The sequence below is a fragment of the Geomonas diazotrophica genome (genome assembly GCF_018919385.1).
Lineage (GTDB): Bacteria > Desulfobacterota > Desulfuromonadia > Geobacterales > Geobacteraceae > Geomonas > Geomonas diazotrophica.
In genome coordinates, this window is the sequence record NZ_JAHLMF010000002.1 from 56,895 (window position 1) to 114,565 (window position 57,671).

Annotated in this window: 45 protein-coding genes (2 of these 45 cut by a window edge); 23 read left to right on the forward strand and 22 right to left on the reverse strand. The window is 63.2% G+C overall.

All coding sequences use genetic code 11. The annotated features are described in order from the left end of the window. From KOM00_RS02485 to KOM00_RS02495, 3 genes are all read left to right on the forward strand, one after another. Nucleotides 1–190 carry the 3' portion of a molybdopterin oxidoreductase family protein gene (locus KOM00_RS02485; RefSeq protein WP_216497255.1) on the forward strand. The gene continues 1,814 nt to the left of window position 1, outside the view, so only the last 190 of its 2,004 coding nucleotides appear in the window; its start codon lies beyond the left edge, outside the window; it ends in the stop codon at nucleotides 188–190. A 231-nt stretch (nucleotides 191–421) separates the two neighbouring features. After that, nucleotides 422–1,363 carry a chemotaxis protein CheV gene (locus tag KOM00_RS02490; RefSeq protein ID WP_216497256.1) on the forward strand — a complete coding sequence of 314 codons (942 nt, stop codon included), beginning with the start codon at nucleotides 422–424 and terminating at the stop codon, nucleotides 1,361–1,363. Beyond that, nucleotides 1,353–2,402: a TIGR04283 family arsenosugar biosynthesis glycosyltransferase gene (locus tag KOM00_RS02495; protein ID WP_216497257.1), complete on the forward strand. Its 1,050-nt coding sequence runs from the start codon at nucleotides 1,353–1,355 to the stop codon at nucleotides 2,400–2,402. Before KOM00_RS02490 ends, KOM00_RS02495 begins: the two co-directional genes overlap by 11 nt. Here the strand turns inward: KOM00_RS02495 and KOM00_RS02500 are convergent. The 11 genes from KOM00_RS02500 to KOM00_RS02550 form a co-directional block, all read right to left on the reverse strand. Continuing rightward, entirely contained in the window at nucleotides 2,399–3,118 is a 720-nt protein-coding gene (locus KOM00_RS02500; RefSeq protein ID WP_216497258.1) for a response regulator, read from the reverse strand. The two genes, KOM00_RS02495 and KOM00_RS02500, sit on opposite strands and share 4 nt — an antisense overlap. A gap of 114 nt (nucleotides 3,119–3,232) precedes the next feature. Then, nucleotides 3,233–4,102: a diacylglycerol/lipid kinase family protein gene (locus KOM00_RS02505; RefSeq protein ID WP_216497259.1), complete on the reverse strand. Its 870-nt coding sequence runs from the start codon at nucleotides 4,100–4,102 to the stop codon at nucleotides 3,233–3,235. Between the two features lie 163 nt (nucleotides 4,103–4,265). Continuing rightward, complete coding sequence (locus KOM00_RS02510) at nucleotides 4,266–6,701, reverse strand: Lon protease family protein (RefSeq protein ID WP_216497260.1); 2,436 nt, start codon at nucleotides 6,699–6,701, stop codon at nucleotides 4,266–4,268. 29 nt (nucleotides 6,702–6,730) lie between these two features. Further along, nucleotides 6,731–7,348, reverse strand: a complete 618-nt coding sequence (lipB, locus tag KOM00_RS02515; RefSeq protein ID WP_216497261.1) for a lipoyl(octanoyl) transferase LipB — start codon at nucleotides 7,346–7,348, stop codon at nucleotides 6,731–6,733. Between the two features lies 1 nt (nucleotide 7,349). Beyond that, a complete protein-coding gene (lpdA, locus tag KOM00_RS02520; protein ID WP_216497262.1) occupies nucleotides 7,350–8,756 on the reverse strand; it encodes a dihydrolipoyl dehydrogenase in 1,407 nt (468 codons plus the stop codon). Nucleotides 8,757–8,824: 68 nt separating this feature from the next. Continuing rightward, complete coding sequence (gene odhB / locus KOM00_RS02525) at nucleotides 8,825–10,150, reverse strand: 2-oxoglutarate dehydrogenase complex dihydrolipoyllysine-residue succinyltransferase (protein WP_216497263.1); 1,326 nt, start codon at nucleotides 10,148–10,150, stop codon at nucleotides 8,825–8,827. Nucleotides 10,151–10,328: 178 nt separating this feature from the next. Further along, a complete protein-coding gene (locus KOM00_RS02530; protein WP_216497264.1) occupies nucleotides 10,329–13,016 on the reverse strand; it encodes a 2-oxoglutarate dehydrogenase E1 component in 2,688 nt (895 codons plus the stop codon). A 53-nt stretch (nucleotides 13,017–13,069) separates the two neighbouring features. Next, nucleotides 13,070–13,447, reverse strand: a complete 378-nt coding sequence (locus KOM00_RS02535; protein ID WP_216497265.1) for a DUF190 domain-containing protein — start codon at nucleotides 13,445–13,447, stop codon at nucleotides 13,070–13,072. A 171-nt stretch (nucleotides 13,448–13,618) separates the two neighbouring features. Continuing rightward, nucleotides 13,619–13,993 (reverse strand): fluoride efflux transporter CrcB, encoded by a 375-nt coding sequence (crcB, locus tag KOM00_RS02540; protein WP_216497266.1) that lies wholly within the window; start codon nucleotides 13,991–13,993, stop codon nucleotides 13,619–13,621. Between the two features lie 21 nt (nucleotides 13,994–14,014). After that, nucleotides 14,015–14,797: a hypothetical protein gene (locus KOM00_RS02545; protein WP_216497267.1), complete on the reverse strand. Its 783-nt coding sequence runs from the start codon at nucleotides 14,795–14,797 to the stop codon at nucleotides 14,015–14,017. A gap of 13 nt (nucleotides 14,798–14,810) precedes the next feature. Next, nucleotides 14,811–17,624 carry an Rne/Rng family ribonuclease gene (locus KOM00_RS02550; protein WP_216497268.1) on the reverse strand — a complete coding sequence of 938 codons (2,814 nt, stop codon included), beginning with the start codon at nucleotides 17,622–17,624 and terminating at the stop codon, nucleotides 14,811–14,813. Between the two features lie 568 nt (nucleotides 17,625–18,192). Here KOM00_RS02550 and KOM00_RS02555 point away from each other — a divergent pair. The 5 genes from KOM00_RS02555 (at nucleotide 18,193) to KOM00_RS02575 (ending at nucleotide 23,214) form a co-directional block, all read left to right on the forward strand. After that, nucleotides 18,193–18,681, forward strand: coding sequence for a hypothetical protein (locus KOM00_RS02555; RefSeq protein ID WP_216497269.1), 489 nt, complete (start codon nucleotides 18,193–18,195; stop codon nucleotides 18,679–18,681). Between the two features lie 26 nt (nucleotides 18,682–18,707). Further along, on the forward strand, nucleotides 18,708–19,172 hold the full coding sequence (locus KOM00_RS02560) for a DUF2721 domain-containing protein (RefSeq protein ID WP_216497270.1): 465 nt from the start codon (nucleotides 18,708–18,710) through the stop codon (nucleotides 19,170–19,172). A gap of 20 nt (nucleotides 19,173–19,192) precedes the next feature. After that, nucleotides 19,193–19,981, forward strand: a complete 789-nt coding sequence (locus KOM00_RS02565) for an amidohydrolase family protein (protein WP_216497271.1) — start codon at nucleotides 19,193–19,195, stop codon at nucleotides 19,979–19,981. A 161-nt stretch (nucleotides 19,982–20,142) separates the two neighbouring features. Then, nucleotides 20,143–21,591 (forward strand): hypothetical protein, encoded by a 1,449-nt coding sequence (locus KOM00_RS02570; RefSeq protein WP_216497272.1) that lies wholly within the window; start codon nucleotides 20,143–20,145, stop codon nucleotides 21,589–21,591. Between the two features lie 84 nt (nucleotides 21,592–21,675). Beyond that, nucleotides 21,676–23,214, forward strand: coding sequence for a type IV pilus assembly protein FimV (locus KOM00_RS02575; protein ID WP_216497273.1), 1,539 nt, complete (start codon nucleotides 21,676–21,678; stop codon nucleotides 23,212–23,214). A 47-nt stretch (nucleotides 23,215–23,261) separates the two neighbouring features. Here KOM00_RS02575 and KOM00_RS02580 read toward each other — a convergent pair whose 3' ends face one another. The 3 genes from KOM00_RS02580 to KOM00_RS02590 form a co-directional block, all read right to left on the reverse strand. Beyond that, nucleotides 23,262–23,744, reverse strand: coding sequence for a rubrerythrin (locus KOM00_RS02580; protein ID WP_216497274.1), 483 nt, complete (start codon nucleotides 23,742–23,744; stop codon nucleotides 23,262–23,264). Nucleotides 23,745–23,928: 184 nt separating this feature from the next. Continuing rightward, complete coding sequence (locus tag KOM00_RS02585; RefSeq protein ID WP_216497275.1) at nucleotides 23,929–24,498, reverse strand: LysM peptidoglycan-binding domain-containing protein; 570 nt, start codon at nucleotides 24,496–24,498, stop codon at nucleotides 23,929–23,931. 1 nt (nucleotide 24,499) lies between these two features. After that, nucleotides 24,500–26,902, reverse strand: a complete 2,403-nt coding sequence (locus KOM00_RS02590; protein WP_216497463.1) for a histone H1-like repetitive region-containing protein — start codon at nucleotides 26,900–26,902, stop codon at nucleotides 24,500–24,502. Nucleotides 26,903–27,131: 229 nt separating this feature from the next. Between KOM00_RS02590 and KOM00_RS02595 the strand changes: the two genes are divergently transcribed. The 9 genes from KOM00_RS02595 to KOM00_RS02635 all read left to right on the forward strand — a co-directional run bounded on the left by KOM00_RS02595 (nucleotide 27,132) and on the right by KOM00_RS02635 (nucleotide 37,637). Beyond that, complete coding sequence (locus tag KOM00_RS02595; protein ID WP_216497276.1) at nucleotides 27,132–28,073, forward strand: DMT family transporter; 942 nt, start codon at nucleotides 27,132–27,134, stop codon at nucleotides 28,071–28,073. A gap of 47 nt (nucleotides 28,074–28,120) precedes the next feature. Further along, the gene (locus KOM00_RS02600; protein ID WP_216497277.1) at nucleotides 28,121–28,621 is read left to right on the forward strand and encodes a MaoC family dehydratase; all 501 of its coding nucleotides are present in this window, start codon (nucleotides 28,121–28,123) and stop codon (nucleotides 28,619–28,621) included. 67 nt (nucleotides 28,622–28,688) lie between these two features. Beyond that, on the forward strand, nucleotides 28,689–29,264 hold the full coding sequence (locus KOM00_RS02605) for an HDIG domain-containing metalloprotein (RefSeq protein WP_216497278.1): 576 nt from the start codon (nucleotides 28,689–28,691) through the stop codon (nucleotides 29,262–29,264). A 213-nt stretch (nucleotides 29,265–29,477) separates the two neighbouring features. Further along, a complete protein-coding gene (locus KOM00_RS02610; protein ID WP_216497279.1) occupies nucleotides 29,478–29,810 on the forward strand; it encodes a YajD family HNH nuclease in 333 nt (110 codons plus the stop codon). 213 nt (nucleotides 29,811–30,023) lie between these two features. Next, on the forward strand, nucleotides 30,024–31,967 hold the full coding sequence (locus tag KOM00_RS02615) for an ABC-F family ATP-binding cassette domain-containing protein (RefSeq protein ID WP_216497280.1): 1,944 nt from the start codon (nucleotides 30,024–30,026) through the stop codon (nucleotides 31,965–31,967). Between the two features lie 85 nt (nucleotides 31,968–32,052). Further along, nucleotides 32,053–34,371, forward strand: coding sequence for an endopeptidase La (gene lon, locus KOM00_RS02620; RefSeq protein WP_216497281.1), 2,319 nt, complete (start codon nucleotides 32,053–32,055; stop codon nucleotides 34,369–34,371). Between the two features lie 143 nt (nucleotides 34,372–34,514). Then, nucleotides 34,515–36,005 (forward strand): M16 family metallopeptidase, encoded by a 1,491-nt coding sequence (locus tag KOM00_RS02625; protein WP_216497282.1) that lies wholly within the window; start codon nucleotides 34,515–34,517, stop codon nucleotides 36,003–36,005. A gap of 3 nt (nucleotides 36,006–36,008) precedes the next feature. Next, a complete protein-coding gene (locus KOM00_RS02630; RefSeq protein ID WP_216497283.1) occupies nucleotides 36,009–37,517 on the forward strand; it encodes a M16 family metallopeptidase in 1,509 nt (502 codons plus the stop codon). Between the two features lie 9 nt (nucleotides 37,518–37,526). Further along, nucleotides 37,527–37,637, forward strand: coding sequence for an RCKP-type rubredoxin-like domain-containing protein (locus KOM00_RS02635; protein ID WP_216497284.1), 111 nt, complete (start codon nucleotides 37,527–37,529; stop codon nucleotides 37,635–37,637). A gap of 234 nt (nucleotides 37,638–37,871) precedes the next feature. On the opposite strand, the gene scpB is transcribed toward KOM00_RS02635, so the two are convergent. Continuing rightward, complete coding sequence (gene scpB / locus KOM00_RS02640) at nucleotides 37,872–38,651, reverse strand: methylmalonyl-CoA decarboxylase (protein ID WP_216497285.1); 780 nt, start codon at nucleotides 38,649–38,651, stop codon at nucleotides 37,872–37,874. An 89-nt stretch (nucleotides 38,652–38,740) separates the two neighbouring features. Beyond that, nucleotides 38,741–42,166 (reverse strand): alpha-amylase family glycosyl hydrolase, encoded by a 3,426-nt coding sequence (locus KOM00_RS02645; RefSeq protein ID WP_216497286.1) that lies wholly within the window; start codon nucleotides 42,164–42,166, stop codon nucleotides 38,741–38,743. A 255-nt stretch (nucleotides 42,167–42,421) separates the two neighbouring features. Here KOM00_RS02645 and mltG point away from each other — a divergent pair, with 255 nt between their 5' ends. The 6 genes from mltG (at nucleotide 42,422) to KOM00_RS02675 (ending at nucleotide 52,518) form a co-directional block, all read left to right on the forward strand. Next, a complete protein-coding gene (gene mltG, locus KOM00_RS02650; RefSeq protein ID WP_216497287.1) occupies nucleotides 42,422–43,444 on the forward strand; it encodes an endolytic transglycosylase MltG in 1,023 nt (340 codons plus the stop codon). Continuing rightward, nucleotides 43,445–45,361 carry a response regulator gene (locus KOM00_RS02655; protein ID WP_216497288.1) on the forward strand — a complete coding sequence of 639 codons (1,917 nt, stop codon included), beginning with the start codon at nucleotides 43,445–43,447 and terminating at the stop codon, nucleotides 45,359–45,361. Nucleotides 45,362–45,683: 322 nt separating this feature from the next. Continuing rightward, on the forward strand, nucleotides 45,684–46,817 hold the full coding sequence (locus KOM00_RS02660; protein ID WP_216497289.1) for an ABC transporter substrate-binding protein: 1,134 nt from the start codon (nucleotides 45,684–45,686) through the stop codon (nucleotides 46,815–46,817). A gap of 91 nt (nucleotides 46,818–46,908) precedes the next feature. Continuing rightward, the gene (locus KOM00_RS20870) at nucleotides 46,909–49,392 is read left to right on the forward strand and encodes a methyl-accepting chemotaxis protein (RefSeq protein ID WP_216497290.1); all 2,484 of its coding nucleotides are present in this window, start codon (nucleotides 46,909–46,911) and stop codon (nucleotides 49,390–49,392) included. A gap of 64 nt (nucleotides 49,393–49,456) precedes the next feature. Beyond that, a complete protein-coding gene (locus KOM00_RS02670; RefSeq protein WP_216497291.1) occupies nucleotides 49,457–51,103 on the forward strand; it encodes an aspartate:alanine exchanger family transporter in 1,647 nt (548 codons plus the stop codon). 422 nt (nucleotides 51,104–51,525) lie between these two features. Beyond that, nucleotides 51,526–52,518 carry a cytochrome c3 family protein gene (locus tag KOM00_RS02675; protein ID WP_216497292.1) on the forward strand — a complete coding sequence of 331 codons (993 nt, stop codon included), beginning with the start codon at nucleotides 51,526–51,528 and terminating at the stop codon, nucleotides 52,516–52,518. A gap of 98 nt (nucleotides 52,519–52,616) precedes the next feature. On the opposite strand, the gene KOM00_RS02680 is transcribed toward KOM00_RS02675, so the two are convergent. The 6 genes from KOM00_RS02680 to KOM00_RS02705 all read right to left on the reverse strand — a co-directional run. Continuing rightward, complete coding sequence (locus KOM00_RS02680; RefSeq protein ID WP_216497293.1) at nucleotides 52,617–53,162, reverse strand: hypothetical protein; 546 nt, start codon at nucleotides 53,160–53,162, stop codon at nucleotides 52,617–52,619. 36 nt (nucleotides 53,163–53,198) lie between these two features. Next, entirely contained in the window at nucleotides 53,199–53,918 is a 720-nt protein-coding gene (locus tag KOM00_RS02685) for a cytochrome b/b6 domain-containing protein (protein ID WP_216497294.1), read from the reverse strand. Continuing rightward, nucleotides 53,915–55,003, reverse strand: coding sequence for a cytochrome c3 family protein (locus KOM00_RS02690; protein ID WP_239027594.1), 1,089 nt, complete (start codon nucleotides 55,001–55,003; stop codon nucleotides 53,915–53,917). The genes KOM00_RS02685 and KOM00_RS02690 overlap by 4 nt, the downstream gene beginning before the upstream one ends. A gap of 30 nt (nucleotides 55,004–55,033) precedes the next feature. Continuing rightward, entirely contained in the window at nucleotides 55,034–55,747 is a 714-nt protein-coding gene (locus tag KOM00_RS02695; RefSeq protein ID WP_216497295.1) for a response regulator, read from the reverse strand. Nucleotides 55,748–55,771: 24 nt separating this feature from the next. Then, the gene (locus KOM00_RS02700) at nucleotides 55,772–56,041 is read right to left on the reverse strand and encodes a hypothetical protein (protein ID WP_216497296.1); all 270 of its coding nucleotides are present in this window, start codon (nucleotides 56,039–56,041) and stop codon (nucleotides 55,772–55,774) included. Nucleotides 56,042–56,353: 312 nt separating this feature from the next. Beyond that, nucleotides 56,354–57,671, reverse strand: the 3' portion of a protein-coding gene (locus KOM00_RS02705) for a sigma-54-dependent transcriptional regulator (RefSeq protein ID WP_216497297.1). Its footprint extends 98 nt past the window's final position; only the last 1,318 of its 1,416 coding nucleotides appear in the window; the start codon falls outside the window, past its right edge; the stop codon is at nucleotides 56,354–56,356.

Consider the following 57,671-nt stretch of genomic DNA (forward strand, 5'->3'; position numbering starts at 1 on the left):
CGGCGAAGTCACCTTCCGGCTGCAGGTGACCCCCAAGGTGCCGCGGGGCGTGGTGGTGGCGGAGGGGGTGTGGTGGCTCGCTTATGCGCCGGGAGAGCGCTCGGTGAACGCGCTCACCTCGCAGCGCCTGACCGACCAGGGCGGGGGGAGCACCTTCTACGACAACAGGGTCGATGTGAGACCAGCGTAAAGACGGAGAACCAAACCTTTTCTTAACGCAAAGACGCGGAGACGCTAAGAAAACCAAACAACTTTTATAGTACAGACCCACTTTTCCCTTTGCGGCTTTGCGTTGAAAAACGCCTTTAATCCTGCACGAACGGAGCGGGTGGGCCTCTTCAGCCTTACACATTTTGCCTCATGATTTGCCGGCGGCTGCCGATGTAATGAGAAGCAACGGCAATAAACAATCGGGGGGCGTATGGAACCGAACAACAAGATTCTGCTGGAAAGCGGCACCAACGAACTGGAGATAGTCGAATTCAGGATCGACGAGGTGGACGGCAAGGGGAACGTGGTCCCCTGCTACTTCGGCGTGAACGTCGCCAAGGTGCGCGAGATCATCAGACTGCCCGAGACACGCAAGGTGGTGAACTCCAACCCCTGCGTGAGCGGCATGATCAAACTGCGCGACCAGGTGATCACCCTGATCGACCTCTCCCGCTCGCTGAACAAGAACACGGAGGGGATCCCGGCGGACCGGGTCATCGTGCTCGAATTCAACAGGATCGTGGTCGGCATCCAGGTACACTCCGTCTCCCGCATCTACCGCATCTCCTGGGAAAACGTGGAGCCCCCGGTCAAGGCGATCCACGACGCCAACATCACCGGCGTGGTGAAGATGGAAGACAGGATCATCCTCATCCTCGACTTCGAGAAGATCATAGGCGAACTCTCCTCGACCATGGCGCTGGCCACGCCGGGCGAGGAACTGATGCACGCCAACTCCGCCCTGAACCGCGGCACCCGGACCATCCTGGTCGCCGACGACTCGGCCTTCATCAGGAGGACCATGTGCGGTTCGCTGCGGGAAGCGGGGTACCAGGTGGTGGAAGCGGAGAACGGCGAGGAGGCGTGGGAACACGTGCAGGCGGTACGTCAGAAATGCGCGGAGAGCGGGCAGCCGCTGAAGGAGCTGCTGAGCCTCGTGATCACCGACATCGAGATGCCCCGCATGGACGGTCTGCACCTCACCGCGCTGATCAGGAAGGAGACCGACCTGGGAGGGCTGCCGGTGGTGATATTCTCTTCCCTCGCCAGCGACGACAACAAGATGAAATGGCGCAACCTTGGGGCGAGCGACATCCTCACCAAGCCGGACCTCCCCAACCTGGTGCAGAAGGCGGACACCCTTGCCCTGTGAGCCGTGCCCCGAGCTGTCGGTCGTGGTGCCGGTCTACAACGAGGAGGGGAACGTGGCTCCCTTCCTCGCGGCGCTTGCCCGACAGCAGGGGGTACGCCTGGAGGTGATCCTCTCCGACGGTGCTTCCAGCGACCGGACCCTCCGGAGCGCGCGGCAACTGCGCGACGGGCTCCCCTTCCCGCTCACCCTGCTCGAAGGGAGCAAGGGGAGGGGGGGACAGTTAAACCGCGGCGCCGAGGCGGCCCGCGCCGAAACCCTCCTCTTCCTGCACATCGATTCCAGCCTCGAAGACCCGCTGGCCCTCCGGAAGGCGCTGGACGCACTCCGGGAGGCCCTGCGCTCCGGAGAAAAGGTGGCGGGTCGCTTCGCCCTCCGTTTCGGCTTCCCCGGCACCACCCCGCTCCCCTACCGTTTCTACGGCGCCAAGGCCGCCCTGGACCGCCCCGGATGCACCCACGGAGACCAGGGCTTCCTGCTCCGGCGCGACTTCTTCGCGCAGGTAGGCCCCTTCGACAGCTCGCTGCCGCTCATGGAAGACACCTTCCTGGCCGAGCGGGTGCGGCGGGAGGGACGGTGGCTCCTCCTGCCGGCCACCATCACCACCTCGCCGCGGCGCTTCCTGGCCGAGGGGCTCCTCCCGAGGCAGACGCTCAACGCCATCCTGATGAACCTGGCCCACATCGGGCAGCTCTCCCTGATCCGTTGCCTGCAGACGAGCTACCGCAGCCAGGACGCCGCCGCGAGGCTCAAGCTAAGCCCCTTCCTGGCGTCGCTGCACCGGGCGATGGGCGACCTCGACGCAGGGGAGCGGCGCCGATTATGGTGCCGCACCGGCGCCTACGTGCGGGCGAACGCCTGGCAGATAGCTTTCTTTCTGGACGTCGTGACCGGGGGGCTTCGGGAAGAAGGGAGGGGGGGGAGGTTTCTGGAGCTTTACGACCGCTTTCTGGGGCGGCTCATCGACAACAAGGGAGGGGACCTGGGGGCCGCCCTCCTGACCTGGCTCTGGTTCCGGCTGACGCTGCTCGCCGCGCCCTAGCCCTCGCCGCGCCCTTTGCGCGCCGCATCGACGAAACCGTTCAACTCGTCCTTTTGCCACTGCGCCGGCTCCACGAACTCGACCCCGAAGCCGGTGGGGAGGCCGGAGTGCACCCTTTTCCCCTCCTGGTTCACCCAGGCCACCCTCCCCTTCAGCTCCAATAGCGGCGTCCGCTCCGTCTCCAGGAATAAGGCGAGCCTCAGCTCCTGGTTGGGGACCACCTCTTCGCGGCTGGCGAGGAACAGGCCGCCGTCGCCGATGTCGAGGGCATGGGCGCCGACGGGACTTTCGTGCAAAAGGAACAACACCGGGATCTGGCAGGGAATGCGCACCTCGCGTCGGTCCACGGCGTCGGTGTACTTGCGGGCCATGTCGAGGAAGAGACGGCGGTCGATGGGCTTGGTGAGGAAGTCGTCGCATCCGGCCTGCTGGGCCCGCGCGCGGTCCTGGTCATTTCCGGCAGTAGTGAGCATGACGACGGGGATGCTGCTGAGGAAGGGATCGGCCTTCAAGAGGGTGCAACAGGAGATGCCGTCCATGACGGGCATGTTCAGGTCCATGAAGATCAGGTCGGGGGGATCCTTGCGGACCAGCTCCAGGGCCTCGGCGCCGTTGCCGGCGGTGACGACGTCGATATGCGACACCTTGAGAAAGCTCTTCTCCAGCTCCAGGATCAGCCTGGTATCGTCCACCAACATGATCTTAGGTTTTGCCACGCCACTTCCCCCACTCAAGTATTGAAAGACGTTTTCACGCGGGATTCCGAACGGGTCGGACCCGCACATTAATCAATATCGCCGTGGCTTTGTCAACCAAAAAAGTCGGCTATCTCAGACCACGAGCCGGACCAGGTCCGGGACGGTCCGGGCGGCAAGCGGCGCGGGGCAGACATAGTCCCCGTCCAACTGCACGGCCTTGTCACCTGAGATTTCCAGCGCGAGGGCGTTGAAGCAGGTGACGTGACTGCTGAAGACGGCGGTGCCGTTCAAAAGCCCCAGCGCAAGCCCCAGGTAGGCGAGCCGGCCACCGGAAATGCAGAGCACCTGGAAGCCGGGGGCGAAGAGGTCGGCCTCCGGCGCCAGCCTGAAGTTCCCCCCGTACTTGGAGGCGTTGCAGACGATCACGCCGTGGCAGGTGACGTTCCTCTCCCCTGCGGTCACCGCAACTGTCGAGGCATCCCAGTTCCACAGGGTGCGCAGCGCGGACAGCACGTAGGCCCCCTTCCCCAGCGCCTTTTTCTCGGGCAGGCGCACGTCGCGCACCACCGCCCCGTCGAAGCCGACCCCCGCCATGAGGATGAACCGCCGGCGCTCCCCGCCGGCCACGATCTCACCGACGGAAATGGGGCGCGCATCGCCGTGGGCGAGGCGGTCCAAGGCATCGTCGACGGAGGTTATCTCCAGTTCGCGCGCGAGCACGTTCGACGTGCCCAGGGGGATCACGCCGAGGGTGGCCGCTCCCGGAGCCAGGCCGTTCAGCACGCCGTTGATGGTGCCGTCCCCACCGGCCACAACGATGAGCGGGTCGCTCTCCTCGCGGCAGAGGCGGGCGGCGAAGCGGGCCGGGTCGGCGGCGCTTTGGGTGGGGAGGAGCTCCGGCGCGAAACCACGCTCGGCAAGCCCCTTCATGATGCGTTCGATTTTTTGCGGCGAGTAGGTCCCCGATGTGGGGTTCACGATCAGGAAACAGCGTCTGGACAAGAGGTCACCTCATTGCTGCATGCTGGGCAAGCGAAATGGCAGAGCCGCGGGCGCGGCCCTCGGAAGGTAGCAAAAAGGTGCAAAGGTTACAACCGTTTTAGGCGCTACGATTAAGGCACCGCCCTGGTGCCCGATAGGTGGAGGGGGAGGAGCAAGGGTCGGGCTATTCCGGCAGTTTCGCCGGCTCGTCCTTCCCCTCCTTGTCCTGCAACTGGAGCTTGCGCATGTTCTCCAGCATGTCCTTGAGCCTCTTCTGCACCAGGAAGTTGACGGTCCCCTCGGGGTAGCCGCCGTCCTCGCCCGGCGTGCCGGCCGGCACGCCGGTGAGAATCTCGATCCCCTCATCGACATGGGACACGCTCCAGATGTGGAACATCCCGTCCGAGACCGCCTGCACCACCTCGTCGTTCAGCATCAGGTTGTGTTCGTTGATCTTGGGGATGACCACCCCCTGCTCGCCGGTCAGCCCCTTGGCCTTGCAGACGGCGAAGAACCCCTCGATCTTGTAGTTCACCCCGCCGATGGGCTGGATCTGCCCATGCTGGTTCACGCTGCCGGTGACGGCGATCCCCTGCTTCACGGCAAGCCCGGAGAAGGCGGAGAGGAGCCCGTAGAGTTCGGCCGAGGAGGCGCTGTCCCCTTCGATCCCCTCGTAGGACTGCTCGAAGCAGATGTGGGCGGAGAAGGAAAGCGGCTGCTCCTGCCCGAACTTCCCGGCCAGATAGCCGGTCAGGATCAGCACCCCCTTGTCGTGGATCGGGCCGGAGAGCTTCACCTCGCGCTCGATGTTGACCATGCCGGCGCGCCCCTGGGAGACGCGGATGGTGAGGCGCGAGGGCCTGCCGAAGCTGTAATCCCCCATGGTGATCACGGAGAGGCCGTTGATCTGCCCCACGACGCTCCCCTTGGTGTCGCACAGGATCACCCCCTTGGCCAAGTACTCGTGGATCCTCTCCTCGATGCGGTTGGAGCGGTAGGTCTTCTCCTGGATCGCCCGCTTGACCCAGCTGCGGTCAACCACCTGCGCACCGCAGCGCTTGGCCCAGAAGCTCGCTTCCCGGATCAGGTCCGAGAGCTCCATGAACTGGGAGGAGAGCCGGTCCTGGTCCTCCACAAGGCGCGAGGCGTGCTCAAGGAGCGCGGCCACCCCGGTGGGGTCGAAGGGGAGCAGGCCTTCCTTGCAGCAGTGGGCCGCGACGAACAGGGCGTAATCCTGCATCACCTCCGGGGTCCGGTTGATCTGGCTGTCGAAGTCCGCCTTGACCTTGAAGAACTTGCGGTAGTCGGGCTCAAGGTAGTAGAGCAGGTAGTAGATCCAGAGCGATCCGATCATGATGATCTTGGCGGTAAGCGGTATCGGCTCGGGCTTGAGCGACACCACGGTCATGAAGCGGTACTGCTCCAGGACGTCCTCGATCTTGATCTCCATGTTCCTGATGCAGCGTTTGAGCGATTCCCAGGCGAAGGGGTTGATCAGCACCTCGCGCGCGTCCAGGATGAGGTAGCCGCCGTTGGCGCGGTGCAGCGCGCCGGGCTTGATCAGGGTGAAGTTGGTGGTCGCCACCCCCCCCATCTGCATGATGTTTTCGATGCGCCCGAAGAGGTTGTTGTAGGTGGGGTTGGACTCGAAGACGATGGGGGCGCCGTTGTCCGGGTTGTTCTCCACCAGGACGTTCACCTCGTAGCGCTCGAAGGTGGGCTCCTGCTTGGGGATCTTGAGCCCCGGGATCTGCGGCGGGGCGACCTGCGGCTTGAAGTCCTCCAGGTTCAAGAGGAGGTCCTCCTGGACGCTCTCGAGGTATGCCTGGACCTTGCCAAAGCCCTGGTACTTCTCCTGGAGCGGGATCAGGTGGTGCCCCACCGCCGACAGTCCCAGCTCCCGGTCCAGCTGCGCCAGCGCGTCCCTGAGCGCCTTCTCGTTCTCGCGCACCTGGCGCAGCGCGTCGTTGAGCTTCTCGGTCAGCTCGCGCCCCACCGTGTCCAGCGTTTCCCGCTCCTCCTTCTCGAGCGTTTCGTACTCCTCCTGGGTAAAGTTGCGCCCCTCCTTCTGCGGCACGATCACCAGTCCGGAGACGGTTCGCTGCAGGGCGAAGCCCTTTTCACCCGCCTCCTGTTCCAGGTCGGAGAAGATCTCGCCGTTTTTTTCCTGGAACTGCTCGATGATGGAGACGCGGTTGGTCTCGTACTCCTTGCTCTCCAGTGCGGTGGGGACGTTGGCGCGCATGTAGTCCAACAGTTCGCGCATGTCCGCCGCGAACCCCCGCCCCATGCCGGCGGGGAGCGCGATGGCCAGGGGGGCGTCGGGGGCGTGGAAGTTGTTCACGTAGCACCAGTCGCTGGGGGGGCAGGTGTCCTTGACGAACTTCTTGAGCATCTGCCGGATGGTGGAGGTCCTGCCCGTGCCTGGTTCACCGGCGAGGTAGATGTTGAAGCCGTTGTTGGACATCCCGAGGCCGAAGTCGATGGCGGCCAGGGCCCGGTCCTGGGTGATGCTCCCCTCCAGGTTGGCTATCTCTTCGGTGGTCTTGAAATTAAAGAGGGCGGGATCGCAGACCCAGCGGAGCTTCTCTATGGGGACTCGGCAATCGGTTTCGGACACGGGAGCCTCCTTGCGAGCAACTGCAACGGTTAACTGTGCGGCAGGTGCGATTCGAGCAGCGCTTCGAACCGTTCTCCGGCCAAGGCTTTCAATTCCTTTACGGTGATCTCCTGCCGACACTCGAGGGTGAGCGAGGTGATGCGACACTCGGGCATGCCGCAGGGGTTGATGCTGCCAAAAGGTGACAGGTCCGCCGTCGCGTTGAGCGAGAAGCCGTGCATCGAGACCCAGCGCCTGACGCCGACGCCGATGGCGGCGATCTTACCGCGGGAGGTCCAGACGCCGGTCTTGCCCGGGACGGTGAAGCCTGCCACGCCGAGGCTGCCGCAGAGCTCCACCAGGAACTGTTCCAAAAAACGAAGGTAGCGGTGCAGGTCGCGCCCGCGCCGCCCCAGGTCGAGTATGGGGTATCCCACCAGTTGCCCCGGTCCGTGGTAGGTGACGTCGCCGCCGCGGTTCACGCGGTGCGCCTCTATCACCGGGTCGAGCACGTTGCCCGAATCGCCTCCGGCGCCGATGGTATAGACGGGGTGGTGTTCCAGAAGGAGCAGCGTCTCCGCCCCCCCCTTTTGCACCTCGAGGACCAGGCGCTCCTGCAGCGTGAGCGCCTCCCGGTAGTCGATCAATCCGGCATCGAGGACGACCATGTCAGCCGTGGATGGCGCGCTTGTCCAGGTCGAGCGCCGCCTCCTTCATCACCTCGGAGAGGGTGGGATGGGCGTGCACGGTGAGGGCGATGTCCTCGCCGCTGCCGCCAAAGGCCATCACGGTGACCGCCTCGGCGATCATGTCCGAGGCGCGCGGCCCCAGGATGTGCACACCGAGCAGCCGCCCCCCTTCCGCCTCGGTGAGGAGCTTGACGAACCCTTCGGTCTCGTCCATGCACTTCGCGCGGCCGTTGGCGATGAAGCTGAACTTGCCTGACTTGTAGGCGATCCCCTCTTCCTTGAGCGACTCCTCGGTTTTTCCCACCGAGGCCGCCTCGGGCCAGGTGTAGCAGACCCCCGGGATGCAGCCGTAATCGACCTGGCTCGGTTCGCCGTGCATCCTTTCCACGCAGACCGCCCCCTCCTCCATCGCCTTGTGCGCCAGCATGGGACCTGCGACCAGGTCGCCGATGGCGTAGATCCCGGCGACGTTGGTGGCGTAGTCGGCATCGACACGGATGCGGCTGCCATCCATGGCGATCCCCAACCCTTCGAGATTCAGCCCCGCTGTGAGCGGCCTGCGCCCCACCGCCACCAGGACCTTGTCGCAGGAGATCTCCGTGGCCCCCCCCTCGGCCTCGACGCGCGCCACGAGCTTGCCGTCCTTTTTTTCCACCCCGGCCACCTTGCCCCCCAGCATGAAGGTCATCCCCTGCTTCTTCAGGGAACGCAGCAGGGCTTCGGCCACCTGGCCGTCGCTGCCGGCCACCAGCCTGGGGAGGAGCTCCACGACGGTCACCTTGGCACCCAGGCGCAGCCAGACCGAACCGAGCTCCAGGCCGATGTAGCCGCCCCCCACCACCAGCAGATGCTCAGGGACCGCCGGGAAGGAGAGCGCCTCGCGCGCGCTCACCACCGACTCGCCGTCGAAGGGAAGCGCCGGGATCTGCACCGCTTCGCTCCCCGTGGCGATGATCACCTTCTTGCCGCTGACCACCTTGGTCTCCTCGCCTTTCACCTCGACCCGGTGCGTACCGTTCTCGGGTGAGAGCAGCGTCGCGGTACCGAGGAAGCTGACGATCTTGTTTTTCTTGAAGAGGAAGGCGATGCCGTCGGTGAGCTTCTTCACCACGTCTTCCTTGCGCGCCATCATCTGCCCGAGGTTGAGGGTCGGAGGCTGCACCTCTATGCCATGGGCGGCGAAGCGGTCCTTGGCCAGGTGATAGAGCTCGCTGGAGTCGAGGAGAGCCTTGCTGGGGATGCATCCCTCGTTCAGGCAGACGCCCCCCATGGAGCCGCGCTTTTCCACCACGGCCACCTTCATGCCCAGTTGCGCCCCCCTGATGGCGGCGACATAACCGCCGGGGCCGGCGCCGATGACTATGAGATCGAAAATTTCTTCAGACATCTTTTCCCTCCGATGATTCCCCCCTCCTCTTGCGGGAGGGGGAGGCTACCCCAAATGCAGACGGCCACTCAGCATTCCAGCAGCATCTCCTCCGGGTCCTCGATGTATTCCTTGACCCGCTTCAAAAAGCCGACCGCGCCCTTGCCGTCGACGATGCGGTGGTCGTAGGAGAGGGCCAGGTACATCATGGGACGGACCACGACCTGGCCGTCCACCACCACCGCGCGATCCTGGATGTTGTGCATGCCGAGCACGCCGGACTGGGGCGGGTTGAGGATGGGGGTGGAGAGCATGGAGCCGTAGATGCCGCCGTTGGAGATGGTGAAGGTCCCTCCCTCGAGGTCGGAGAGGGCGATCCGGTTGCTGCGCACCTTCTCCGCGAAGTCCGCGATGGCCTGCTCGATCTGCGCCAGGCTCAGTTTCTCGGCACCCCTCAACACCGGCACCACCAGCCCGCGCTCGCCCCCGACCGCGATGCCGATGTCGCAGTAGTTGTGGTAGACGATGTCGTCCCCCTCGATGCTGCCGTTCACTTCCGGGAACTCCTGCAAAGCGGCGCAGCAGGCGCGCACGAAGAGGGACATGAACCCGAGCTTCACGTTGTGGCGCGTCTGGAAGTGGTCGCCGTGCTTCTTGCGCAGTTTGATGACCTCGCTCATGTCCACCTCGTTGAAGGTGGTGAGCATGGCGGTGTGCTGGCGCACCGAGACCAGGCGCTCGGCGATGCGTTTTCTGATCTGCGACATCGGTTTGCGCACCACGCGTCCCGACGCATCGGCCGGCTCCTGTGCAGGTTTGGGCGCTGCGGCGGGGGGCGCCGGCGGAACCGATGCGGCGGGAGCCGTGACGGGTTCCGCCACCTCCTGCCGTGTCCCCTGCGCCTTGATGAGGTCGGCGTTGGTTATGCGGCCGCCGCGACCGCTCCCCTGGACGTCGGCGGGTTCGACTCCCAGTTCGCGCGCAAGCTTTCTTCCCGAGGGTGACATGGGAGCGGCAGCCCCAGGCTTGGCCTCGGGCTTGGGTTCTGGCTTGACCTCTGGCTTGACCTCTGGCTTGACCTCAGGCTTGACCTCAGGCTTGACCTCAGGCTTGGCTTCAGGCTTGGCCTCAGGCTTGGCGGCGGCAGCGGTTTCGGCACCTTGCTTCGCGGGTTCAGCACCCGGGCCGCGGGCATCGATACTGCCGATGACCGCACCGATCTTCACCGTCTCTCCCTCTGCCGCCGTGATGCTCAGTACGCCGTCCGCCTCGGAGGTGACTTCGAGGGTGATCTTGTCGGTCTCGATCTCGCAGAGCGGCTCGTCCTTGGCGACCACATCTCCCGCCTTCTTGAGCCACCTGGCTATCACCGCCTCGTAGACCGACTCGCCGACCGCCGGAACCTTGATATCCATTCGCTTCTCCCTTAACAGCTGTTCTACGTTCTACGTTCTAAGTTCCACGTTAACGCCTCTAACTACTCGTTCCACCTTCTGCTTTGGAAGGCACCGCTTTGTTTCGAACCAATTGTGGAATCGGCTTGCGGGATGAACGTAGAACCTGGAGTGTAGAACTTAGAACATAGAACGTGTTTCAGATTTTCAGAGCTTCGTCTACGATGCGCTCCTGCTCGACACGGTCCAAACGGTGCGATCCGGAGGCGGGTGCTGCGGCATCGGGACGTCCGACGTACCTCGGCACGGTCCCCAAAAGCTCGAAAAGGGGCTCGTGAATGAAGCGCCAGGCCCCCATGTTGCGCGGCTCCTCCTGGACCCAGGTGAAACGGGCCCCGGCAGGATAACGTTGCAGCTCGTCCCGCAACTGCTCGACGGGAAGCGGATAGAACTGCTCGATCCGCAGCAGCGCATGCCCCTGCAACTGGTCCTTCCTCATCCGCCCCAAGAGATCGTAGTAGATCTTGCCGCTGCAGATCATTACCTGGCGCACCGACTCGCCCACTGCCGGCTCGGCGATCACCTCGCGGAAACTGCCGGAGCTCAGCTCCTCCAGCCGCGAGGCACAGTCCGGATGGCGCAACAGGCTCTTCGGGGTGAAGAGGATCAGCGGCTTGCGGAAGGGTTGCAGCATCTGACGGCGCAGCACGTGGAAGAGCTGGGCCGGGGTGGTGGGATAGACCACCTGGATGTTACCCGCCGCGGCGAGTTCCAAAAAGCGCTCGATGCGGGCGCTGGAGTGTTCCGCCCCCTGTCCCTCGTAGCCGTGCGGCAGCATCAGCACGAGCCCGCTGGAGCGCTCCCACTTCGCCTCGCCGCTCACCAGGAACTGGTCGATGATGACCTGGGCACCGTTGACGAAATCGCCGTACTGGGCCTCCCAGATGGTGAGCGCTTCGGGGGCCTCGAGCGAATAGCCGTACTCGAAACCGAGCACCGAGAATTCTGCCAGCATGCTGTCAAAGGCGAAGAAACGCGCCCCCTTGTCCGGCACGCTGCAAAGCGGCAGGTAGGAGTTCCCGGTCTCCTGGTCGAAGAGCGATGAGTGACGATGGCTGAAGGTGCCGCGGCGCACGTCCTGCCCGGACAGCCGCACCGAGACGCCCGAGGAGAGGAGCGAGGCGTAGGCGAGGGCCTCTGCGTTCCCCCAGTCCAGCGGTCCCCCCTTGATGACGGCGTCGCGGCGTTTCTGAAGCACGGCGGCCACCTTCGGGTGCGGGTGGAACCCCTCGGGGATGCGGGCAAGCTGCTCGGAAAGTTCCAGGAGGGTGGCGGCTTCCACCGCGGTGGGGACCACCACCTTGGCGACGCCGGGCTTCATCCCGCTCCAGCGGGCCAGAAACGCAGACTCCACCGGTGCGGCCTGACGCTCGCCCGCCTGCGCCAGGCGCTGCACCACCTCGTTCTCGATCCCCTTCAGGTCCTCCTCGGCAAATCCCTCGCCGAGCAGCTCCATCTCGTAAAGGGAGTGCAACTGCGGACGGAGCTTGATCTGCTGGTACATGACCGGCTGGGTGAAATAGGGCTCGTCCCCTTCGTTGTGGCCGTGCCTGCGGTAGCAGATCACCTCGACCACCACGTCCTTGCGGTAGCGATCACGGTAGGCGACCGCCAGCTCGGTGACGTGCATCACCGCCTCGGCGTCGTCGCCGTAGACGTGGAACACCGGTGCCTGGACCATCTTCGCCACGTCGGTGGCGTAGTGACTGGAGCGGGCATCGGCGGCGCTGGTGGTGAAGCCGATCTGGTTGTTGAGAACGATGTGGAGGGTGCCGCCGGTCCGGTAGCCGGCCAGTTGCGAGAGGTTCAGCGTCTCGGCGACCACCCCCTGGCCTGAAAAGGCGGCATCGCCGTGGATCAAAAGCGGCAGCACCCGCGTCTCCCCCTCCTCGCCGATGCGGTCCTGACGGGCGCGGCATTTCCCCTGCACCACCGGGTCGATCGCCTCCAGGTGGCTCGGGTTGGATGTGAGGGTTAGATGCACGGAACCGCCACCTTCGACGGGAAGGTCGACCGAGAATCCCTTGTGGTACTTGACGTCACCCTCGCCTACCACGCCGTACTCCGCGTTATCGGAGAACTCGGCGAACATGTTCTCGTAGGGCATGCCGAAGATGTTGCAGAGGACGTTCAGGCGGCCGCGGTGCGGCATTCCGAAGACGACGTCGGTGACGCCCAGCGAGGCGGCCTTGGTGACGGCGGCATCGAGCAGGGGAATCAGGACGTCGCCCCCCTCAAGGGAGAACCTGGTCTGCCCCGGGAACCTCTTGTGCAGCTCCCGCTCGAACAGCGCGGCTTCCTTGAGCTTCTTGAGCAGGAGCAGCCGCTGCTCCGGTGTGAAGAAGCCGCGGTTCCCCCCCGGCTCCATGCGGTCGATGAGCCATTGGCGCTCGTCCGGGTCCTGCAGGTGCATGAATTCGACGCCGACCGAGCCGCAATAGGTGCTGCGCATCACCTGCAGGATCTCCTTCAGGGTCGCGCTGCGTCTCATGAAGCGTCTGGTGACGAAGGTCTTGTCGAGGTCGGCAGGGTCAAGCCCGAAGGCGGATAGGGAGAGCAGGGGATGCTCGATCTGGCAGGGGGAAAGGGGGTCGGTACAGGCCAGCAGGTGCCCGATGTCCCGGTAACGGTAGATGAGCGACTGGACCGCGGACTGTTTCAGCGCCTCGTCGCCCGCGAGGGCCTCGGCGCCGGCGGGACGCGCCTCCGCGAGCTCGAAGCCGGTGAAGAAAGCGCGCCATTCCTCGGAGAGCTGCTGAGGATTCTGTTTCCAAAGCTCGTACTGGCTCTCGATCCACTGGGGGGTCAGGTTTTCTAATATACCCATCTATCCGCTCCTTTTCATGAACACGTGAGAGTGTAGCAGATGGGTTGATCCTTTCAAGCCGAGCGTTTCTTGGCGTAGCGCCACACCTGTACCTTTTCCAGGGTGATCATGCCGCCGTCCATCATCCCCTCAACGGTGGGGAGGACCGCCTCCACCCGCGTCCTATCGTCGACCACCTCGATCACCATGGGGAGGTCCGTTGAGAGCCGCAGCAGGCGGTCCGTGTGGTACATGCTGTGCGCCCCGAACCCGGCCACACCGCGCAGCACCGTGGCACCGGCAAAGCCCTCGCTGCGGAACAGTTCCACCAGTGCCTCGTAGAGCGGGATGTGCTTGTACTTGTCGCGTTCTCCAATGAAGATCCTGAGCAGCACCTGCTCGCCGAGCATCCCATTTCTGTCACTCTCCAGGCTCATGTCCCTGTCCTTCATGTGTCGCTCCTTCGGGAAAATAGTTGTAAAGTCCGGTTCCACGGTAGATCCTCCCCCCTGCCGACCGTCCCCCTCCGGGGAGAGGAGCCCAGGCGGTGTCGACCCGCTCGAGATGCTCGGGGAGGTATCGGCTCAAGCGAGATCGCCCCCTGCCCCTTCCTCGGCCTTAAGCTACAGCCAACGCGCCACCATGATCCCCAGCCAGGTGCAGGCAAGGCAGGACACGACGCTCAGCATGATGTTGGCAAAGGCAAGCAGCAGGGCTCCCTCCTCGATGAGGCGGAAGGTCTCCAGGCTGAAGGTGGAGAAAGTGGTAAGCCCGCCGAGAAATCCTACGGTGAGGGCAAAGCGCAGCGTGGGGGGAACGAGGGCGCTCCTGATGGAGAACTCCATGATGAGCCCGATCAGGAACGCGCCGATGACGTTGACGGCAAGGGTGCCATAGGGGAAGGCGTTGCCGCAGATCCGGTAAACGAAGCCGGAGAGAAAATAGCGCGACAAGCAGCCGAGAGCGCCCAAGAGGGCTATGTAGAGTGCCTGCTCCATTGCAAAAAAACCGTAGGGTGATCAGAAAGCCCAGCCGACCCTCACGCCGAAGATATCGGACGAGGAATCGGGCTGAAAGTACGCGGTCCCCTGCACCATCTTGGGATCGGACCGCCGGAAACGGAACCCTTCGTAGAGAAGGGCCACGGTCAGGGAGCGATAGCTGACACCCGCCTCGGCGAACCCGCTCCACCTCCCCTTGGGGTGGAAGGTGGTGTCGCCGCTACCCTCGAAGTCGACGGTGTTCCCCACGTAGAAGGGATACTTGGCGCCCCCCCCGGCAGTGAACTTTACCCCTCCCGCAGAGGCCACAGAGCGGGCGCCCAGGCGGCAGTACCCCAGGTTCCAGGCCTCGGTATAGCCGGTGACCCGGGTACCGTCCGAAGTAGTGCTGTCCTGCAGGTCCCTGAGCCAGTAGCGGTAGCCGATGCCGCCGAACGGCTCGAGGACGATGTTCGCCGGGTGCAGACGGTAGCCCAGGTCCACTTCGGCATTGGTGCCGAGGTAGGTGACGCGGGTGTGTACCGGAGTCGAATCCGGCGCCTGCGTCTCACCGCGGTAGCCGACCTCGGAACCGAACAGTTCCCCCTTGCCCCTCAAGGTGAAGGAGGAATCGATGACGGCACCGACCCGGGCGCCCACGGAGAAGAGGGCACCCTCTTCCTTGAGGAGCCTCCGGCCGTTGATGCGCTCCTGCCAGGTGAAGTACTGCGTTGAAAAGTACGGCGTCAGCTCTTCCATTGTTCCCGCTGCGGCAGGCAGGGCGCAGCAAAGGACGATGACGGCGGCCAGGAGTGTCCTCATTGCGTCCTCACGATCAGGCAGGGGTCTCTTCCTTTTTCTTGCGCGGCGCCCGCGGCTTCTTGGGCTTCTCCTCCGACGCTGCGGCGGGCTCTGCGGCCTTTCTGGCGCGCTTGGCGGGAGCTTTCTCCTTGGCAGGCACCGCCTCGGCGGGCTTTGTCTCGGCAGCGGGGGCAGCTGTACCGGAACCGTTGGGCGCCTTCCCCTGCTTCGGCCCCTTGGCCGCCTTGGCTTTTCCAGGCTCTGCAGGCTCCTTGGCGGCCTTGGCCGCCTTGGGCTCTTTTGCCTGTTTCGGTGCTTTGGCTTCCTTGGGTGCGGCGGTTTCCGTGGCTTCCGTGGCTTCCTTGGGCTTTTTGGCAGCTTTGGCAGCCTTGGGCTTCGGAGCCGGCGTCTCGGTTACAGCCGGGGCGGGAGCCGATGCCGGTGCCTTGGTTGCGGCGCCCTTTGCGCCCCTTCCCTTTTTCGCCTGTACCGGTTTTTCCTGCGGTGCGTCCGCTGCGGCAGCGGGTGCCGCCGGCGTCGCGCCGGTCTCGGTGACGGCCTTGGTCTTGCGCGGGGTGCGCGCCTTCTTCTCCGGCTTGGCAGCCTCGACGGGCGCGGGCTCGCTCGCCTGCGAACGCTGCTCGGCAGGCGCCTCGGCCGGGGCGCTCATGGCCGCCACGCTTGCGACCGCCGCCTCGGGAGCACCATCAGCTGCGGCTCCCTTGCCGCGGCCCCTCCTCTTGCGCGCGGGCTTCTTCTCGCCTGGCTCTCCGCCCGGAGCGGCACCCTCGGCAACGGGTACGGCCTCCGCCGAAACGGCGGCTGCCGGCACCTCGCTGGCAGCATGCGGGGCCTCCCCCGGCGTCTGCTCGCCAGCCGCTTCGTGCCCTCCCTTGCCGCGCCGTCTCTTGCGGCGACGTTTCTTCTTCACCTCTTCGCCCGGCTCAGCGTGCGCCTGCTCCGCGTCTTGCGCCGCGGGCTGTTCCAGCACCGCGCCCGGCTCGGTAAGCTCGGCGGGGACTCCGCCAGCGAGCTCGACCATCGCCTCGCCGGAAGTGGCCGCATGCTCGGCGCCACCCTCGGCAGCTCCACCCTTGCCGCGCTTTCTCTTGCGCCGGCGCTTCTTCTTGTGTTCCTCCGGCTCCGACTCCAGCGTCACCACGTGCTCCGCGCCGCTTGGCTCCTCGATAACCGCGATGGGCACCGCCTCGGCGTGCTGCGCAGCCTCCGGCTCCTGTGCCTTCTTCCCTCTCTTCTTTTTCTTGCGCCCTTCGGCCGGCTCGGCGGCCAGCTGCTCTTCCTTGGCCGGGGCCTTCCCCTGGAACGGTTTTTCCTGCGGCAGATCCTCCTGCGGCAGCTTCTCCCGCTTGATCAGTTCGAGCTCCATCTGGTTCAGCAAGTAGGAAGGCTTCCCCTTGACCGTCACCTCGATGTCGTAGTCGTTCTCGATCTGGGAGAGCTCGTGACGCTTGCGGTTCAGCAGGTAATAAGCGACTTCGAGCGGCAGGCTCCCCACCACCTCGCCGATGGTCCCCTTGGCGGCGGCAGCATGCACCTTCCTCAGGAAGGAAAGCGCCATCGCCTCGACCGACTTCACCTTCCCCCTACCGTCGCAGTGGGGACACTCGAGGGTGCTGGCCTGGTTCAGGGTCTGGCGGATGCGCTGGCGGGACATCTCCAGGAGCCCGAACTCCGAGATGCGCGCCACGTTCACCCGGGCCTTGTCCGCCTTGAGCGCGTTCTTCAGGGTCTTCTCCACCTCGGCGTTATGCTTTCTGTCGCGCATGTCGATGAAGTCGATGACGATGAGCCCCCCAAGGTCGCGCAGCCGCAACTGGCGCGCCGCCTCCTCGGCGGCCTCCAGGTTGGTCTTGAACGCGGTGTCCTCGACCCCCTTCTCGCCGGTGGACTTTCCGGAGTTGACGTCGATGGAGACCAGGGCCTCGGTGGGCTCGATGAAGATGGAGCCCCCCGACTTGAGCGGCACCTTCTTCTCGTAGATCAGGTCGATCTGCTCCTCCAACTGGTAACGGGAGAAGATGGGACGCTTCTCCTGGTGCATCTTGACCAGCTTCTCGAAGTCCGGGTCGATCTCCTTGAGCGCGTCGCGCACGTCCTTGAAGACGTCCTTGCTGTCGACCAGGACCTCGTCGATGTCCGAGGAGAAATAGTCGCGGATGGTCCGGATGATCAGCGCGGACTCCTGGTAGGCCATGCCGGCCCCCTTCATCCCCGCCCCTCTCTCCCGGATCCCCTCGTACAGGGCAATCAGGCTGTCCAGGTCCTTTTGCAACTCGTCGCGGGTGCGCCCCATGGCCTCGGTGCGGATGATGTAGCCGTACCCCTGCGGGATGGTCATCTCGGCGATGATTTCCTTGAGCTTCTTGCGCTCACCCTCGGCTTCCACCTTGCGGGAAATGCCGGCCGAGTCACTCCCCGGCATCAGCACCATGTAGCGCCCCGGCAGCGAGATGTAGGTGGTGAGGGCCGAGCCCTTGTTGTCGCGCTCACCCTTCTCGACCTGGACGATCAGCTCCTGCCCCCTTCTCAGCACCTCCTGGATGCGGGGACGGCGGTGGCGCTGCTCCTCGGGGATGTCGTCACGCCATTTCCAGTTCTCCGGGTGCAGCTCGCCCATCTGAAGAAAGCCCAGCTTTTTCAGGCCGATGTCCACGAAGGCGGCCTGCAGCCCCGGCTCTACGCGGACCACCACCCCCTTGTAGATATTGCCGCGCGTCTGTTCGTTGCCGGCGATCTCGACATCCAGGTCCACCAGGCGTCCGTCCTCGACGATCGCCACCCGCGCCTCTTCAGCGTGAAGCGCATTGATCAGCATCTTCTTTGACATAGATTCTTTGTTCCCTTTCCTTTAGGGGCCGCGTGAGCCGGTCGCATCAGGACCAAGGCAGCATTCGCGCCCAGTTTGTTATCACGCCGGCGGGAGCCGGTCGTTTCTTCTCTATATGCATCCCCGATAAGGAGCCGGGGCTGGCAAGATTAATGAAAACCGAGTGATTATAGCAGAGTTTTTTTCTCCCGCACCATAAAAAAGCATAGTGACCACGCGGCATTGTCCTGCGCCGGCGCTCCCCGCCAACCCTTTTCATCGTGTGGGCGCCCTCCACATGAGGACAAGGCGGCAACAGCGCACATGAAATGTGACGCAATTTCAGATGGTTGCCGCCGAGACCCGCCGTCCGCGCCACCGCAAAATCAGACCGCGTCGCCGTATATGCGCCCGGCGAAGCGTGCGAAAAAAGGGGAGCACTACCCACCCTTCCCGCGGGAAGAGGCGCCCCCCTCCCCATGACCGCCGTCGCGAGTATCGCCGCAAATAGCTATTTATGACGCTCAAGAATTGTGCTATGGATTCATGAGCGGCCGCCTCGGCCGGATCACCCCCGGAAGGTACCGCCATGCAGGGAATCAAAATCGACGTTACCGCGCTCAACCCCATCTACCTCGAAATGGGAGCGGCGGTCCAGGACTGCCAGCGGATCGAGCTTTACATCTCGTTCATCGTGACGCTCCTGATCGACCTGAGCGACGGCGACCTGACCGAGCAGGAATTCCTGGGCACCATGGAATCTCTGGGAGCCCAGACCTTGGGGCGCCTCATGGAGGAGATCAAGCAGAAGGTCGGCTTCACCGACCAGTCGGTGTACGCGCTCAGAAAGGCGCTCAAGGCCAGGAACTTCCTGATCCACCGTTTCTACAACGAGCGCTCCGACCTATTGCTGACCAACGAGGGGCGCGAAAAGGCGCTCCGTGAAATCCGCGCCAAGAGGGCGGAGCTCAACACTGCCAACGCCATGCTCGATCCCGTCATGAAGGACCTGATCAGGCTGAAGGGTATCGATATGGACCAGTTCAGGACGGAACTGGAACAACGATTCGAAACGTAAAGAGGATCCACAAGGAGATTTAGTAGATGCTGCGCGATTCTCAGACCATCGGCACCATGGCCCACGTCATCCAGCTCTCGGTAGCCCCCGTTTTCCTGCTCACCGCGATAGGGACCATGCTGAGCGTGATGACCAACCGCCTGGCGCGCGTCATCGACCGCGCCCGTTTCCACGAGGCGAAGCTGGAGAATGCCGCTCCCGACGCGGTCCCCCGGCTGCACGCTGCGCTCGCCGTACTGAAGCGCCGCGCCGACCTGATCGGGCACGCGATCTTTCTGTGCACCGCCACCGCAGTCCTCGTCTGCACCGTGATCGCCATGCTCTTCATAGGCGACTACCTGCGCTACGACATCTCGCTCCCGGTCGCCCTTTTGTTCATCGTCGGCATGATCCTCATGGTGTCCGGGCTGGTCTGTTTCCTGCGCGAGATCTTCATAGCCAAGGCGAGCCTCCAGATCGGCCCGAACCAGGATGTCAACCGGCGCCACTGAGGGCGCCAAGGAGGTCGCAGATGACACCCGAGCTCGCCGCCACCGTCCCCGTCTTCGACAGCCACTTCCACATCATCGACCGCCGCTTTCCCCTGGTGGAAAACCAGGGTTTCCTCCCCGACGACTTCACCTGCCGCGACTACCTGCAGCGCACCGCCGGCGTGAACCTCGCGGGCGGCGCCATCGTCTCGGGTTCGTTCCAGGCCCTGGACCAGTCCTACCTGGAGGACGCCCTCGCCACCCTGGGAACAGATTTCGTGGGCGTGACCCAGCTTCCGGTCGGGGTGAGCGACGACGAGGTGCTGCGCCTGAACGGGCTGGGCGTGCGCGCGGTGCGCTTCAACATCAAGCGCGGCGGTTCGGAAGGAATAGAGCACCTGGACCGGATGGCACGCCGGGTCCACGAACTGGCAGGGTGGCACGTGGAGCTCTACGTCGACTCCCGCGAACTCCCCGGGCTCGCCCCCATGCTGGTCGGGCTTCCCGCGGTCAGCATCGACCACCTGGGGCTCTCCGCGACCGGCCTTCCGGCCCTGCTGTCGCTGGTGGAGCGGGGTGTTCGCGTAAAAGCGACCGGCTTCGGCAGGGTCGACTTCGACGTGGCCGGTGCCCTCCGGGACATCTGCCGCGCCAACCCCAACGCCCTCATGTTCGGCACCGACCTCCCCTCCACCCGCGCCCCCCGCCCCTACCGCGACGATGACCTGCGTCTCATACTGGACACGCTCGACCTGGATCTCGCCCGTAAAGTTCTTTGCCGAAATGCCATTGAGTTTTACCGCCCTGCGTCCAGCCACACCCTAGACTAATGAGCACTTCTTTACCATATTAGTCCAAAATAATTTTGACGTTTGTAGCTTTTTATATTAAAAACAAACGGCGTCCTACACTTCAGGTTCAGGCGGTACCGCTACATCCAATTTATTACAGATACGATCTACTCTCCTCATTCACAGGTGATAGGTATTCAATGGCTGAGATCTTCTTCATAGCCAGTGATGAACGTGCACTCGATCTTATCGAGAGCCTGCGCATCCAGTCTCCGAAAAGCCTTACCTTCGAGACGGACCTCCCCAGTGCCATCAGGAGGTTGCCCAAGGAGCACCCGCACTACGTTTTCATCCAGAGCAGCCTCGATGGCATTCCCGGAGAGGAGATCGCCACCCAGGCCAGGGCGCTGATCGCTGACCCTTCCGTGCAGTTGGTCCTGCTCGAGGAAGACGAGTCGTCCGGACGCTCCCCTGCAGGGTTTGTTCGCTCCTTCAGCCTCAACCTCCCCACCGCACGCCTGAGCGAAGAGGTGATGCAGCTGCTGACGACGGAAACAATTTCCGGGGCGCCTTCCAGCGCCCCTGCCGATCTTTCCGATCTCTCCGACCTTGCCGACCTCCCCGACCTTTTCACGCTGGATGACACCGCCGAATTCGAGATCCCTGACTTCGACGATGCCGGGTTCGAACCGCACCTCGCCCCCTTGTGGCCGGACCAGCCGGAAGCCGTGACAGAAAAGGGAGCGGCGCTGGATCAGCCTGCGGCCAAAGAGTTTGAAGCCCTTCACAGCGAGGAGATCGGCTTCTTCGTGTCCGAGCCGTCGTCCCTTCGGCTCTCGCAGCAGGAGCCCGCACCTACTGCGCCGGTCATCCCGGGCACCCCGGTTGCCCGGGTCGCGCCGGAGGCTCAAAAAGAGCCCGCGCAAGCAGTGCCGGAGGTCCCGACTGCCCAGGAGCCGCCCCAGACGGGAAAGGCGGCGCCCCCCCCTCGTAAGCCCTTGTACCCTACCCCCGACCAGATCTACCGGAAGCCGCCTGAACTATGCGGAGACGCGCCGGAAGAAGGTGACGCTGCACCCGTCTCCGGCGCTGTGACCGGCAGCAACAGGCGCAACCTGGCGAGCGTTGCCGTGCTCGGGATAGTGGTCGCTTTGGGCGTCGTCTTCTGGCAGCGCTCGAAACCGGAACCGGTGCCGCCCACGCCGCGCCCGGCACCGGCCCCGGCGGCCGTGGCGCCCGCCCCCCCTGCGCCCGCTCCCGCACCGGCCACGGAACAGGCGGAAAGCAAGCTGCCCGGTTTCGTCCCCAAGGTTCCCGCCGACGCGGCCTATGCTGCGGCTCATCCGGGGTGGGAGCTCTACCGCGGAGACCGGAAGCAGTTCAGGATCTACCGGGAACAGGGGAAGGTCAGGGCCATCCAGGTGCTGGCCGAAGGGGACGGCGACCTCAACGAGAACCTGCCGGGAAGCTTCTTCAAGGAGGCGACCGGGGGGGACCTTCCCGGTAAAGCCGGGGCAAGGGAGCAGGACGGCCTGGCCATCGAGACCAGGAAGGCCAAGGACGGCGCCGAGATCGCGATCTACCGCGAGAAGGCCAACAGGCGCATCCGGGGGCTCGTGTTGCAGCTCCCGGACAAGAGACAAAAATGAGGCACCACCACGACAATCTACAGTTGATTTCAGTTTCAGTCATGCCGTCGCATACCGCGTCAGCCAATTTTTCCGGGAGTTTGCATGCTGGTTAGTCTCGACAAGAAGCAACTGGGCCTGGCCCTGATCCTGCTGGGCGCTTTTCCGTTAACCTCTCATTCCATCGACAAGAAGTTCGAGATTGAACCAGCCGCCCTGGCCAAGAAGTACCCCATGCCGGCTCCCGCCCCGAAAACGAAGCCGGTCCCCAAGGCCACGGGGACGGTGGCCTACAAGGTAAAGCGCGGAGACTTCCTGTACCGGGTGCTGGCCAGGGAATACGGCATCACGGGCGACCGGGCCGACGCGGTGGCCCGCAGGGTCCAGGCCGCCAATCATCTCACGGACATCCGCAGACTGCGGGTGGGCGCGACGCTCCTGATCCCCATCGATGCGACCGAGCAGGTCGCCAGGCCGAAGCCGCGCCGCGCCGTCAAGGTCGCAGCCGCCAAACCGGGCAGGATCGCACCGCCCGCGGTAAAGGGCGCCACCATGATGTTCTTCAAGGCCCCCGCGACGCAACCGGCGGTGCCGCAGGCTTCGGTATCCAGCACCGGGGGGGTGCAGGACGCGGCGCAGGTCTGGCCGCAACTGGTCCCGAACGCCCCCTCCAGCAAGGCCCAGCTCGATTATCTCTCCAGCGCGTTCTCGCTCTCGCTCGACCCGGAGCGCTACCCGGTGCTGGCGGCCCAGGACGGCGGCGCCATCCTCGTCGATGCCGGCGCCACGCTCCCGCCGCTGGTGAAGTCGCTGCTCCAGGAGAAAAACCCGCAGTTGAGCGTGGTTTCCGAGCGTCCCGACAATCCCCGCGCCTTCTACCGCGCCCTGCTGACCGCCGCCCGGTTCTATTCCTTCGAGGAGGACTTCCTGGTTGACTTCGGCACCGACTGCAAGGTCACCGTCCAAGCCGACTTCAAGATAGAGAAGAGCCAGGACAGCCTGCTGCGCCAGGACATCACCCTGCTCAAGGTCCCCGGCAAGCGCCCCGCCACCCCGCAGGCGCTGGTCCGTCTCCTCAGCACGCACGGCTTCAAGCTGGTGGAGACCCCCTCGACCGCCCCCATCATCACCGGCAGGCCTGACGACAGCGTGCTGTACCAGATCCCCGAGAAGGACCCGAGGGGAATCGCGGACGCGCTCCTGGAAGCGCTCGGGATCCGGTTCCAGGCCGACAAGAGCATCGACCTCTACGCGGGCGACAACAACGGCGTCCGGCTCGAGATCCCCGTGTACCGCTACTTCGAGAAGAACGGCAGGCGTTACGTGCTGGCACGTTTCCAAGGGGATCCGCTCGGCGACTCGCTCACGAACCTCCTGGAGGGCAAGGGTTACCAAGTCATCGCGGTCCAGGATCACGACGACCTGCAAAGCCTGTCCGACAAGTTGCTGAACCGGCTTGATATTGCCGGACGCTACGGCGACCAGGAGCTGTGGTCGCTTTGGGAGAAGGGATACGGGGTGCGCATGCCCGGCGTGATGCTCAACGACGCGAAGGGGGGCAGGATCTTCATCACGGATCGCAAGGTCGATCCGCTGGTGCAGGAGCTGGCAAAATTAAACGGCTACCGGCAGGAAACCCGGTAGCCGTTCGGAGACGACCTCAACACGTTGCGCACATCTCAGCGGCCGGGCTAGTCCCGGCCGAGCTGTTTGTAGGCGTTTTGCAAAAGTTCCATCTGGTCACGGTTCATGATCGCCAGGAACCACTTCTGGTACGACTCGGTGAACTGCACCACCTTTTCCATAGTGATGCGATCCAGGGTGCGTTCCAGATCCATGGCAAGCTGAAGGGCCTCCCGTACCTCGGGGGGCTCTTGCCTTACCAGCTCCAGCGAGGCACGGACCTTGGCGAGAATCTCTTCCGCCTCCGTCAACTCCAGATGCACCCCTTCTATCACGTCGTCCAACGCCAGCTTCCCGACCAGGGCCATGAGCCTGGCCCGGTTTTCCCGCTCCAGGGCGCTCTTCAACCAGATGTAAAAGATCTCCCGCTCGTCCTTGAAGAGGTTGGCGAAGTAGTGGTAGAGCTCGGCGCAGGCAAATTCCGCCTTCTCGCACACCCCCAGGACCTGGCCGGCACCTGCCGCAACTCGAAACGCTATCGCGTCTTGCATCTTAAAACCCTCCCGTTCAAAAACGACAATAAATACATACCGTTACACAACAATCTACCACGTCCCGCCCGAGTCACAACTCTAGCGGCAGGATCTATGATGGAGCTTGGTGCTTCAGCAACAGGTACCCCGCGAAGTTGCGGTGTCTTGTGTGGGTCTGGAAGGGGGCGGAAGAGGCGGCTATTTACTCCCCGGACAGGTGCAGAAAACAGTCCGCGCGGTACAGGGAGGCATCCGCGGCGAACCTGGAACGAGGAAACTTGCGCAAAAAGTCGTTTAAACGGGCCAGCGCCTCGCGGTAGTCATGCTCGAGGTAGGCGCGCTGCGCCCCCTGGAACAGCTCCTGTTCGCCCGGCTTGGCCGGTGCCCTCTCGAGGGAGGCGGCCTTTTTCGGGACCGCCGCTCGGCGAACGGCATGGCTATTTTTCGTTTTAGTCTCTCCTGACTGTCCCGGAGGTACCGGGACCAGCAGCTTGTCACCGGGATGGATCAGGTCCGGGTTCTTTATCCTGTTGAAGACGAGCATCTCGGGGAAGTAGTCGGACACCCCGATGTGCTTCCGGGAGAGCTTGGCAAGCGTGTCGCCTCGTTTCACCGTCACCGTCCGGACCAGGACCCCGTCCTTCGGTGATGCCGGTGCCTCTGCGCCGCTCGCCTCCTTGGGAGTGTAGAGCAGCATCTCTTCCGCATGCCCGGCGGTGCCGCAGGCAAGCAGAACGAGACTGCCGAGGGTGACGATGATGCGTTTTGCCATCTCAGTACCTGTTCCCGAGGAGATCCTGGTAAGTCAGCGAATTCTTCATCTGCACGCTGGTGCCGACGGCGATACCCGGTTTCACCCGATAGGTTACCTTGATGTTACGCTTCTCGCCAGCGCCGAGCTCGTCGAAGCGCCAGACGTACACCCCGTTGTCGAACCTGCTGAAGGAAGGATCTGCCGCAACCAGTTCGAGCTGCACCGGGAGGGCGCTCTGCAGGGTGACCTGCTTGGCCATGTTGGAACCGCGGTTGACGCAATTGAGTTCCAGCGATGAGACCTCGCCCGGCTTCAGCTTCCCGCCGCGGGCGGCGAGGCTCAATTCAAGCACCGGCCGGGAGTAGGCCAGTTGCAGGTTTACGGCCGCGGAGCGATCGGGTGCATTCTCGGACTCGAACCGGACCGAAGCGGAAGCAGCGGCACCGTCGGCCGCGCTTGCCGGGGTCTCGATCTCGAAGATGACATAAGCTTCTTCCTTGGGGGAGAGCGGTCCGACATGGTTGATGATCGGTTCGCTGCTCTGCCGTTTGCCATCCCGGTTCACGTCCTCGTAGAACTTATACGTGGAGTTGGCAGGCGCGCTCGCCCTGATGGAGAAGACTTCCCTGACGTTGCCGGTGTTGGTGACGATGAGCGGGACCGATACGGTCTGCCCCGGGATCACCACCACTTTTCCGGCGCCGGTCCTCGCGGTCACGCCGCTCACCCTCTGGACAACAGTGGTGGCAGATACGAAGGACTCCTTCTTGTCGAGTTCACCGTTCAGGATGTCGGCCCTGACCATCAGCTCCTGGTCTGCCAGCGCCTCATCCTTGAGGCGGAAGGTGACGTTGACGTCGTGGCTCTCGCCTGACTTCAGCCTCATGCCGTCCATGACCAGGGCGCCCGCCTCCTGTTTGGCTCCGGAAGGCAGACCGACCGGCTCGTACTGCGGCGGATAGTTGAGCCGGAAGGTCACACCGCGAGCTGGAGCGCTGCCTATGTTGAGCAGGGAAATGCGGTAGGAGACCTTCTCGCCCGGTAACAGCTTGGTCTTATCCGTCTTCACCACGCCCCTGAGCAGCGGCGCCGAGGTTGCCAAGGCGATCTCCCTTGTCTGGGAAGCCTCTTTCGCAAAGGCGGAGGTGACCTTGACCGGGTAGCTGTTCTTCTGCCCGTCGATATTGCCGCGCGGGATGGTGCCTACTGCAAGCGCCCTGAACTTCTCACCAACGGCAAGAGTCGGAGTTTTAGTAATGGCAACATCCGGGTTGGCGGCAGCGGCAAAATGGAAGCCGTACTCCGGCGGGAAACCGGACTCCAGGGAGAAACTGTCGCTGCCGTTGCCGGCGTTGACGATCACTAGCGGGATCGCGAACGGCTTGCCCGCCTCCAAGCTCTCGGCGGCAGGCCCGAGTTCGACATTGACGTCGGCAAACTGGGCCACTTCGATTTCGAAAACCTGGGTTACCTCGCCTGGCGCGGCAGTCGTGCCCGTGCCCTTGATGGCCGGGTACTGGATGCCCATCTGCAGCAGTTTTGCCGATGCGTTGGACGCGGCCGAAGTGCCGGGGTAACAGTCGATGACATCCTTGTAGCCTGCGATCGCCTTCTTACGAAGAGCGGCCGACTTCCCCTTTTCCGCAGCCGGCTTTTTGGCTTTGGCAACCTTCTTCGCCTCGGCCTTCTGAGCAGCAGCCTTCTGAGCAGCAGCCTTCTGAGCAGCAGCCTTCTGAGCAGCAGCCTTCTGAGCAGCAGCCTTCTCAGCAGCAGCCTTCTCGGCAGCAGCCTTCTCAGCAGCAGCCTTCTCGGCAGCGGCCTTCTCGGCAGTGACCTTCTCGGCAGCGACCTTCTCGGCAGCAGCCTTCTCGGCAGCAGCCTTCTCGGCAGCGACCTTCTCGGCAGCGACCTTCTCGGCAGCGGCTTTTCCGGCAGCCTTGTCTATCGCAGGCTGCGCAGCGGCTTTCGGCGCTGTGGGGATGGGCTGACCCTTCTGGTATTTATCAGCGAGTTGGAGCAGTTCGTCCTCCACGGTCGCTTTCAGCGGGCTCTCGGGATAGTCGTGGAGGAACTGAGCCATGTATTTACCGGCTTCGGCGTTGTTGCCAACCTTGTAGTTGGCCCTGGCAAGCCAGAAAATCGCCATATCCTTGAGGGGCGTATCCGGATACTTCTTGAGCAGCCCCGACATGTTGTCGATCGCGGCTTTATAGTCTCTTTTCTGATAGGCATTGAACCCGGTGATGAAGATCTGAGAATCGTCAGAATCGAGAGAAAAGGCGGGCGCGGGCATAAGAAGCGCTATGAGAAGCAGGACCGCTGGAATTTTCGAGAATGAGGCACGGAAAATCTTGTAAAGATGCACGTGATAAACCTTTCCGGGCATAAGGTATAAAGCGTTGAACGTGTCGGAAAGTATCATCATAGACAACTATTGTCAACGCAGAATGCCCCGGCCCCGAATCCCCGTCAAACCTGTGTTTGCAGTACTTTGTGGACGTTTACAGGAAGGAGGCGAAGAGGGACTCCGGACGAGACGAGAGGTCGCCAGGAAGCTGCGGCTTGAATCGTTTTCACTTTACCTGCAAGACGATTTCAGCTACAGAGATCTAGCCGAGCCATGGCAGGCACAACTCATCAATCGGGTACTAATGACACGTCTTATTCTCATCGGCATCTGTTCCGCCCTCTTCTTCAGCAGCACCTTCGTGCTCAACCGCGCCATGAGCCTGCAGGGCGGTCACTGGATCTGGACAGCAAGCCTGCGTTATTTCTACATGTTCTTCATGCTGAGCCTTTGGCTGGTACTCGCCGGGAAGTCGCGCCTGCTCAAGGGCATCTTCTCAGCCTTCCGGAGCAACTGGTGCTTTTGGACCATGGCCGGCAGCATCGGGTTTGGCGTGTTCTATGCGCTGCTCACCTTCAGCTCGTCCTTCGCCCCCGGCTGGGTCGTAGCGACCACCTGGCAAGCGACCATCCTCGCGACGCCGCTGGTGCTGCTGCTGTTCGGCAAGCGTGTACCGATGCGGGGGATCGTATTCACGGCCTTGATCTTCATCGGCATCGTCCTGGTGACCTGCGAACAGGCGTCAGCGGCATCGATCCGGGAGACGCTACTCGGCGTGCTCCCCGTGCTGGTGGCGGCCTTCGCCTACCCGCTGGGGAACCAGTTGATCTGGGAGGCGCGCCACGGGAAGATCGCCAAGTTCCCGGAAAGCAGCGCGGCCGTTCTCGACGACAGCGTCGCCCGGGTGCTGATCATGGTGCTCGGATCGATCCCGTTCTGGATCGTGCTGACGCTTTTCGTTCAGCCGCCGCCCCCATCGGGAGGGCAGTTGATCAACACCGCCGTGGTCGCCGTCCTCTCCGGCGTCATAGCCACCACCCTCTTCTACAAGGCGCGCCACCTGGCGAAGACGCCTTTCGAGCTCTCCGCCGTCGACGCCACCCAGTCCACCGAGGTGATCTTCTCCCTGTTGGGCGAGATCCTGTTCCTTGGCGGAGCCTGGCCGGGCGCAGCCGGGATGGTCGGCATAACGCTTTCGCTGGTCGGGCTGGTGCTCTATGTCAGGTCACAGACGTCGGCGGATTGAAACAAGCGGCGCACGCCGCTCCTACTACCAAGAAACCGGAGGTCGAGATGGCAATCAAGGAAGGTTGGCGCGGCAGGTTCTTCGAGGATTTTGAGGTAGGTGACATCTACCCCCACCCGCTGGGGCGCACCATCACCAAGACGGACAACATCTGGTTCACGCTGCTTACCCAGAACACGGCGCCGATCCACTTCGACCAGCACTACTCGGCGCAGACCGAGTTCGGAAAGCCGCTGGTCGATTCAACCCTCACCCTGGCCATCGTCACCGGCCAGAGCGTCACCGACATTTCCCAGAACGTCTTCGCCAACCTCGGCTGGGACGAAGTCATCCTACCCAACCCGCTCTTCGAGGGAGACACCCTCTATTCACAGTCCGAGGTGCTGGCCAAGAGAGAGTCGAAGTCGCGCCCGAACCTCGGCATCGTAACGGTCAAGACCACCGGTTTCACCCAAAACGGCGACATCGTCATCAGCTTCAAACGGACGCTGATGGTGTACAAAAAGGGGCACGAACCCAAGATCGCCCGGCTGGAGCCAAAGGCTTAGCTAATTGACATCGTTGGCATTTTTGACTACGATCCGACGCTGAACAAATCATGAGGGAGGCACGTTTATGAGTAGCAAACCGACCAGGGAAGCGGCCTGGAAACTGATCGAGGAATACCTGCCCAGCGACCAGATGAGAAGGCACTCCCTCGCGGTGGAAGCGGTGATGCGCCACATGGCGAAGAAGTACGGCGAGGATGAAGAGATGTGGGGCGTGATCGGCCTCGCGCACGACATCGACTACGAGCGCTACCCCGAAGCACACTGCCACAAGGCGCCGGAGATTCTCAAAAACGCGGGATGGCCCGAGGGGTACATAAGGGCCGTCGTTTCCCACGGCTGGGGGATCTGCAGCGACGTCGAGCCACAGACGAACCTCGAGAAGACCCTCTTCACCATTGACGAGCTGACCGGGCTCGTGGCGGCCTCAGCGCTGGTGCGCCCGTCGAAGAGCATCCTGGACCTTCCGGTGAAGAGCGTGACCAAGAAGTGGAAGGACAAGGCCTTCGCCGCCGGCGCCGACCGCTCCATTATCGAGAAGGGAGCCGCCATGATGGGAGTCGAGCTGAACGAGCTGATCGCCGACACCATAGAAGGGATGAAGACCGAGGCCGAGGCCATCGGGCTCAAGGGGAATCTGTAGCAACAGCAGGATGTACAGCGCCTCTGCCCATACGTCCCGGACAGGAGGCCTCGAACGGCACATGTAGGGGCGAATAATCATTCGCCCGCCTTCCCGCCTCCCGGCGCTCTCGCCTGGACAATCGCCGGGGCCAGTGCGCAGGGCAAATAATTATTTGCCCCTACAGCATCGCGAGGAAAACTGTACAATCCACACCTGAAAGGAGGATCACCCATGTCCGCATTCCGCCCCCGCGGTCCCAGGAACGTGACGCCCAAAAGCGCCGAGGAGATCGACGAACTGGTGCGCAAGATGCGCGGGGAGCAGCAGCGCCCCGAGAACTACCGGGAAAAGTCGCTCAAGCTTCATGGCTGGATCTGCGCCAAGTGCGGGCGCGAGTTCGAGCTCGCCAACCTGCACCTTTTGACCGTGCACCACAAGGACGGCAACCACAACTACAACCCGCCCGACGGCAGCAACTGGGAAAACCTCTGTGTCTACTGCCACGACGACGAGCACAGCCGCACCATCCTGGCGGATTACCTGGAGGGGAAGGACAAGAAATGAACAGGGACAGGGATGAAGCGGATAAAGGGTTGCGTCAAAGAGGATTCAGTAGTCTTTGCCTTTATCCCTTGTATCCCTTTCATCCCTGTTAGCCTTTATCCCTTGCCCCCCCTTCATCCCTGTTTGACAAAATCCCGCCGCTAATCCTACAATGCGCCGTTAATCTCCGGGCCCCACCCGCCTGTCATTCGCCCCAAAGGAAGGAAACACCAAATGCTGCACCTGAAGAAACTCTCCAAGGATTTCGCTGGCAAACCGCTTTTCACCGAGATCAACTGGCACCTGAAAAAGGGCGAGCGCGTGGGCCTCGTCGGCGAAAACGGCGCCGGCAAGTCCACCCTCATGCGCATCATCGCGGGCGAGGTCGAAAGCAGCAGCGGCGAGATCCAGATCACCCGCGGCGGGACGGTCGGCTACCTGCCGCAGGACGGCATCGTCGCCAAGGGACAGCCCCTCTTCGCCGAGGTAATGACCGCGCTGTCCGAGCTGCAGGATATCGAGAGAGAGATCGCGGAGTTGACGGCCCGCCTGGAACGCGAGCCCCACGACGCGCCGGGGCACGACCAGCTCCTGGACCGCTTCGGCCACCTCCAGGAGGAGTTCCGCCTCAAGGGGGGGTACGCCATGGAGAGCGAGGTGGGGAACGTCCTCACCGGCCTCGGCTTCTCTCCGGCTGACTGGGAGAAGGAATGCGGCGAGTTCTCCGGCGGCTGGCAGATGCGCATCGCGCTCGCCAAGCTGCTCCTCAAGAAACCGAACGTCCTGCTGCTGGACGAGCCGACCAACCACCTGGACATCGAGGCGCGCAACTGGCTGGAAGGGTACCTGCAGGGCTACCCCTACTCGGTCATGCTGGTTTCCCACGACCGCTTCTTCCTGGACCAGGTCTGCTCCCGGATCGCAGAGGTCTGGAACCACGCCATCACCGACTACCACTGCAACTACAGCAACTACCTCGTGCAGCGCGAGGAGCGGGTCTCCGCCCTGCGCGAGGCCAAGCGGCGCCAGGACGAGGAAGTGGAGAAGATGGAGGATTTCATCTCCCGCTTCCGCTACAAGGCCGACAAGGCCGCCATGGTGCAGTCGCGCATCAAGCAGTTAGAGAAGATCGAGCGCATCGTGCTACCCCCCGAGCGCAAGAAGATCCATTTCCGCTTCCCCACGGCCCCCAAAAGCGGCAAGACCGTGATGGAGCTCTCCGGAGTGGTCAAGGCCTACGGCAGCAACGTGGTGCTGAACCAGGTGGATCTGACGGTGGAGAGCGGCGAGAGGATCGCCCTCGTGGGGCATAACGGCGCGGGGAAATCTACCTTGATGCGCGTGCTGGCCAACGCCGACGTCACCTCCGGCACGGTCAAGGACGGCCACAACGTCATCAAGGACTACTTCGCCCAGGACCAGGCCCAGGAGCTGGATGCCTCCCACTCGGTCTACGACGAACTGTTCGCCGACGCCCCCTACGACATGGTGCCCCAGCTGCGCGACATCCTCGGGGCCTTCCTCTTCTCCGGAGACGACATCCACAAGAAGGTCGGTGTCCTCTCCGGCGGCGAGAGAAACCGCCTCGCGCTGGCGAAGCTTTTGCTGCGCCCCGCCAACCTGCTTTTGATGGACGAGCCTACCAACCACCTCGACCTGTTCAGCAAGGACGTGCTCCTCGAGGCGCTCAAGCACTTCGGCGGCACCGTGGTCTTCGTCTCCCACGACCGACACTTCATCGATGGACTGGCCACCCGCGTGGTCGAGGTCGGCGGCGGCAAGCTGGAGAGCTTCTACGGCGACTATGAGTACTACCTGGAAAAAACCGCCGGAGCTGCCGGGGCACCGGGGCAGGACGGCCTGGGGCGGCTCACCCCCGCGAAGGGGGAGGATAAGCCGGCGGCGCCGGTAGAGGAGCAACCCGATCAGCGCCTGTCCCGCCAGCAACAGCGCGAGATGGACAAGCAACGCCAGAAGGAGGAGCGGGCCCGGGAACGCAAGCTGGCGGAGATCGAAGAAAAGATCGGGGCGAAGGAAGGGGAACTGGCCAAACTGGAGGAGGAAATGGCCGAGCCCGAGTTCTTCGCCGACCACGAGGCGGCTCGCGTTGCCGGCGAGCGCCACGCTCAGCTCAGCTCCGAAATCGCCGCGCTGTACGAAGCATGGGAGGCTATCTAAACAGGCAGTTCACGGTTGACAGGGGGCGCTTCTCCAGTAATCTTTAACAATTCGCGCCCTCAACCAAGTATCTGGAAATACTGCCATGACAGAGAATATCACCATCAACATGCCGGAGATCGTCCCGCTGTATCCCCTGCGGGAGATCATTGCTTTCCCCTACATGGTCTTCACTATCTTCCTGAAACAGGAAGATATGCCCCCCTTCGAGGAGGCGGTGCTCTTCAACAATCTGGTGGCCCTGGTGAAGCTGAAACAGGAGCCGACCGGCGAGTTGTTCTCTGCGCTGCACGAGATCGGGACCCTGTGCAAGGTGGTGCAGATCAACAAGCTCGCCGGCGGCGGCGCCAAGGTGGTCCTCGAAGGCGTGATCCGGGTCCGGTTGCTGGCCATCGTGCAGCAGACCCCGGTGGCGCTGTCGCGCCTCGAGCCGGTTCGCGAGTTCGCCGAGAAGTCCATGGTCTCGGAGGCGCTGGTCGGCAGCCTCAACGCCCTTTTGAAAATCGCCCTCTCCTACGGCCGTCCCCTTCCCGACGACGTGATGAAGATGATTGACTTCATCGACAACCCCGCGCGCCTCTCAGACCTGGTGGCGCTCTACCTGAACCTTCCCATCGACGAGCTGCAAAAGCTCCTGGAAACCATCGATCCGCTGGAGCGGCTGAAGAAGGTCTACATGCACCTGACCAACGAGGTGCAGCGGCTGCAGATCAAGGGAGAGGTGCAGGCCGAGGTCACCAAGAAGGTCGGCAAAAGCCAGAAGGAATTCCTGCTGCGCGAGCAGATGAAGCAGATCCAGGAGGAGCTCGGCGAGGAGGATTCGCGCCAGGGCGAGACCAACGAGCTCAGGAGCAAGATCGAGAGCGCCAACATGCCGGAGGACGTCCGCAAGATCGCCGAGAAGGAGATGAGGCGGCTGGAGCGGATCAACCCCGCCTCCCCCGAGTACACGGTCTCCCGCACCTACCTCGACTACCTGACCACGATCCCCTGGCAGAACAGCACCCCGGACAACAAGGACATCAATCAGGCCGAGGCGGTGCTCAACGAGGACCACTACGACCTGAAGAAGGTGAAGGAGAGGATCCTCGAATACCTGGCGGTGCGGACCCTGAAGGACAAGATGAAGGGGCCGATCCTCTGCTTCGTCGGCCCCCCCGGGGTCGGCAAGACCAGCCTGGGCAAGTCCATCGCCCGTACCCTCGGGCGCAAGTTCATCCGCATCTCGCTCGGGGGGATGCGTGACGAGGCTGAGATCCGCGGGCACCGGCGCACCTACATCGGCGCCCTCCCCGGCCGCATCATCCAGGAGATCAACCGCGCCGGCTCCAACAATCCCGTCTTCATGCTGGACGAGGTGGACAAGATCGGCGCCGACTTCCGCGGCGACCCGGCCAGCGCCCTTTTGGAGGTGCTGGACCCGGAGCAGAACTTCTCCTTCACCGACCACTACCTCGACGTCCCCTTCGACCTGACCAACGTGATGTTCATCACCACGGCCAACCAGCTCGACCCGATCCCGGCCCCCTTGAAGGACCGCATGGAGGTGATCACCCTCTCCGGCTACACCGACGAAGAGAAGCTGAACATCGCCAAGAAGTACCTGATCGCCCGCGAAGTCGAGGAGAACGGGCTGGCCAACATGGTCCCGGAATTCACCGACGAGGCGATCTACCGGGTCACCCACGATTACACCCGGGAGGCAGGCGTCAGGAACCTGCAGCGCAGCATCGCCTCCATCTGCCGCAAGATCGCCAAGGAGGTTGCCCAGGAGAAGCCGCTGCGCACGCTGGTCGACCCCGCCACGGTGGCCGAGCTCCTCGGCCCCCCCAAGTTCTTCGACGAGGTCGCCTCCGAGAAGGACCGGATCGGAGTCGCCACCGGGCTCGCCTGGACCGAGAGCGGCGGCGACATCATCTTCGTGGAAGCAACCAAGATGAAAGGGAAGGAGGACCTGATCCTCACCGGGTCGCTGGGCGAGGTCATGAAGGAGTCCGCCCGCGCCGCCCTCTCCTTCGTCAAGGCCAACTGCATCGAGCTCGGCATCGAGAAGAAGGCGTTCGACGACACCACGCTGCACATCCACGTCCCCGCCGGAAGCATCCCGAAGGACGGCCCTTCCGCCGGGATCACCATGGCCACCACCATCGTGTCGCTCTTCTCCGGCCGTCCGGCCAGGCGCGATGTCGCCATGACCGGCGAGATGAGCCTGACCGGCCGGGTGCTCGCCATCGGCGGGCTGAAAGAAAAGGTGCTCGCGGCGCGGCGCGCCGGGGTGAAAAAGGTGCTGGCTCCGGCCAAGAACAAGAAGGACCTGGACGACATCCCGGAAAACGTGAAAGAGGAGCTGCAGTTCTTCTTCGTCGAGGATATCCGCGAGGTGTTCGCGCAGGCCCTGAAGTAGGCGTACCGCCAGGTTTCGCACTCCCCCCAATCCCGCGGGAGCACCTCCCGCGGGATTTCCTGTCTCTTAGCCCCTTGCGCTTCAAAAGGACAAATGTTATCTTTTTTCTCGCTTCACATTAAAACCACCAAGCCGAGGTAGTCATGAAGTCAGTAACAAGATGCGTGGTCGCCCTTGTCATCCTCGTCAACGCCGCCACCTGCTTTGGTCAGGGGCTTGCCGAGCGTGTGCAGGAGCACACCCTGAAAAACGGGATGAAGCTTTTGATGGTAGAACGGCACAACTCCCCCACCGTGGCGGCCTGGATCCGCTTCAAGGTGGGGAGCGTGGACGAACGAAGCGACGAGCGGGGCCTCGCCCACCTCCTGGAGCACATGCTCTTCAAGGGGACCAAGACCCTTGGGACCAGGAACTACGCCGCAGAGAAACCGATCCTGGACAAGATCGAGGCCACCGCCCAGCAGCTGATGGCCGAGAAGGTCAAGCGGGAGCAGGCGGATCCGAAACTGGTCGAAAAACTGACCGCGGAACTGGCCGGGCTGGAGAAGGAGGCCGAGAAGTACGTGGTCAAGGAGGAGTTCGCCGACATCTACTCGCGTAACGGCGGCTCCGGCTACAACGCCTTCACCAGCAAGGACGGCACCACCTACCTGATCAACATCCCGGCCAACAAGCTGGAGCTCTGGGCGGCCATCGAGTCGGACCGGATGCAGAACGCGGTGCTCAGGGAGTTCTACACGGAGAGAAACGTGGTGATGGAGGAGCGGCGCCGCTCCTATGACGCGGAACCGGAAGGAAAGCTCTGGGAAACCTTCCTCGCCGACGCCTTCAACGCGCACCCCAACGGCCAGCCCACCATCGGCTGGATGTCGGACATCGAGAACCTGACCCGGACCAAGGCGGAGAACTTCCTGCACAAGTACTACGCCCCCAACAACGCCATCGTGGCCATCGTCGGGGACATCGACCCCAAGCAGACTGTCGCCATGGTCGAGAAATACTTCGGCGAGATCAAACCGGGGACCCCGGTGCCGCCGGTGGCGGTCACCGAGCCCGAGCAGGGGGGCGAGAAGCGCACAGAGGTGATCGGCGACGCCGAGCCCGAGCTGATGATCGGCTACCACAAGCCCACCCTCCCCGCGCCCGACGACTACGTCTTCGACGTGATCGACATGCTGCTCACCAACGGCCGCACCTCCCGGCTCTACAAGAAGCTCGTCCTGGAGCAGAAGCTGGTCACCTCGGTCTCCTCCTTCGGGGCGCCGGGAAGCCGCTACCCGAACCTCTTCATCATCAACGCGACGCCGCGCGCGCCGCACACGGCGGCCGAAGTGGAGCAGGCGATCTACCAGGAACTGGAGCGCCTGAAGACCGAGCCGATGACCCGCGAGGAGCTGCAGCAGATCCTGAACCAGCTCGAGTTCGAGGAGTCCCGCCAGATGGCCTCCAACGGCGGCCTGGCCCGCAACCTCACCGAGTACGAGGCGATCGCGGGAACCTGGCGCTACCTGATCGAGCACCGCCAGAAGGTGGCCAAGATCACGCCCGAGGATGTGATGCGCGTGGCCAAGCAGTACTTCACGCGCCAGAACCGCAACGTCGGCTACCTCACCAAGGCTGAAGGGGGACAGTAAGTAATGATTTCGATCTGCAATCGCTTGTTCAGCAAGACAACCCTGGCCCGCCTGGCCACCTTCGGTTTCCTGTTCGCTTTCGCCATACCCGAAGCCAACGCCTTCAGGTCCAGTGCCATAGCAACCGCCAAGCTCGACGCGATCTCGGGGGTGCAGGCGGCCGCGCCGGCGAACCCGCGCACCATGACCTTTCCGCCGCTCAAGTTCCAGTTCCCCAAGACCGAGCGCGTGCAGCTTAAAAACGGCATGGTGGTCTATCTGCTTCAGGACCGCGAGCTCCCGATAGTGAACCTGACCAGCTACCTGAACGTCGGCAGCCTCTACGAGCCCGACGCCAAGGTGGGACTCGCGGGGCTGACCGGCGCCACCCTGAGAAGCGGCGGCACCCTGAAGACCGCCCCCGAGAAGCTGGACCGGGAACTCGAATTCATGGCCTCGTCGATCGAGTCGAGCATGAACGCCGACAACGCCACAGTCTCATTCTCCACGCTCTCCAAAAACCTGGACCGCACCCTCGAGCTCTATGCCGAAGTGGTCAGGGAGCCGGCCTTCGATCCGGGCCGTTTCGAGCTGGCCAAAAGCCACGCCATCGAAGGGATCAGGCGCCAGAACGACGACCCGAAAGGGGTGGCGGGGCGCGAGCTGACCCGCGCCATCTATGCCGGCCATCCGCTGGGGCGCATCCCGACCGTCGCCACCGTGAACGCCATCACCCGCGATGACCTCGTCGCCTTCCACAAGCGCTACTTCTACCCTGCCAACATGATCCTGGCGGTGTCCGGCGACTTCGACAAAGGCCAGCTCCTCAAGAACCTCGAGAGGCTCTTCGGCGACTGGCCCAACCAGAGCGCCCCCTTCCCGGTGGTGCCCAAACCCAGCGAGGAGATGACCCCGGCGGTGCTGCACGTGCAGAAAGAGGTGAACCAGTCGGTGATCCGCATGGGGCACCTGGGGATCGACAAGAACAACCCGGACCTCTACGCCATCAAGGTGATGGATTACATCCTTGGCGGCGGCTTCACCTCGCGGCTCACCCAGGAGATCCGCTCCAACCAGGGGCTCGCCTACAACGTCGACGCCTACTTCGATCCGGGGCGGCGCTTCAAGGGGCCCTTCATTGCCGAGACCGAGACCAAGGTGGAGTCGACCGCGCGCACCATCAAGCTCCTGGAGTCGATCATCACCGGCATGACCCAGGTCGAGGTTTCCGAGGCCGAGCTGCAGCTCGCCAAGGAGTCCATCATCAACTCCTTCATCTTCGCCTTCGAGCGGAGCAGCGCTGTGGCGGCCCAGCAGGCCCGCCTGGAATTCTACGGCTACCCCAAGGGATACCTGGAAAACTACCGCGACAACATCGCCCGCGTCACCCGGGCCGACGTGCTGCGGGTGGCGAAGAAATACCTCCGTCCCGACGCGATGAAACTCGTGGTGGTGGGGGATGAGAAAAAGTTCGACCAGCCGCTTTCCGTCTTCGGAAAGGTGCAGGAAATCAAGCTGAACAACAACAAATAGGAGGTAGTTATGGCGACGTGGAAGTGCAAGAGCTGTGGGTACACCAAGGAAGGTCGCTGCAAGCCCCAGAAGTGCCCGCAGTGCCAGGAGAAGGGGAACTTCGAGAAGGCTGAGGAATAACAGGGGCGGGCGAATGATTATTCGCCCCTACAGGTGCACGTTGAAAAGCCCGGCCGGGTCAAACGGTCGGGCTTTTTTCTATCCTCAACGCCATTACCCTCTCCTCCGGGAGAGGGTGGCCGAAGGCCGGGTGAGGGGATCGCCACGAAGGGAGGATTCGCCTGGTGCAACCCTCACTCCTCCCTCTCCCGGGGGGAGAGGGAGTAACACCGGTCAAGCCTGGAGGACAGCGGGCTAGTCGCCCGTGAAGGCCGGCGGGCGCTTCTCGAGGAAGGCCTTGATCCCTTCCGCGTAATCCTTGCTGTCGTAGACGGTGCGCCGAAGTCCCTGCACCCGCTCGAAGGTGAGCGGCGAGAGCGGGTGGGCGCTGGCCAGGAGCCGGATCTGCTCCTTGATCACCCCGATCGAGAGCGGGCTGTTCTTGGTGATCTTGTGGGCCATGTTGTAGGTGAATTCTTCGAGCTGATCGGCCTCGACCAGGTGGTTCAAAAGGCCCGCCTTGCTCGCCTGCTCCGCCGAGAGCGGCTCCGCCGTGAAGAACATCTCCTTGGCGAAATTGACCCCCATGATGTTCATGAAATGCAGGATCCCCGATACGTTGTAGGGGACGCCGATCTTCGCCGGCGTCATGCAGAACGAGGAACTGGGGCAGCCGATGAGGATGTCGCAGGAAAGGGCAAGGTCGCAGGCGCCCCCCCAGACGCTCCCCTCGATCATGGCGATGACCGGGATGGGGAGGCTCTGGATCGAGCGCAGCACGGTCACCAGCGGATCGTGGTATGAGAGCGGGTCGCGCCCCGGCAGCGGCAGTTCGTGCACGTCGTGCCCGGCCGACCAGACCTTCGACCCCTTGGGGGCCCGGATCACCAGCACCCTCATCCTCCCCTTCTGCAGGGCGCCGATCGACTGCAGCATCTCGTCGATGAGCGCGCCGCTGAGCATGTTGCGGTGCTCGGGATCGTTGAAGGTGATGGTCCCTACGTTGTCCTGCAGTGCCGTATTGATGACCGCCATTGCTCTCCCCTCTCTTTCATGATGCGATAGATAAGGTCGCTCCGGATGATCAAGCGCCAGCTCTGATTCTAACAGGTAACGCGGAAAAATCAGAAGCCGGTCTGCAAAACGTTCATTAGCTGGTCGAGCCGGTATCCGGCAGCCTCCGCGCCTTCCTTCATGAGCGTTGCCAGGGCCTTGCCGGGCAGCTCGCCCCCTTTTTCGCCCCCTTTTTCGCCCCCGGCCTTTTCGGCCTCGGCTTCAGTCGGCTCCGCGTACGACTCCACCCGTGCCAGCCAGTCCACCAGCAGCTCGAAGCGCTCCTTGTTGAACCACTGCGCGCCGCCGCTTTCATGCAGGAAGAGGAAGCGGGCCGCCGGCACATCAGAAAAGAGGGCGGCACAGCAGCGGGTCAACCCGACGGCGCGGCAGTTGGAGAAGAACGACTCATGCTGCAGCAGGAGCCTGAGCAGCTTTCCGAAGCTGTGCGGCGGCAGGTCGATCACCTGCTCGGGGTCCGCCGGGGGGAGCCCCTGGAAGAGCTGCACCGCCGGGTGCACCAGCCCCAGGTCCTCGAAGAGCTGCGCGCTCTCCCCCTCTTTCAGGCTGCCGGTCCGGTGCAGCGCCAGGAAGGCGCAGAAGAGGAGCCGCTCCGCGGGAAGGAGCTCTCCCTCCTGGACCGATTGCAGGCCCCGCAGGAACTCGGCGCCAAAGGTCGTCAGCAGGGCGCGCTGCGCCTTTTCCGGGGCCTCCGGCGCCAACGCCTTGTAGAAGGAGGCGAGCAGCGGCTCGAGCGGCGCGATGCAGGCCTGCGGCGTGATTCCCGGCTCCTGCAGCACCACGGCGGCCTTGGACAGGAACAGCCTCAGTGCCTCGTGAAGGGGTGCGTAGCGCACCTTCTTGACCTCGTCATCAAGGTTCTCGACCCCGGCGCCCTTGAGCCGGTAGCAAAGCGCGCCCCAGGTGCCGTAATCGTCGTCGTAGATCTCCCGGAAGTCGAGGAAGGCGTGGTACTCGTAGGCCCCCATCTCGACGAAGAGCCCCTGGTCGCAAAGGTCGCGGCCGTTTCTCAGGTAGGAAAGACCGGTGGCGTAGTCGCGGAAGCTGTAGTAGTGGCGCCCGTCCCCCTTGAAGCCGAGCGACTCCCCCAGGGTCGTTTGCGCCAGGGTGTTCCCCCCCGATGCGTTTTTCCTCAGGACCGCGCAGGAACTGCGGATCCAGCCGGCGGTGGTGGCGTAGGCGTTGTGGAACAGGATCAGGCCGCGTTCGCCGTCATTGCGGTTGGAATAGGCGAAGACGTTTTCGTTGACGCTCTGCCCGGCGTAGAAGTCGTACAGGGTGAACTGCTCGCTCCCCGAGAAGATGTGGCGCCGGCGCATGAGCGGGAAGATGTCGCTCTCGTGGCGGGCCACCAGGTGCTGATCCACCGGTTCGTCCCAGTAGGCGCGCCGGTACTCCATGCCGTACTTCTCGTGGAACCCCTCGACCTGACCGTGGCCGAACATGGGGAGACCGGGCATGGTGACCAGGAGCACGGTGGCGCCGAAGTATTTCCCCTCCTTGCCGAACTGCTCCACAGCGGTGCGCTCGTCAGGGTTGTTCATGAAGTTCACGAAACGCTTCAGGATCTCCGGCTCGAACTCGAGCACGTTCTTCAACGTCTGCCGGTACTTGGCGTTTTCCTCCATCTTCAGCATGTTCATGAAGGCCGAGTTGTAGACGCGGTGCATGCCGAGGGTCCTGACGAAGTACCCTTCCATGAGCCAGAAGGCCTCGGCCAGAAGCAGGGTGTCCGGCGCCTCCACCGCCACCCGGTCCACCACCTCGCGCCAGAACTCGGCGGGGAAGACCTCGTCGAAGCTGGCGCGGTCCATGCCGTGCTCGGCGCGCGAGGGAACCCCGGAGCCTTGGCCCGGCAGCGGGTACCAAAGTCGCTGGTAGTGCTTCTTGGCAAGTGTCATGGCCGCGTCGAACCGGATGATCGGGAACTGGCGCGCCACGTGGAGGATGGTGCCGATCACCGCCTCGCGCACAGCGGGGATCAGGTAGTTCAATTGAGCCGTGTCGTTCCAAGGGGTGGAGGTGCCGTCGTTGCCGTGGTAGATGTAGCGCACCCGGCCGTTGCCGCGGTCCAGGTGCTTGAAGACCACGGCGGCATCCCGCTTGTCCCAGTAGCCGTCCTCGATGAAAAGGCCGACGCGCCCGTCGGGAGAGAGATCGGGACCGTTGAACTGGTAGTCGGGGTACGGCGGGTAGTCGAGCTGGATGAACCAGTCCGGGTGCTCGACGGTCCACTTGGAGTAGAGGCCGGTATGGTTGGGGACCATGTCGCTCGCGAGACGGATGCCGCGGGCGGCGCAGCGCCGCCGCAGGTTGTCCAGCGCCAGGTCGCCCCCCAGGTCGTGGGCGATCACGTAGTCGTAGAGCGAGTAGGCGGAGGAGATCGCCTCCTGGTTGCCGGCGATGCGCTTGATCTGCTGCGAAGCGGGGGAGCGCTCCCAAATGCCGATCAGCCAGAGCGCGCTGAAGCCGAAGCCGGCCAGGCGGTCCAGCTCGGCGTCCGGGATCTGGTCCAGGGTCCTCACCTCGGTCTGGTAGGTCTTGGCAAGCTGCCCGAGCCAGACGTACACCATCTTGGCGATCATGACCACGTTGGCCATCCAATCAGCGTCCAGGGAGAAGCGCTCGTACTCGGGGTAGTCCTCGCCGCCGCGGGCTCCCCGGCCGAAGCGGAGCACCTTGGGCTCGCCCGGGCCGCCGAAGAAGGCGCGCCCCTCCTGTGAGACGATGTCCAGCGCGGTGACCAGCTCCGTCAATAGCTCCGGCGGGAGGAGGGAGGCCCAGTGCTCCCTTATGTAGGCGATCTGCCCGGTAAGCGAGTCGGGGGCGGCCTTCATCGGAGCCCGCAGCAGCTCCGGAAGCGAAATCCCGATCGGCTCGAAGGGGGGGGCCTGGGCCAGGCGCCGGTCCAGCTCGGAGGTCACCTTGAGGTAGGGGGAAGATTCCGCCAGTTGCGAGGCGTCGAAGAGCCGGCGGAACTGGTCCAGGGCCCGGTTCTCCCCGTTGAGCATCATGAGCAGCAGTTCCGCCGAGAGCGCCTGGCGGCGTGCCAGCTCCTCGTCGTCACCGGCCAGGAACCCTTGCGGCGTGTCGTTGCCCAGCACCATCTGCTGCGACGGGAACAGCTCCAGGAAACGCTGCAGCGCGCTCCCCGCATCCCCGCCGAAGTCGGGATACCCCGCCTGGGCCACGAGCGCTGCCAGCACGCCGGGCTGCTGGTTGGCGCAGTACTGCCCCATCACGTAACGGTAGACCCGGCTCAGGATGGAATAAAGATGCAACAACCCCGGCATTATGGCGGCCTCGTGCGGTGCCAGCTGCTTGTTCAGCTTGCCGGCCACCCGGCGCGCGTAGATGATGCCAGGCACGTCTCCCAGCTCCTCGAGCATACTGCGCAGGGCGATCCGATCGCCGCAAGCGGCAGAGATCTGGATCTGAAACGGGAAATAGTCGGAGTTAATAAATCTCTGCTTCATCAAGCACCTCGTCAGCCCTATTGTAGTGGTGGACCGCTCCCGGGCCGGGCGGCACAGTCAGATATGATACAATGGAATCGCCCCACTGTCTTTAAAAAAAATATTATTAAACAAGGTCAATCACAACCATTCCCCCTACCCGCCCGGGGCATTTGGCCTTGACACAGTTGCCGATTTCACCTAAACCTAGTGCTGAGTTAGCAAAAGCACCGTTTTGCATAGGATAGTGCCATCTTAGCTTCCAGCCTAAAAGATATGTTCCTACGGCAGCGCAAACTCTGCCTCGCGCTGCTGCTGATAGTCACCCTGGTACCCATCACCCGTTTCTCCCGGTTCCTGCTGTTTCCCTCCGGCGACGGCAAGCGCGTGGAGGTCGTCGAACTAGGCAAGGGTCGCCCGCTTAAGGCGCTGGCTGCCGACCTCGAGGCGCGCCGCATCGTCTCCAGCGCCCGCCTCTTCACCCTCTACGCGCGCATCAAGGGGGGCGACGCCCGGCTCAAGGCGGGTTACTACCAGTTCGACGACGGCATGCGCCCCAGCCAGATCCTCGCCAAGATGATCAACGGCGACGTGTACCAGCGCATCTTCGCGCTCCCCGAGGGATATTCCAGCTACCAGGTGGCGGAGATGCTCGAAAAACGCGGCATCTTCGGCAAGGACAGCTTCCTGGCCGCCTGCCGCGATGCCGCGCTGCTGAAGGAGTTCGGGATCGATGCCTCCAGCGCCGAGGGATACCTCTTCCCCGGGAGCTACAACATCCTTCCGGGTAAGAGCGAGCTTGAGGTGGTGCGCGAGATGGTGCAACGGCAGCAGGCGTACCTCAAGGAATCGGTGGACGGCCGCGCCCGGGCCAAGGGGGTCTCGGTGCAGAAGCTCTTGACCATGGCCTCCATGGTTGAGAAGGAGGCGGTGCTTCCGGCGGAGAAGCCGCTCATCGCCGCCGTGTTCCAAAACCGCCTGAAGCTCGGCATGCGGCTGCAGAGCGACCCGACCGCCCTTTACGGGGTGCGGGCCTTCGCCGGCAAGGTGAGACGGGAGGACATTCTGAAGCCGACCCCGTACAACACCTACCTGATCCCGGCCCTCCCGCCGGGGCCAATCGGGAACCCGGGCAGGGACGCCATCGAGGCGGTCCTCAACCCTGCCGCGGTACCCTACCTCTACTTCGTGGGGCGCGGCGACGGCAGCCACCAATTCTCCAAGGACCTCGCGTCCCACAACCAGGCGGTGCAAAAGTACCTGAAGGCGCCTGCCGCGGCCTCGCAAGGGGGAAGCTAGATGACGGGCAGCATTTTGCTGGTGGAGGACAATGAGCGTCTCTCCGCGATGCTGCGCACCGTACTGGAGGCGCGCGGGCTCGAGGTGAAGAGCGCCGCCAGCGGGGACCAAGCCCTTGCGCTTTTGCAGGCGCAGCGCTTCGACCTCCTGGTGCTCGACCTGAAGCTGCCGGGAATGAACGGCGTGGAGCTGCTGCAGCGGGTGCGCCGCAGCGCGGCCCTGAAGGAACTCCCCGTGGTGATCATGACCGGGGTCTTTCGCGGCGAAGAGTACGCCCGTGCCGCTACCAAGCTCGGGGTCAAGACCTACCTTGAGAAGCCCTTCGGCAAGGACGAGTTCCTCAAGGCGGTGCAGGGGGCCCTGGACCAGGGACCGGCCCGCAAGGATATTTCCCGGCTCCTCCTGGAGCTGTACGGAAGCGGCCGAAACGGCATGCTCGAGCTGCGCGGCGGGACCAGGATCTTCGTGGTGGGGGGCGAGCCCGCCAGCTTCTCTTCACCGAGCTTCGTGCCGTTTCTGGTCTCCGGCAACCACCTGCAGCGCGCCGACCTGGAGCAGTTCCCCCCGGCCCGCCCTGGGCGGCTGCCGCTCGTGGAAGCCGGTCTCATAGGCTACGACGACCTGCTGGAGCAATCCCGCCTGTTCCTGTTCCGCTCCCTCGTGGAGGCGCTGCTGCAGAACCAGTCTCCCCGGTTCACACCGGACATCGCCGGCATCGAGCTTCCGCTCACCCCCCTTTCCCTGCCGCGCCTGCTGCACCAGGCCGCAGGCACCGCCAATTTCGACCTCGCCCCCTACCTCGCCGGCCGCGGCGCGCTCTACCCGGTGCGCACCACGCAATACTACCGCCTGGCAAACCTGCTCAACATGGGGCCGGAAGAGGTCGACCTGCTGCAGCAACTGGGACAGGGCAAGACGGTGGCGACCATCCTCTCCGACTGCGACACCCCGGCCCGGGGAGCGGCCCTGCTCGACCTTTTGGCGCGCATGGGGATGATGTCCCTCCCGGCGACGCCGGTTGCCGAGCAGCACCCCGATTTCCCGCAGAAGCTCCTCTTCAACCGCCCCATCGAGGAAGTCGCCGAGCGGCGGGCGGAGGCGGTCAGCTTCGAGGACCTGGTGAACGAGGTATCGGAATCGATCGAGCTCGTGGTCGGCAAGAAGGGAATGGCGGCACCGCTGTCGTCTACCGAGATCGACTTCGAGCAGGAGGTGCAGCGGGACTACGCCGCCATCCAGGACAAGAACTACTACGAGATCTTCGGGATGACCCCGGGCAACTTCAGCTTCGCCACCCTCAAGGAGGCCTACTTCGCCAAGACGCGGGAGTACTCTCCGGAAAAGTTCATGCAGCTCTCCGGGGCGACGCTTGGACGCGCCCAGGACGTACTTTCCCACTATGCCAACGCCTACAACACCCTCTCGAGCGTCATCGCCAAGGAGCGCTACGACGAGATGCTGAACGCCGACACCGTCGGCCTGGGAGGCAAGCGCGAGGACGAGTTGCAGGCGCGCATCCAGTTCCAATCGGGCAAGGTATTCCTGGAGATGGAGGATTTCGCCAACGCCGAACGCGCCCTGCAGGACGCCTACACCCTCGACCCCAACGACGCCCATACCAGTGCCTACCTCGCCTGGTCCATCTACAAGAACCCCGGCAACCAGCGCTCCCAGGGGGCCCTGGAGAAGTGCCGCATGCTCCTCTCCAAGAGCCTGCAGGCCGAGCGCAACGCCGACGCCTTCGCCTTCCGCGGCTGGATGCTGCTGGACGAGGGAAGGGACGGGCTGGCCGAGGGGGAATTCCAAAAGTCCCTCAAGTTGAACCCGCACCAGCCGCACGCCCAGGGAGGGATGCGCCTGATCAAGGAGCGCCGCGAGGCCGAGAAGAAGGGACTCTTCAAACGCATCTTCGGCTGATCCACGCATCCTGCCCGCACCAGTACCAGTACCGCCCGAGGCCTCGACAGACGAGGCCTTTTTTTTTCCTCCTCATTTATTTCCCCCCCGCGCCGAGTGCGCCCCATCCTTTGCATGATCGCACCGGAAGAACGCCGTAACGGTACCTAAGAGATCGGCTTGCCAAGCAATCATTAGCGGATATTATTTTAAAGTTTTTTAATACGGCCCCAGACAGGGAGGCCCGCGCGGATAAGGCTGCATGACTGCTGGCGAATCGATCCCCGCCCGCCGCCCCGGTTCGCGCCCCCCTGCAGGCCCTACCCGAGAAGAGGAGGATGTCATGAGAAAGATGGTGTTCCTGACCGTGGTGCTGATGATGATCGTCCCGACGGCACATGCAGCGGGGCCGGTGGGCGACGTGATCAAGATCGGCATGGTGAACGACCAGACCGGCGCCAACAAGGGCTCCGGAAGGGGGATGAAGGTGGGGGTGGAAGCCTATTTCAAGTCGGTGAACGCCAAGGGGGGTGTCAACGGCCGCAGGGTGGAGCTGGTCTCGCTGGACGACCAGATGCTGACGGACAAGACCATCGACTGCCTGCTGAAGCTCGCCGACGAGCAGAAGGTGTTCGCGGTGGTAGGCTCCGTGGGCACCTCCAACTGCGTGGCGAGCCTTCCGGTGGTCAGGGAATACAAGCTCCCCTACATAAACCCCAGGACCGGCGCGACCGAACTGCGCACGCCGGTGGTCCGTGAGGTGTTCCACATCAGGGCAAGCTACCAACAGGAGGTGGACCGCATCGTGGACCAGTTGGTCAAGCAGGGGGCGAAGCGCTTCGCGGTCTTCTACCAAAACGACGGCCTGGGCACCGACATCCTCGCCTCGACCGAGAACGCCGTCAAGCGCCACGGCCTGAGCCTGGTATCCAAGGGCTCCTTCGAGAGGAACACCGTGGCGGTCACCGCCGGGCTTGCCAGCATCATGGCCGGCAAGCCCGACGCCATCGTCGTCGGGGCAGTGTACAAGCCGGGGGCGGAGTTCATCAAGCTGGTGCGCAAGGAAGGGGTCACCGCCTACCTCGCCTCCGGCTCCTTCGCGGGGGGGATGAACCTCGTCAAGGCGGTGGGGCCTGGCGCCTCGGAGGGGGTCATCATGAGCCAGGTTGTTCCGGAGCTGGACGACCTGTCGCTGCCGATCACCAGGGAGTGCAAGGAGGCCATCGAGAAGAACCCGGACGACGTCGGCTTCAACACGGTGAGCATGGAGGGGTGCATGGCCGCGAAGTCGATGATCATGGCCCTCGAAAAAGCAGGCAATCCCCCCACCCAGGCCGCATTCATCCAGGCATACGAGAGCATGAAGGGAGCGGACATGGGAGGAATCAGGCTGACCTTCTCCCAGGACAACCACCAGGGGCAGGACAACGTCTACCTGCAGGTGGTGAAGGGGGACAAGCTCATTTCCCTCAAGTAAGCAAAGGGGGACCAAGAAGAGCGGATGACCGGTGCCGCGTCCTGCGCGGCACCGGTTTTATTGGTGCTGCAACCTTACTGCGGGGGTGGCAATGACCGTCAAAAGCAAGCTTTTGGGGAACATCGCGCTGACCATCGTCGGCATTTCGGTCCTGGCCGGGATCGGGCTCTTTTCCATAGCCAAGGTCAAGTCGAGCATCGAGATTCTGACCGGCAAATCGACGCCGCTGCACTTGAAGATGCTGGAACTGCAGCAGACGGTGGAAAAGGTCTCCGCCGACTTCATGCGACTCGAGATGACCACGGAGCCGGCCGAGGTGACCCACCTCTCGGAGGCCATCACCACCCGCATCAAGAGAATGGAAGAGCTGAACGACGAGATCGTGAAAGGGGGCGCCGCGTCCAGCGGCGTGGACACGGCCGTGCTGCGCAACATAGAGAAGACCGTGGTCCAGGTCGCCTCCCAGAGACTCAAGGACATGACCCTCTTCAAGAACGAGATCGCCACGGTGAACTCGGAATTGCGGAAGGCCGAAGAGAGCGTCGCAGGCCTGCGCAAGCAGATCAGCCAGATGGGGAGCAGCGCCCTCTCCAACATCAACTCCTCGCAGGCCGCCAACCTCCAGGTGAACAGCTCGATCAAGAAGCTCCTCACCCTGCAAAGCCGGCTCAAGGACATCAACATCATCCTGAGCGACCTGGAGCTTGTGAAGAACAAGTTCAAGGTGGCCCCCCTGAGGGAGCGCCTGAAGAACACGGTGGAGCTGACCCGCAACATCGAGGCGGACCAGGGGGACAACCCGGCCATCAGGGAGGTCAAGGGGGTGGCCACCGACATCCTGAACCAGATCGGCGCCGAGGAAGGAGGGCTGATAGCCCTCAAGCTGGAGATGTTGAACAACCCGGAGAAGGCGGACGCCGAGCACTACGCCAACAAGGCGCGCGACATCATGAAGCCCCTGGAGGAGAACAGCCAGAAGATCTTCAACACCATCGACACCCTGGAACTGCAGATCGTAAAGGACCGCAACAAGGTGGTCTCGTCGCTTGGCTTCCAGAACGCGGCCAACAGCGTCGTGGAGGCGGGAAGCAACATAAGCGTCGACGTGAAGGAGCTCAACTCCGGCGTGCGGCAGATCATGCTCAGTTCCACCGATGCCGAGGTGGGGAGACTCACCGCGACCCTCGCGGAGACCCGCAAGAGGATCGAGGCGAACATCGCCCTGGCGAGAAAGGTCCTGCTCGATTCGGGGCAGAAGGAACTCGCACAGAAAATGTCCGACGTCTCGGCAACCGTGCGCCGCGCCTCCTCCTCGATCCAGAAGATAGAGAGCACGAAGCTCGGGGTGATCAGGAGCAACGCCGCCATGCAGAAGGCGCTTGAGTCGGCGCGCGGCATTTCGCGCGAGCAGGCGCAAAGAAGCGAGGAACAGGTGAAGAGCATCGGCGAGAACCAGCAGCAGATCCTCACCGGCGTGCGCAACGCGGTGGACAACGCCACCCTGCTCTCCTACGTGATGATCGCGGTTTCCATCGCGGTGATCGCAATCTCGCTGGTGATCAGCCTGCGCATCATCGCCTCCATCACCAAGCCCCTCTCCCACGCCAAGGTGGTGACCGCAGAGATCGCCGACGGCAACCTGACCAGGCGGATCAAGGCCGGCTCGAACGACGAGATCGGCGACATCTGCAACAGCATCAACAACATCGTCGTGCACTTCCACGAGGTCATCTCCCGGGTATCGCAGAACACCACGCAGGTCGCCTCGACCTCGACCCAGCTCTCCTGCGCCGCCGAGCAGATGGCGGCCGGGGCGGCGCGGGTCGCCGGGCAGGCGGCCACGGTGGCGACGGCCAGCGAGGAGATGGCGGCCACCTCCCACGACATCGCGGTGAGCTGCACGCAGGCTGCGGCAGGCTCCAAGCAGGCCAACGACGCCGCAGTCGCCGGCGCCGACGTCGTCAAGGGGACGGTCCGGGGCATGAACCAGATTGCCGATCAGGTACGCGCCTCGGCGGTCACCGTCGGCGACCTCGGACAGAAGTCGGAGCTGATCGGCGCCATCGTGAACACCATCAACGACATCGCCGACCAGACCAACCTGCTGGCGCTGAACGCGGCCATCGAGGCGGCGCGCGCGGGAGAGCAGGGTCGCGGCTTCGCCGTGGTGGCCGACGAGGTGCGCGCCCTGGCGCAGAGGACGACCAGCGCCACACGGGAGATCGGAGAGATGATCAAGGCGGTGCAGCAGCAGACCAAGGGCGCCATCGGCGTGATGCAGTCGGGGGTGAGCCGGGTGGAGGAGGGCACGGTCGAGGCGGCGAAGTCCGGCGCCGCCCTGGAGGAGATCCTGCAGCAGATCGGCTCGGTAACCCTGCAGGTGAACCAGATCGCCACGGCAGCAGAGGAGCAGACCGCCACCACGGTAGAGATCAGCAACAACATCCAGAGCATCAACGAGGTGGTGCAGGACACCGCGAAGAACGCGCAGGAGTCGGCGTCGGCGGCGCTGCTGTTGTCACGGCTGGCGGAGGAGCAGCAAAAGCTCGTGGGGCAGTTCAAGCTGAGCGAATAGCAAGGGGAGCGTGAGGCTCATCAGGGCGGGGTTGCGGCGCCCGCCAGCGACAGAGGTGGCAATCATGATCAAGATACTCCTCGAGAACCCGTTGATGCTTCTGCTCATGGTCGCAGCACTGGGCTATCCCCTGGGGAAGATCAAGGTGTACGGCATCACCCTCGGCGTCGGCGCCGTCCTCTTCGTAGGGCTTGCCTTCGGGATGCTCCATCCGGACATGAAGGCGCCTGCCATCGTGTACATCATGGGACAGGCGCTCTTCGTCTACACCGTCGGGCTCTCCGCCGGCCCCTCCTTCATCTCGACCTTCCGCCGAAACGGCGTGATGAACAACGTGCTCGCCGGAGGGGTGCTCTGCGCCTCGGCGGCGCTCTGCGTCGCGCTGCAGAAGTACTTCGCGATCAAGCCCGGCATCGCCGCCGGCATCTTCTGCGGCAGCATGACCGCCTCGCCGGCGCTGGGCGGCGCGCTGGAGTCGATCCGCCAGACCGCGCCGCCGGACATGCTGGAGGCGCTGCTCGCCGAACCGGTGGTCGGCTTCTCCGTCGCCTACCCGATCGGCGTCATCGGCCTCATGCTGACCATCAACGTCTGCCAGAAAATCTGGAAGGTGGACTACCAGGCGGAGTTCAAGGTGCTGCGCAAGCCCGAGGACCGCAAGTCGCTGGTGCACTGCACCATCAAGGTGCAAAGGGTGGATCCGCCCGACATGACCGTTCAGTTTTTGAACGAGTCGAACGACTGCGAGGTCATCTTCAGCCGCATCAAGCGGGGGGAGGAGTTCTTCTATGCCGGTCCCGGGACCGTGCTGCAGCAGGGCGACCTCGCGATGGTGGCCGGGGCGCCGCAGGAGATCGAGAAGATCGCGACGGTGCTCGGGGAGAGAAGGAGCAAGGAACGCCTGGGGCTGGACCGCACCGAGTACGAGTACCGCAGGATCTTCGTCTCGAGCCCCCAGGCCATTGGGCGCACCATAGGGGAGCTGCACCAGGACCAGCGCTTCGGAGAGGTGATCACGCTGGTGCGCCGCGGCGACAACGAGTTCCTCCCCGAGGCGGAGATGGTTCTGGAGCTCGGGGACGTGGTCAGGGTGCTGGCCCACAAGACCTGCATGGACGAGGTGACCGCCTTCTTCGGCAACTCCTACCGCAGGGTGAGCGAGGTGGACGTGATGACCTTCAGCCTGGGGCTTGTGATCGGGCTGGTCCTGGGCCTGATCCCCTTCCCCTTCCCCGGCGGAGGGAGCATGCAGCTCGGTTTCGCGGGAGGGCCGCTCATCGTGGGGATCCTGCTGGGGACCTTCGGCAGGACCGGCAAGATGGTCTGGAGCCTCCCCTACAGCGCCAGCATGGTGCTGAAGCAGGTGGGGCTGGTGCTGTTCCTGGCCGGCATCGGCACCCGCTCCGGCTACAGCCTGCTCACCACGCTCAGCCACGGGGGGGGCGGCAGCATCTTCATCACGGGCGTCTGTGTCACCTCCGTCACGGCCTTCCTCGGGCTTTTCATCGCGCACAAGATCATGAAGCTGCCGATGACGCTGGCGGTCGGCATCGTTGCGGGGATGCATACCTCAACGCCCGGCCTGGGCTACATCAAGGAACAAACCGGAAACGACCTCTCGGACCAGGGGTACGCCTGCGTCTTCCCCTTTGCCACCATCGGCAAGATCATCCTGGTGCACATCATCCTCGTTGCCACGGGGCAGCTATGACCGCCCAGACCTGGAGCCGGAAACGAGGGCCGCGGGCTTAGCGCCGGCGGCCCTCTTCTTTTAAGCGCTCGGCTGCGACGTTCGTATATGTTTGCTATACAGCAGCCGCCACCGCGCGGCACCTCCCATCAGGATAAAACACATTACTTTCTAGCAACTTGCCATCACTCAACCCGATTGAGTGTATAGCTTCCTTATACAGCCGCGGGCCGCGCCCATCGACCCCACTTCGAAACACTCCTGTGATTACATCAACTTACACTTAATTGAAAAATCAGGCACGGCTAATGCTAAAGAGATCTCGTGCCGGTTTATCCGTCGCAGCAGAGCAGTGCGGCTGGCGTCCTGCCGCTCCCAGCAACCGATCTCGCAGGGGAGAAATATAAGGAGTCAATCCAATACACCGTCAAAGGAGGAAAACCATGAGATTCAAATCGGCGTTCATTGTCCTGGCCGCGTTAGCCGTAGGATCTTCCGCAGCATACGCCATCGAGCTGAAGGACATCACCTACCAGACCGACGGCGGGGGCAAGGTGGTCTTCAGCCACAACAAACACCTGAAGAAGAAAACGGAGAAGAGCCCGAACGTGAGCTGCAAGACATGTCATGAGAATCCGCGCGCGGCCAAAACCAAGTACACCATGGCCGACATGGACAAGGGGAAATCATGCGGCAAGTGCCACAACGGCAAGAAGGCGTTCAGCGTCGCCAAATGCACGGCTTGCCACCAGGTCAAGAACATCACCTTCAAGGTGAAGGAGACCGGGCCGGTGCTCTTCAGCCACAACAAGCACCTGAAAACCATGCAGTGCAACGCCTGCCATAACTCCCTTTACAAGACCGGCCCCAACAAGCAGGTAACCATGGCCGAGATGGAGAAGGGGAAATCGTGCGGTGCCTGCCACAACGGGAAGAAGGCGTTCAGCGTCGCCAAGTGCGACGGCTGCCATCCTTCCCCCAAGCAGGTCGTTTTCAAGGTGAAGGAGACCGGGCCCACCGTCTTCAGCCACAGCAAGCACGTGGAAATCTACAGCTGCAGCTCCTGCCACACCAAGCTGTTCCCGCTTGGTTCGAGCAAGGCGGTCACCATGGCGGCCATGGAGAAAGGGAAGTCCTGCGGCGCCTGCCACAACGCCAAGGATGCCTTCGCCGTTTCGCAATGCGAGAAGTGCCATCCGGTTCAGGAGATCAAGTTCAAGGTTGCCGACGTCGGGGACGTGAAGTTCAGCCACAGCAACCACCTGGGCATGTACAAGTGCCAGGATTGCCACAGCGGCACCTTCCCGACCAAGCGCGGCGGCAAGCCGGTCTCGATGGACGAGATGAAAAAGGCTAAGTCCTGCGGCGCTTGTCACGACGGCAAGGCCGCCTTCACCGTGAACGGCAACTGCGACTCCTGCCATCAGCACGGCTAGAGAGACGAAGTTCGGCCCCTTTCCGCGGGTAAAAAAGAACCGGCCACTCGAAATCGAGTGGCCGGTTGTGCATGGAGGGCCGTTCCTGCACAAAAGGATCAATCGCGCAGGCGTTCCAGGCGGGCGGTCTCCTCCTTGATCGCCTTGGCGGTGTAGCTTACCACGAAGCAGTGTTCCAGCAGCAGTAAGACGAGGCCGGCAAGGAAAACGACAGGAAAGTAGGTGCCGGTCGTGTCGCAGAAGACATAGAGCGGGTAGAATGCAGCGGGGAGGCCGACGTTGCACCAGCTGTACCCCGGTCTGCCGTCGCTCCCCCTGCGCCCCAGGATCAACACCAGGGCGGACAGCCAGGAGACACCGAGGACAAGGTTGAGCAGGTCGACCGACGGCAAAGGACCGATGATGGCTTCCAGCTCCGCTTGGGCAACGGCGGGCACGGTCCCCTGGCTGAGCAGAAGTGCCGCCGCGCTCAGGGCGAGGAAGAGCAGTACCCCCCACAGCCCCCTGCGGGAAAGGACATGCAGTTGCTCGACGTTGTGGGCTACCTGATCCCGGTTCCATGAGAGATCACTTGCCGCCGCGACCTGGGCCACTCTCCGCACCGGTTTTGCCTTGATATGCTCGATAAGATGATGTCCTGACATGGCCGTCTCCTTTCCCTGGTTCAGCCCCCCGTCCCATCAACTGTGGCGCTGCTCCAGAAGTGCCCGCTCGTATTCCGGATAGTGACGTACCGGCCGGTAGCCGGGAATGGCCACTTCCGTCCCCCCCACTTCCTCATGCTCTTCCACATCCTCCCATCCGATCAGCATCGGCTTGATGTAATCTCCCAGTGTCGCCAGGTAGACGTGCGTGCAGAGGAAGGCAAGGAGCGAGCAAGCCAGGAGGAAATGGAGCGCGACGATGAACTTGATACCGCCCCACATCAGGATCAGCACGCGCAGCGGGGTAACGTTCAGCAGCAGTATCCCGGTGAGGCCGACCAGCGGCATGAGCACGAACATCACCGCCAGGTACGCCGATTTCTGCATCGGATTGAACTTGTGATCCGGCGTGGCATGGTACGGGCTCGGCCGCCCCAGGAAGTACCAGAAGCAGTAGTAAAGGAGCTGGCGTACCAGGCCGTGCTTGATGTCCTCCTCGTCCGGGATGTACAGCTTGTCCAGCGTGTTCTTCACCATCTTGTAGTAGAAGAACCAGAACGAGAAGGAGATGGAAACGATGATCCCCGCGGTGTTGTGCACCTCGATGGCGCTCTTGTAGCTATTGAAGAGGCTCAGGCTCTCGGGGAAGCGGATCTGGGCACCAGACACGATCAGGATGATGATGCCCGAGGCGTTGATCCAGTGCCAGATGCGTATCGGCCAGGGCTGCAGATATATCCTTTTTTTCTCGCTCATGACTGATGCTCCTTTTGTTTCCTGTTTTTGCGGGTCAGGAACCGGACGAAGCCGTGCCCGACCGGCATGATGAGACCGCAGCAGATGATGGCGAGCCCCACGTTGTTCAGATTCGCGTTCTTGGTGGACCCCATCATGTAGAAGTCCGGGGCGGCGTAGAGGGCATCAAGGACCGCCCCCTTCTCTACCGGCACTCTCAGGAAGCTCCCTTTCTCATCCGGTACGGCTATGAAGCTGGTCTGCATGAGTCCCGAGCCCGAGGTATGGCAGAAGCTGCAGTTACGCCTGCTGTCCAGGATCTCGAACTTGTGGGACACCGTCGAGGGAGTCATCATCCCGTAGAGCCGGAGCGACTTCTGGGAACGGTTGAACACGCGCAGCTCTTCCAGCGAAACGTAGTTGTCCCGGTTGGTATCGATGAGGGACACGATGGGACGCCCGCCGGCCATCGCTTTCAGTTCGGCATACTCGACCACTTCCTGCTTCCCGAACCGGCTGTCGCCCTTGCTCTTGACGATGTACATGCTGATGTAGTAGTCCTTGGCGCCCGTATGACAGGTGATGCACGGCAGCATGCGCAGGTGCAGTTCCGACTGAGGCAGCCACTCGCCGTGCTTTGCCGTCATCTCCAGGGAGTTGTGGCAGTTGGAACAGATCACGTTGATCTCCTGCCCGGAAACGTCTTTCGGATTCTGTACCAGGTGCGGGTTGTGGCACCCGTTGCAGGCGGTCTTGGCGGCATGCAGCCCCTTGGCGTACTCATCGCTGATCCCGGAGTGGCAATCGCGGCAGTCGGCCTTGGGCACCTTGGTCCCGTCGGGGTGGTTGGAAGGCACGGTCGCGTGGCAGGCTGCACACCCGATGCTGGCATGAGCTGTCAGGGTGAACCGTTGCGGGTCGACGAAGGATCCCTTCGGCACCTCGCCGGTTTTCCCGTGACAGGAAAGGCACGCCTGGTTGCTGGCGGTCTGATCGCCGTAAGAGAAGCCCCAGGCGCTCGCTTGCGCGATCAGGCCGGCGATGGCCCAGGCGCAGAACGCGAGCTTCGCGAGCAAACTCATCTTTTGTAGGTCGGCTGGTTTCACGTATCCCTCCTTTCAGGAGCAGGTCCTTAGCTAGGATGATTTTTTGTCGGATGAGGCAGCCTGCTCTTTGGCAGCTTGCTGCGCCATGATGCGATGCGGCAACTTGATCCGGAACACCGGGAAAAACTGGGCCACTACCAACAGCGCGCAGAATCCGAGGAAGAGCCAGATCCCCAGGTTGCCCCCCCGCTGCACGCTCTCCGCCGCCGACAGGGCCAGGAAACTGGTCCCGAAGATGAGAACGGCGAGGGCTATCAGCCAGGAGAACCGCCTGGAGACGCTGGCAGGTTGCTTTGCCACCGACTCGCGCCGGTGCGCCCTGCGCCTCATGGCGGCCTCCATGCGCTCCTGCTGTCGATTGGCACGGTAGGTCTTGAAGGCGCATTCCACGGCGAGCCCGAGCTCTTCGGTATCGCCGTTTTCCACCGGTTTCATGGCCTGGTAGAAGATCCCCGCCTTGCGCACCTGCCTCGCCTGGGTCAGGGGAAGATCGTCGGAAACCATGATGACGTTCAGATGGCGGTTGCATTTTTTCAACAGGTGAATCAGATCCGACGACGAAACCTTCTGGTCGAAGTCGCTTCCCAGCAACAACACCGGCGTCTTCTTCTGCAGGATGCTGCAAAGCACGTGGACTGTTGAATCAGTGGTCTCGACCTCATACCCCGCCTTGCGGAAGTATTCGGCTACCTGGCGGCGGAAATCCGCGTCCCTGTCCGCAATGATGATTCCCCGTTCGTCCATAAGGCACCTCGCGTCTCACAACAGCTACTTTTTGTCCTCTTCCAGGGGGACCTTTACCTTCTTGCCGAACAGGCCGTAAATACCCTTGAGCATGGCGCTGAAGAGCATGATGCCAGGGATGACCTGCACCACGATGATGGCGCCGATGAAGAGGAGAAAGATCTTCGCCATCAAACCGCTCCCCTCGGAGACGTCGGCAATGCCGGAGATGAGCAGCGTCCCGGCCAGTACCACACCGATGATCGACCAACTTGTCACTTTCCCGGACAATGATTCCCGCGTTTCCTTTGTCATGGCCCTCTCCTTTTTCCGCATTATTCCCCGAAGGGTTACCCATACATAGCAACCCTGGTGCCGAAACGAGCCCTACGACAAAAATTCCAATTATCACGGTAACTTGCCAGGATTGGGACGGAAAACTGCGGGATTAGGGGCGGACGTCTGCCTGGACGGCCCCTTTCGGGCAAAGGGGATAAAAATGATGTCAAAACAAATGCTTACATGGAGATTCGAGCCGAATAAGGGATGACTTGGGTTTCCTGCCGTGCAGGAACGCTCTTGCGCGGCAGGAAAGAATCGGGCGAGGAGAAGGGAATGGCGAGACGGCTAGGCCGAGCGGTGCAGGTCGTGGATTTTCAGCAGGGCGTAAAGTCGCGATTGCGAGAGTCCGGATAGGTTGCAGGCGGTGGCGATGTCGTTTTGGGACAGCGCCATCAGGTCGCAGAGGTACTGTTTCTCGGCTTGGTTGTAGATGCTGTCACGGAAGTCGGTCAACTTGGGGAGTTGGGTAGGCGGCGACAGTTGAGCGGGGGGCGCGGCGGCGGCCTCGTGGCGGTTCACGGCGTTTTGGGTCACCTGTACCCGGATCGGCGTAGGCAGGTGCTGGGCGAAAAGAACCGGTTGTTCCCGGGCAGTCAGCACGGTGCGCTCGATGGTGTTGATGAACTCGCGCACGTTGCCGGGCCAACTGTAGGCCTGCAGGGTTTCCATGAATTCCGGGCAGCTCCCCTTGGGCGACAGGCCGTTATTCTCACAGAACCTGTCCATGTAATAGCGGGCAAGTTCCTTGATGTCCTCGCTGCGCTCCCGCAGCGGGGGGAGTTCGATGACGAAGGTACTCAACCTGAAGAGGAGGTCGCTGCGGAAGGTTCCCTCCTCCGCCATCCGGTTCAGGTTGCGGTTGGTTGCCGCCACCAGCCGGAAATCGCTCTCCAGCTCGCGCTGCCCCCCCACCGGGCGATAGCGTCTCTCCTGAAGGACCCTGAGAAAAGCCTTTTGCGTGGCGAAGGGGAGCTCACCCACCTCGTCCAAGAACAGGGTCCCGCCATGAGCCTGGCTGATCAGACCGTCGCGCGCCTTTTCGGCGCCGGTAAAGGCCCCCTTCTCGTGTCCGAAGAGCAGGCTCTCCACCAGCGTCTCCGGCAGGCTGGCGCAGTCCACCACCACGAAGGGCCTGTCGCTGCGCTTGCTGTTCTGGTGCACCGCCCTTGCGAAAAGCTCCTTGCCCGACCCGGTTTCCCCCAGGATCAGAACGCCGGCGTCGCTCACCGCCGCGCGCGCCACGGCATCGAGACAGGCGGTCAGGGCGGGGCTGTTGCCGATGATATTCTCCCGTTTCAGGGCGACCACCTCCTGGCGACCGCAGAGGGAGAGCTTCTGCTTGCGGTACTCCAGGGCCCGCACGAGGGAAAGGGTGATGTCCTTCACCGATGATCCCTTCTCGATGTAGTCCCACGCGCCGCTGTTGATGGCCAATTCCGCGCCGGCCGGGTCGCCGTATCCGGTCATGATGACGATCTCGGGCTTCGATGGCGCCTGCGCCAGGCGCGGCAGCATCTCCAGCCCGTTGCCGTCGGGAAGCCGTACATCGAGGAACACCAGGTCGAACTCCCCTTCGGCCGCCAGCTGACAGCCGGCGACAAGC

Excerpts from the sequence above, each read along its gene's own strand:
- KOM00_RS02490 (WP_216497256.1), top strand. The coding sequence starts at position 422 with ATGGAACCGAACAACAAGATTCTGCTGGAAAGCGGCACCAACGAACTG.
- lipB (WP_216497261.1), bottom strand. The coding sequence starts at position 7,348 with ATGGTCGTCCTCGATGCCGGATTGATCGACTACCGGGAGGCGCTCACG.
- lpdA (WP_216497262.1), bottom strand. The coding sequence starts at position 8,756 with ATGTCTGAAGAAATTTTCGATCTCATAGTCATCGGCGCCGGCCCCGGC.
- odhB (WP_216497263.1), bottom strand. The coding sequence starts at position 10,150 with ATGGATATCAAGGTTCCGGCGGTCGGCGAGTCGGTCTACGAGGCGGTG.
- KOM00_RS02530 (WP_216497264.1), bottom strand. The coding sequence starts at position 13,016 with ATGGGTATATTAGAAAACCTGACCCCCCAGTGGATCGAGAGCCAGTAC.
- KOM00_RS02535 (WP_216497265.1), bottom strand. The coding sequence starts at position 13,447 with ATGAAGGACAGGGACATGAGCCTGGAGAGTGACAGAAATGGGATGCTC.
- crcB (WP_216497266.1), bottom strand. The coding sequence starts at position 13,993 with ATGGAGCAGGCACTCTACATAGCCCTCTTGGGCGCTCTCGGCTGCTTG.
- KOM00_RS02545 (WP_216497267.1), bottom strand. The coding sequence starts at position 14,797 with ATGAGGACACTCCTGGCCGCCGTCATCGTCCTTTGCTGCGCCCTGCCT.
- KOM00_RS02550 (WP_216497268.1), bottom strand. The coding sequence starts at position 17,624 with ATGTCAAAGAAGATGCTGATCAATGCGCTTCACGCTGAAGAGGCGCGG.
- KOM00_RS02555 (WP_216497269.1), top strand. The coding sequence starts at position 18,193 with ATGCAGGGAATCAAAATCGACGTTACCGCGCTCAACCCCATCTACCTC.
- KOM00_RS02560 (WP_216497270.1), top strand. The coding sequence starts at position 18,708 with ATGCTGCGCGATTCTCAGACCATCGGCACCATGGCCCACGTCATCCAG.
- KOM00_RS02565 (WP_216497271.1), top strand. The coding sequence starts at position 19,193 with ATGACACCCGAGCTCGCCGCCACCGTCCCCGTCTTCGACAGCCACTTC.
- KOM00_RS02570 (WP_216497272.1), top strand. The coding sequence starts at position 20,143 with ATGGCTGAGATCTTCTTCATAGCCAGTGATGAACGTGCACTCGATCTT.
- KOM00_RS02575 (WP_216497273.1), top strand. The coding sequence starts at position 21,676 with ATGCTGGTTAGTCTCGACAAGAAGCAACTGGGCCTGGCCCTGATCCTG.
- KOM00_RS02580 (WP_216497274.1), bottom strand. The coding sequence starts at position 23,744 with ATGCAAGACGCGATAGCGTTTCGAGTTGCGGCAGGTGCCGGCCAGGTC.
- KOM00_RS02585 (WP_216497275.1), bottom strand. The coding sequence starts at position 24,498 with ATGGCAAAACGCATCATCGTCACCCTCGGCAGTCTCGTTCTGCTTGCC.
- KOM00_RS02590 (WP_216497463.1), bottom strand. The coding sequence starts at position 26,902 with ATGATACTTTCCGACACGTTCAACGCTTTATACCTTATGCCCGGAAAG.
- KOM00_RS02595 (WP_216497276.1), top strand. The coding sequence starts at position 27,132 with ATGACACGTCTTATTCTCATCGGCATCTGTTCCGCCCTCTTCTTCAGC.
- KOM00_RS02600 (WP_216497277.1), top strand. The coding sequence starts at position 28,121 with ATGGCAATCAAGGAAGGTTGGCGCGGCAGGTTCTTCGAGGATTTTGAG.
- KOM00_RS02605 (WP_216497278.1), top strand. The coding sequence starts at position 28,689 with ATGAGTAGCAAACCGACCAGGGAAGCGGCCTGGAAACTGATCGAGGAA.
- KOM00_RS02610 (WP_216497279.1), top strand. The coding sequence starts at position 29,478 with ATGTCCGCATTCCGCCCCCGCGGTCCCAGGAACGTGACGCCCAAAAGC.
- KOM00_RS02615 (WP_216497280.1), top strand. The coding sequence starts at position 30,024 with ATGCTGCACCTGAAGAAACTCTCCAAGGATTTCGCTGGCAAACCGCTT.
- lon (WP_216497281.1), top strand. The coding sequence starts at position 32,053 with ATGACAGAGAATATCACCATCAACATGCCGGAGATCGTCCCGCTGTAT.
- KOM00_RS02625 (WP_216497282.1), top strand. The coding sequence starts at position 34,515 with ATGAAGTCAGTAACAAGATGCGTGGTCGCCCTTGTCATCCTCGTCAAC.
- KOM00_RS02630 (WP_216497283.1), top strand. The coding sequence starts at position 36,009 with ATGATTTCGATCTGCAATCGCTTGTTCAGCAAGACAACCCTGGCCCGC.
- KOM00_RS02635 (WP_216497284.1), top strand. The coding sequence starts at position 37,527 with ATGGCGACGTGGAAGTGCAAGAGCTGTGGGTACACCAAGGAAGGTCGC.
- scpB (WP_216497285.1), bottom strand. The coding sequence starts at position 38,651 with ATGGCGGTCATCAATACGGCACTGCAGGACAACGTAGGGACCATCACC.
- KOM00_RS02645 (WP_216497286.1), bottom strand. The coding sequence starts at position 42,166 with ATGAAGCAGAGATTTATTAACTCCGACTATTTCCCGTTTCAGATCCAG.
- mltG (WP_216497287.1), top strand. The coding sequence starts at position 42,422 with ATGTTCCTACGGCAGCGCAAACTCTGCCTCGCGCTGCTGCTGATAGTC.
- KOM00_RS02655 (WP_216497288.1), top strand. The coding sequence starts at position 43,445 with ATGACGGGCAGCATTTTGCTGGTGGAGGACAATGAGCGTCTCTCCGCG.
- KOM00_RS02660 (WP_216497289.1), top strand. The coding sequence starts at position 45,684 with ATGAGAAAGATGGTGTTCCTGACCGTGGTGCTGATGATGATCGTCCCG.
- KOM00_RS20870 (WP_216497290.1), top strand. The coding sequence starts at position 46,909 with ATGACCGTCAAAAGCAAGCTTTTGGGGAACATCGCGCTGACCATCGTC.
- KOM00_RS02670 (WP_216497291.1), top strand. The coding sequence starts at position 49,457 with ATGATCAAGATACTCCTCGAGAACCCGTTGATGCTTCTGCTCATGGTC.
- KOM00_RS02675 (WP_216497292.1), top strand. The coding sequence starts at position 51,526 with ATGAGATTCAAATCGGCGTTCATTGTCCTGGCCGCGTTAGCCGTAGGA.
- KOM00_RS02680 (WP_216497293.1), bottom strand. The coding sequence starts at position 53,162 with ATGTCAGGACATCATCTTATCGAGCATATCAAGGCAAAACCGGTGCGG.
- KOM00_RS02685 (WP_216497294.1), bottom strand. The coding sequence starts at position 53,918 with ATGAGCGAGAAAAAAAGGATATATCTGCAGCCCTGGCCGATACGCATC.
- KOM00_RS02695 (WP_216497295.1), bottom strand. The coding sequence starts at position 55,747 with ATGGACGAACGGGGAATCATCATTGCGGACAGGGACGCGGATTTCCGC.
- KOM00_RS02700 (WP_216497296.1), bottom strand. The coding sequence starts at position 56,041 with ATGACAAAGGAAACGCGGGAATCATTGTCCGGGAAAGTGACAAGTTGG.